Genomic DNA, 55,094 nt, shown 5'->3' with positions numbered 1-55,094 from the left:
GATCCGAAGCTGGCGGCCCAGACACCGCTCGGTGGGACCGTGGCGCACGGGTTCCTGACCCTCAGCCTGGCCTCGGCCATGAGCTATGACGCCGTGCGCCCGCTGGATGGGGTCATGATGGGCCTCAACTACGGCCTGGACCGGGTCCGCTTCCTGACGCCCGTTCCCTCCGGCGCGCGCGTTCGCGGCCGCTTCGTCCTGATGTCGGCTGAGGACAAGGGCGCGGGGCGGTGGCTGCTGAAGCACACCCTGACCGTGGAAATCGAAGGCGAACCGAAGCCGGCTCTGGTCGCGGAATGGCTGGCGATGCAGATGGTCGCGCCGGCCTGAGACCCCATGCTCGGGCAACGCCGGTGTTGCAACGCAGCAACGACTCCCGGGAAGTCATATCTCTGTCACGAATCTGTCGCCCATCGGAGGCGAGTCGCGCTTAAAGGAGTGCCCACTCGTTAGCTGGCGTCCACGTAGATGCGTCCCACTCTGGGGCGGCCGTGCGCGCGCAGAGGGGACATTCTAGAAATGCTGAAAAGCAGGTTCGCCTACGGCGCTTCGGCGGCCGTGATCGCGCTGGCCGCCTCGACGGCCGTCTTCGCCCAGGAAACAACCGGGGGCATCCGCGGCCAGATCGTCGATGCGAGCGGCATGCCCGTCTCGGGCGCGACCGTGACCATCACCCACGCACCGTCGGGCACCTCGACCACCACCCTGACCGACGAAAGCGGTCTGTACGACGCGCGCAACCTGCGCGTCGGCGGCCCCTACGAAGTCACGGTTTCGGCGGCGGGCATCGAGCCGGAATCGGCCATCCTGCCTTCGATCGGCATCGGCGTTCCGGCCAACCTGGACCTGCTGCTGAGCGGCGGCGCCGACGCCGGCGCGACCGAGCTGGAAGAGATTGTGGTCACCGGCGTCCGTCCGGGCGCCCGCAAGACCGCCCCGCGTTCGACCTTCGGTCTGAACGACCTTGAGACGCTTCCGTCGATCAGCCGCGACATCAAGGACTTCGTCCGCACCTCGCCGTTCGCCACGGTCGACCCGACCAACAACAACGCGCTGTCCATCGGCGGCCAGAACACCCGCTACAACGCCTTCCTGATCGACGGCGTGCGTCAGGGCGACGACTTCGGCCTGAACGGCAACGGCTATCCCACCGTCGGCACCCCGATCTCCATCGGCGTGCTGGAAGCGGTGTCGGTCGATGTCGCCCCGTATGGCGTCCAGTACGGCAGCTTCACCGGCGGCGTGATCAACTCGGTCACCAAGTCGGGCGGAAACGAGTTTGAAGGCGAGGCCTTCTACGAAACCACCAACGACGGCCTGCTGGGCAATACCTTCAGCTACGAGGACTTCGTCACCGGCGAGCGCATGAACCCGCCGGCCATCAGCGGCGAGTTCGAAGAGACCACGTGGGGCGCCACCCTGTCGGGTCCGATCCTGCGTGACCGCCTGTTCTTCCTGCTGAACTACGAGTTCTTCGAATCCACCCAGCCGAACCTGCTCGGGCCCGAAGGCTCGGGCGTGCCGAACGAGGTTGATGGCATCACCCAGGCCGACATCGACCTGGTTCGTCAGATCACCCAGGACGTCTACGGCTACGACCCGCTGGACTGGGCCGCCTCGAACCTCACGGTCGAGGACGAAAAGTGGTTCGGCAAGCTGGACTGGAACATCAACGACCGTCATCGCGCGGTGCTGTCGTATCAGCAGACCGAGGGCGGCGACCTGCGCCTGAACGGCACCTCGACCTCGGGCACCTACCCGTCGGTCGGCCTGCTGTCGCAAGCCTACAGCTATGTGACCAATCTGAAGTCGATCAAGGGTCAGATTTTCTCGGACTGGACCGACACCTTCTCGACCGAACTGTCGTTTGCCACCAAGGAAGTCGAGAACGTCTCCAGCCCCTTGGCCGGCAGCGACTTCGCCGCCTTCCAAGTCTATCTCGACAGCCCGTTCGGTACGCAGACTGGCCCGCGCCGGTCCATCCGGCTTGGCCCGGAACGGTCGCGTCACGCCAATGAACTGACCATCGACACCACGACCTTCCGCGCGGTCGGCAACTGGACCCCGGGCTTCGGCCACCGCTTCACTGGCGGCTACGAGCGCGAGGAGCAGGACATCTTCAACCTGTTCGTCCAGGTCGCGAACGGCGAGTACGAGTTCGCCTCGCTCGACGACTATCGGGCGCGACGCGCGTCTTCGGTCGGCTACACCAACGCCGCCTCGAACGACAAGAACGACGGCGCCGCAGCCTTCAAGTACGCGCAGAACAGCCTGTATCTGCAGGATGAATGGCAGGCCACGCCGGAGCTGACCCTGACCATGGGCGTCCGGTATGACTGGTACACCTCGGACGACGAACCCCAGTACAACCAGGGCTTCTTCGATCGCTTCGGCTTCGAGAACACCAAGAACCTGGACGGTATCGCGGTGGTCCAGCCGCGCTTCGGTTTCAACTGGCGTCCGGATCCAAGCCTGACCGTTTACGGCGGCATCGGCCGGTTCCAGGGTGGCTCGCCGAACGTCTGGATTTCGAACAGCTACTCGAACCCCGGCAACCTCACTGGCTCGTTCCAGTGCAAGGTCAATGTTCCCGGTACGGTCAACGACTATCAATCGAACTTCGCCCGCAACTTCGGTGAGTGCGCGGATAACTCGATCCTCGAGAATGTCGACGGCTTCGATCCGAACCAGCAGCTGAAGGACAACGTCACGGCCTCGGCGAACCTGGGCACCGGCAACATCAACCTGATCGATCCGGCCTTCGTCACCCCGACCGTGTGGAAGGCCTCGCTGGGCGTGAACAAGTTCTTCGACCTGACCCGCTGGGGCATGGGCGACGGCTGGAACGCGACGGCCGAGTACGTCCACACCGAGCTCGAGAACGAGGTGGGCTGGATCGACCTGTCGATGAACGAGACCATCACCGGCACGGCGCCCGACGGTCGTCCGATCTTCGGGCGCAACCCGGTCCGCAGCGGTCAGCAGGTCCTCATGCTGACCAACTTCGAAGGCGGTGAGACCGATCAGTTCGCCGTCTCGCTGGGCAAGGACTGGTACGACGGCTGGCTGGAAGGCTTCGGCTTCAACTTCAGCTACACGTGGCTGGACACGCTGGATCGTTCGCCGGCCACGTCGTCGACCGCCAGCTCCAACTTCGGCAACATCGGTCTGTTCGATCCGAACAACCCGACCCTGGCGACCTCGAACTACGAGATCGAGCATGCCCTGAAGCTGAGCCTGAACTACTCCAAGGCCTTCTTCGGCGACTATCGCACGCGCTTCGGCATCTATGCCCAGCGTCGCTCGGGTCTGCCGTTCAGCTACACCTACGCCTCCAACTTCTTCGGCGAATCGATCTCCACGAACCGCCAGCTGCTCTATGTGCCGCAGGTGGATTCGAGCGGCATGGTCACGGCCACCAGCGACCCGCTGGTGACCTTCGGCTCGGCCTTCAACCTGGCCGACTTCAATGACTTCCTGCAGCGCACGGGTCTGATCAACTACGCCGGTCAGATCTCGCCTCGGAACGCCTTCAACTCGCCTTACGTCACCACGGTGGACCTGAGCATCTCGCAAGAGCTGCCGGCCTTCTTCCCCGGCGGCGCCAAGCTCGAGGCCTACGGCGTGATCGAGAACTTCGGCAACCTGCTGAACGACGAGTGGGGCACGATCCAGCAGGTCGGCTTCCCGTACTTCTCGGGCAATGTCGGCGCCTCGATCGTGGGCAACCAGTACCTCTACAGCACCTTCAGCGAGCGTAACCCGGCGACCTTCGCCACCAATTCGGTGTGGCAGGCCAAGATCGGTGTCCGCTACAAGTTCTGATCCTCGGATCGGAAGCTGACGAAACGGGAGGGGCGGACCGGCGACGGTCCGCCCCTTTCACTTTGGTCGGGCCGAGCTCACGAGCGTTGATCCCGGGCGCACCCGTGCCTATCTGGCGCCACCGTGTTTCCGAGAGGCCCGCCGCATGACCGACCGTTTGATCCCCGCCGAATGGTCGCCGCACCGCGCCATGTGGGTCGGCTGGCCCAGCCATGTCGAGCTGTGGGAGGACGACCTCGCGGCTGCTCAGGGCGAGGTCGAGGCCCTGGTCCGCGCCCTGGCCGGGCCGGGTCGGGAGCAGGTGCGTCTGCTGGTCGGCCATGACGACGCCTTGGCCGACGCCCGCGTCCGCTTCGCCGGTGTCGAGGGGGTCGAGGTGGTCGCCGGGCGGTTCGGCGACATCTGGCTGAGGGACACCGGCCCGATCTTCGACGCCGGCGGCCGCGCTCATGGCTTCCGGTTCAACGGCTGGGGCGGAAAATACGACCTGCCGCACGACGACGAGGTCGCCGGCCAGATCGCCGACCACGCCGGCGACGAGCTACTGCGCCACGACTTCATTCTGGAGGGCGGGGCGCTGGACCACGACGGGGCCGGGACCATCCTGACCACCCGTCAGTGCCTGCTCAATCCCAACCGCAACCCCGGTTGGACCGCCAACAAGGCCGAGGCCGCCCTGGCCGAGGCCCTAGGCGCGAGAACGGTGCTGTGGCTGGGCGACGGCCTCTTGAACGACCACACCGACGGCCATGTCGACAACCTGGCCCGCTTCGTCGCGCCGGGCGTCGTCGCCTGTCCGATCGCGTTCGGCCGCAACGATCCGAACGCCGATGTCTATGACGAGACGGCGCGAACCCTCGCCGCCATGACCGACGCCGAGGGGCGGCCGATCCGCGTGCTGCGCGTGCCCTCGCCCGGCTTCGTCGGCGACGAGGACGAGCGACCGGTCCCGGCCAGCCACATGAACTTCCTGATCGCCAACGGCGCGGTGATCGTGCCCACCTATGGCGACGAGACTGCCGGCCGCCTCGCCTGCGAGGCCTTGGCGACGGTGTTCCCCGACCGCCAGATCATCCCCCTGCCCTCCACCGCCATCCTCACCGGCGGCGGCTCGTTCCACTGCATCTCCCAGCAGGAGCCCGCCTGATGCCCCGCACGATCTCCGTCGCCGCTCTGCAGACGTCCTACGGCGAGGATATGCAGACGAACATCCGCAAGACGGAGGACCTCGTCCGGCAAGCCGCCTCCAGGGGTGCGCAGGTTATCCTGCCGTCGGAGCTGTTCCAGGGGCCGTACTTCTGCGTCTCGCAGGAAGAAAAGTGGTTCGGCGAGGCCTATCCGTGGCGCGAGCATCCGTGCGTGGCGGCGATGTCGCCGGTCGCGGCCGAGCTGGGCGTGGCCATCCCGGTGTCGATCTTCGAGCGCGAGGGTCCGCACTATTTCAACAGTCTGGTCATGCTGGACGCCGACGGCCGACCGCTGGGGGTCTACCGCAAGAGCCACATCCCCGACGGCCCCGGCTATCAGGAAAAATACTATTTCCGGCCGGGCGACACCGGCTTCAAGGTCTGGGACACGCGCTTTGGCCGCGTCGGCGTCGGCATCTGCTGGGACCAGTGGTACCCCGAGACGGCGCGGGCCATGATGCTGATGGGCGCGGAGGTCTTGATGTACCCCACCGCCATCGGGTCGGAGCCCCACGACAAGGAACTAGACACCGCCGACCCGTGGAGGCGCGCCATGCAGGGCCATGCGGTCTCCAACGTCGTGCCCGTCGTCGGCGCCAACCGCACGGGCACCGAGCACGCCACAGAGGTCGGCCAGACCTTCTACGGATCCTCCTTCATCGCCAACCAACGCGGCGATCTGGTCGAGAGCCTGGGACGGGACGAGGAGGGCGTGCTGGTGCACGAATTCGACCTCGACTATCTGGATCGCCACCGCGCCGCCTGGGGCTTCTTCCGTGACCGGAGGACCGACCTCTATGGCGTGCTGACCAGTCCGCGGCCCTAGATCACGGGCGCGACCGCGCAGCCCGTTCGGGCGCTCTCGCGACCGGCGTCGATCACGGCCATGACAGCCAGGGCCTCTGCGGACGGGACCGGGTTCGGGCCGCTCCCCAGCAGGGCGTCGCGCACGCCGGCGTAATAGGCGCGGTAGTCGCCGCCGACGCCGGTCGTCTGGCTCTCGGTCCCCCCAGCGTCGGTCAGGCAGCCGGGGCGGGGATCGGCCCCCCAGGCGCGGCCTTCAAAGGCGTCTCCCGGCCGGACGCCCGCCTTCATGGCGTCCTCCTGCGCATCTAGGCCGTGCTTGATCCAACCGCCTCCGGTTCCCTGGACGATCAGGCGCGGCGTCCCGGCTGGGCTCAGCATGTCGGCGCCGAGGGTGACGGTCAGGCGGTCGTAGTCGAGCACAGCCAGAAAGGCGTCGTCGGCTTTCGCCCCATCCCGATCGGCGCCGATGCGGGCGAAGACGGAGCGGGGCGGACCGAACAGTCTCAGCGCCTGATCGATCAGGTGCGGGCCGAGATCCATCCACACGCCCGCACCCGGCACATCGGCCTCGCGCCAGCGGTCGCGCACTTCGGGTCGATAGCGGTCGAAACGGCTCTCGAACCGGGCGACGCGGCCCAGGTGGCCCTCGGCGATCAGCGCCTGGAGCGTCAGGAAGTCCGCGTCCCAGCGACGGTTGTGAAAGACGCTGAGCAGGCGGCCTGTCCGGTCCGCCACTTCGACCACTCCGCGGGCCGCGGCCAGATCGAGGGCGAACGGCTTGTCGACCACCACAGCCTTGCCGGCTTCCAGCGCCTGTATCGCCAGAGGCGCGTGCCGATCGTTGGGCGCGGCGATGACCACCAGATCGACGGCCGGATCGGCGAATGCCTCCTCGGGCGTAGCGACCAGCCGCGCGCCCGCCGCCAGTTCCCCCGCCTCGTCCGGCCGTGACGTCACTACTGTGTGCAGGGTCAGCCCCTCGACCGCGTGGATCAGCGGGGCGTGAAAGGTGCGGCCGGCATAGCCGAAGCCGATCAGGGCGACGTTCAGGGGCATGACTTCGCTAACTCCCAGGCTCTCTGCCGGTTCGCCTCGGGGCAAACGGCTTCCCTTTACGTTCACGTCAAGTTATGACTCGCGGCATGGCCATCGCCGACGAGCACCGCACCTATTCCATCCGCCAGCTGTGCCGCGAATTTTCGGCGACCGCGCGGGCGCTGCGCTTCTATGAGGACAAGGGCCTGCTGACCCCTGCGCGCAAGGGCCAGACCCGGGTCTATGACGCCCGCGACCGGGCGCGGCTGAAGCTGATCCTGCGGGGCCGGCGCATCGGCTTCAGCCTGCAGGAGATCCGCGAGATGATGGATCTCTATGACCGCAAGGACCACAACGTCCATCAGATGGCCATCGCCCTGCGCCGCCACCGGGCCCAGATCGAGACCCTGAAGCAGCAGCGCGACGATATCGACGGCGCCATCCAGACGGCCGAGGAGGCCTGCGCCTGGATGGAGTCCAAGCTTCTGGAACACCGCCCCGACCTGCTGCCGGGCGCCGAGGCCTATGCCAGCGTGCTCAAGGCCCACCTCAATCCCGACCCGCATCCCTTCAAAGCGAGAGCCTGATCCATGGCCTACAAGGCGCCCGTCCGCGACCTCAGCTTCATCCTGAACGACGTGCTGAAGGTCGACCGCTACGCCAACCATCTGGAAGGGGCGGACCTGTCGCGCGACCTGATCGATCAGGTGCTGGAGGAGGGCGGCAAGTTCGCGGAAGAAGTCATCGCCCCGATCAACCGGGTCGGCGATCAGGTCGGCTGCAAGATCGAGGGCGACGTGGTCACAACCCCACCCGGCTGGAAGGAGGCCTATCAGCAGATGGTCGAGGCCGGCTGGACCAGCCTGGCCTTCGATCCGAAATACGGCGGCCAGGGTCTGCCGGCCATGATCGCCATGGCGGTGGGCCAGTTCACGGCGGCGGCCTCGGCGGCGTTTTCGATGTACCCCGGCCTGACCGCCGGCGCCTTCCACGGCATCGAGGCCGCGGGCTCGGACGAGATCAAAAACAAGTATCTGCCGAAAATGGCGTCGGGCGAATGGACCGGCACCATGAACCTGACCGAGCCCCAGTGCGGCACCGACCTGGGTATGGTCCGCACCAAAGCCGTCCCCAACGGCGACGGCAGCTATGCGATCACCGGTCAGAAGATCTGGATCTCGGCCGGCGAGCACGACTTCGCCGACAACATCATCCACACCGTGCTGGCGCGGGTGGAGGGGGCGGTTCCCGGCATCAAGGGCCTGAGCCTGTTCGTCGTGCCCAAGTTCCTGGTCAATGACGACGCCTCCCTGGGCGAGCGGAACGGCGTGTCGTGCGCGGGGCTCGAGCACAAGATGGGCATCCACGGCAACGCCACCTGCGTCATGGCCTATGAGAACGCCAAGGGCTGGCTGCTGGGCGAAGAAGGCCGGGGCATGAACAACATGTTCGTGGTCATGAACGAGGCCCGCCTGGGCACCGGGCTACAGGGTTTGGCCATCGGCGACGCCGCCTATCAGGCCGCCGTGGAGTTTGCTCATGACCGCCTGCAAGGCCGGGCCCTGACCGGGACCAAGAACCCGGACGGGCCGGCCGATCCGATTCTGGTCCATCCCGACGTGCGGCGCATGCTGCTGGAGGCCAAGGCCTTCGTCGAGGGCGGCCGCGCCTTCATTCTGTGGACCGCGCTCCAGGCCGACCTGCAACGTTCGACAGACGAGGCCACGGCCCAGAAGGCCAAGGATTACATGGGCCTGATCACCCCGGTGGTGAAGGCCTATCTGACCGACAAGGGGCTGCACGCCGCCTCGCTGGCGCTGCAGGTGCACGGCGGCTCCGGCTATACCGAGCACTTCCCGGCGTCCCAGTATCTGCGCGATGCGCGCATCACCCCGATCTATGAGGGCACCAACGGCATCCAGGCGCTGGACCTGGTGGGGCGCAAACTGCCGGCCAACGGCGGCCGCGCGATCATGAGCTGGTTCGCCGACATCGACGCCTTCGTGGGGGAGAACGGCGGCAATGAAGCAACCCAGCCCTTCATCGAGGGCCTGACCAAGTCCAAAGGCACGCTGCAGGAGGCCTCGATGTGGCTGATGCAGAACGGCATGCAGAACCCGGACAACGCCGGGGCCGCCTCGACCGATTATCTGCACATCTTCGGCCTGACCGCCCTGGCCTATGTCTGGGCCCAGATGGCGGTGGCGTCCCAGGCGGCGATCGAGGCAGGCTCGGACGATCCGTTCCACGCCAACAAGCTGATGACCGGCCGCTATTTCGTCGAGCGCATCCTGCCCGACGCCCGCGCCCACCTGAAGAAGCTGCAGTCCGGCGCCGAAGTGCTGATGCAGATGCCGGCGGAGGCGTTCTGAACGTGAACGTCCTCCAATCCCCCGATCCCGACTTCATGCGCGAAGAGGAGATCACCCTCTTCTCAGACAGCGTGGCGCGCTGGATCGACGAGCATGCGCCGCCGGAGAAGGTGGCCGAGTGGATCGCCGCCTCGTCGGTGCCGCGCGAGCTGTGGAGCCAGGCCGGCCGGGACGGTCTGCTGGGCCTGTCCATGCCGGAAGAGGACGGCGGCATGGGTGGGGACTATCGCCACGAGGTGGTGCTGATGCGCCAGTTGGGCTGGAAGGGCGCGGACCACTTCGGCATCTCGCTGCACAACGCCATCGTCGCCCCCTACATCTGGCACTACGGCACCGAGGCGCAGAAGGCGCGCTGGCTGCCGGGTCTGGTCTCGGGCGAGCTGGTCGGGGCCATCGCCATGACCGAGCCGGGCGCGGGGTCGGACCTGCAAGGCGTCAAGACCACGGCGAAGAAGGACGGCAAAGGCTATGTCGTCAACGGCTCCAAGACCTTCATCACCAACGGCCAGCTGGCCAATTTCCTCATCGTGGTGGCCAAGACCGACCCCGCCGAGGGCGCCAAGGGCACAAGCCTAATCGTGGTCGAGACCGACGGGGCGGAAGGCTTCGAGCGTGGCCGGAACCTGCACAAGATCGGCATGGAGGCCAACGACACCTCCGAGCTGTTCTTCAACGATGTGAAGGTGCCCGCCGACAACATCATCGGCGGCGCCGAAGGTCAGGGCTTCATCCAGCTGATGCAGCAACTGCCGCAGGAACGGCTGAACATCGCCGTCCAGGGCGTGGCGGCGGCCGAGCGGGGCCTTGAGCACACCCTGGCCTATGTGAAGGAGCGCAAGGCCTTCGGGAAACGGGTCATCGACTTCCAGAACACCCAGTTCAAACTGGCCGAGGTCAAGACCAAGCTGACGGTGGCCAAGGTCTTCGTCGACCACTGCATCGGCCTGCATCTGCAGGGGAAACTCGACGCCGCAACGGCCTCGATGGCCAAATACTGGGTCACCGACATCCAGGGCGAGACCATCGACGAGATGCTGCAGCTGCACGGCGGCTATGGCTACATGACCGAATATCCGATCGCCCAGCTGTACAAGGACGCCCGCGTCCAGCGCATCTACGGCGGCACCAACGAGATCATGAAGCTCTTGATCGCGCGGACGCTGTAACGACCATCCGTCGTCAGGGGCGCAGCCTGACCCTGAGCTGACCGCCGGTGGATTGAACCTCGAACCGGCCCGAGGCGCGGATCAGATCGGATAGCTTGGCGTGGCCATAGCTGCGCTGGTCGAAGTCGGGATAGGCGTTGCGCAGGCGGCTGCCGATGCCGCCGACCGCGACCCAGCCGTCGGCGTCCTCGTCCATGTCAGCCATCACCGTCTCGATCAGGCGGGCCGCGTCCGAGGGCTTGCGCTTGGCCGAGGCGGCGCCCGGCGCCGGCGCGGGGTCCGCCGCCGAGCGCAGGTTCTCGGTGTAGATGAAGCGGGTGCAGGCCTGGCGGAAACTCTCGGGCGTCTTCTGCTCGCCGAAGCCATAGACATCGACGCCCTCCTCGCGGATGCGTGAGGCCAAGCGGGTGAAGTCACTATCCGACGACACCAGGCAGAAGCCGTCGAACCGCCCGGAATGCAGCAGGTCCATGGCGTCGATCACCAGGGCGATGTCGCCGGCGTTCTTGCCCTTGGTGTTCTGAAAGTTCTGCTGGGGCTGGATGGCGAAGCGCGCCAGCACATCGGTCCAGCCCCGCATCTGCGGGCTGGCGAAGTCGCCATAGATGCGCCGCGCCGAGGCCTCGCCGAGGGTGGCGATCTCTGTGAACAGGGCCTCGGCGATGCGCGCCGAGGCGTTCTCGGCGTCGATCAGCACTGCCAGGCGCGCCGCGCGGCCGGGCGGGGATGGTGTGTCGGTCGGCATGGGGCGTCTCCAGTCAGCACGTCAGCCTTGGCCGGGACGGCCTTGCGGTCAAGCCGGGCTCAGGCCTTCTGGTCCAGGCTCTCGCCCGTCGAACCGGGCGCGTCATAGCCGCCCTGCCCGCCCGAGCCCTTGGCGGCGACCACCACCATGGCGGGGCGCACGACACGGCCGAACAGCTCATAGCCGGTCTGAAGCGTCTGGATCACCGCGCCGCCGGGCACCGACGGGTGCGGCTGTTCCATCATGGCCTGGTGCAGATTAGGGTCGAAGGCCTCGCCGGCCTCGGGCGCCACACGCTTCAGCCCATTGGCTTCGAAGGCCTGGAGCAGAGACTTTTCGGTCAGTTCCAGTCCGGAGATCAGCCCCGCGGCCTGGGTGTCGGCGTCTTTTGGCGCGGCCTGCAGCGCACGCTGCAGATTGTCGGCCACGCCCAAGAGGTCGCGCGAAAAGCGCTGGATGGCGTAGGCGCGGGCGTCGTTCATCTCGCGCTCGGCGCGTCGCCTGGTGTTATCGGCCTCGGCGACGGCGCGCAGCGCCCGGTCCTTCCACTCGTCGCGCTCGGCGGCGACGCGTTCGATGGCGGCGGCGACGTCGTCCGACGCCTCGCCTTCATCATGATCGGCGCTCCATGCGGCGCCGTCGGCCTCGGCGCGGGCGATGTCCTCGGCCAGCTGTCGGTCGGTCATGTCGTGGTCAGGAGCCTTGGGGTCGGTCACGTCTCATCGATCCAGCATGCGGCCCAGCACCCGGGCGGTATAGTCCACCAACGGGATGACACGGGCGTAATTCAGTCGGGCGGGTCCGATCACGCCGATGGCGCCCAGAACCCGTTGTTGTCGCCCGCTCATATAGGGCGCCGCGATCACGGCGGAACCCGAAAGCGAGAAAAGGCGCGTCTCGGCGCCTATGAAGATTTTCACCCCCTCGGCGGAATCGACCCCGTCCAAGAGGCCGATCAGCTGCTCCTTCTGCTCGAGATCATCGAACAGCACCCGCACCCGCTCCAGATCGGCCAGGGCGTCGCGGTCCTGAAGCAGGTTGGCGCGTCCGCGCACGATCAGCGCCCGTTCCCGCTCCGGCCCGCCGGACCAGGCCGCCAGGCCGTCCTCGACCAGCCGCGCGGCGGTGGCGTCCAGTTCCGAGCGCGCGGCGTCCAGCTCGACCCGCATCTCCAGCCGGGCCTCGGCCAGGGGCCGGCCCTTCAGCCGACTGTTCAGGAAATTGGACGCCTCCTGCAGGGTCGAGGGCGTCACTCCGGGGGCCAGAGGCATCAGACGGTTCTCCACCGTGCCGTCGTCGGCGACCAGCACGGCCAGCGCCTGGTCGGGCGACAGGTGCACGAACTCGACGTGCTTGACCCCGGCGTCGCGCACCGGAGTCGACACCACCCCCGCCCCGCCGGCCAAGCCGGACAACAGGTTGGTGGCCTCGTCCAGCGCGTCCTCGAACCGCATGCCGCCGCGACCGATCAGCCGGGCGTCGATCTCGCGCTTCTCGCCCTCGGTGACGTCGCCGATCTCCAAGAGGCCGTCGACGAACAGGCGCAGACCCGCATGGGTCGGCGCCCGCCCGGCGGAGGTGTGCGGCGCCATCAAGAGCCCCGCCAGGGTCAGGTCCTGCATGGTGTTTCGGATCGAGGCGGGCGACAGCGAGATGCCCGCCCGCGCCAGGGTGCGCGACCCGACCGGCTCTCCGGTTTCCAGATAGGTCTCGACGATGCGCCGGAAGATGTCGCGGGCGCGGGCGTCCAGTCCGGTCAGGCCGGCGTAGGGTGGCGGCGGAAAGCTCATCGCGCCTCCCACTGGCCACGGGTCAGCCGGTGGACCAGACAGTCGTCTTCGTCGTTGAACACGCGCCGGCCCTCGGGCCGGAAGCCGAGCCGTTGATAGAAGCGATGGGCAGCGGTGTTGGAGGTCAGCGGATCGATGACCACGCCGTCCACCGTCTTGTCGGCGAAAGCGGCGTTCAGCGCCTGGGTCATCATCGCCGTGCCGATGCCGCCGTTCAGGGCGTTCGGCTCTCCGATCCAGATGTCGATGGCGCGCAGACCCGGCTCGATCTCGCCCCAGTAGTGGGACGGCTCGGTGTGGGGATCGCAGACCTGGAGCACCCCGACCGGGCGTCCGTCGGCCTCGGCGATGAAGGTGGTGATGCCGCTCGCGTCATCGGCCAGCTCCTCGCGCCAGTCGATGCCGTCGAAGGCGACCTCCAGGTCCGGCCGGTCGCTGGAGCAGGCGATGACGTGCGGCTGGCGATCCCACCGCTCGAGCGTGGCCACGTCGGCCGGGGTGGCCGAACGCAGTCGGACATTCGGGGGCGAACCGGGGGACAGGGCCATGGCTTTAGGATAAGCCGCCCCCGACGCCGTTCCAACTGCCATGAGCATCCCATGCGCCCCTCCGACCGCCGCCCCGATCAGCTCCGCCCCGTGACGCTGGAGACCGGGGTCAACCGCTACGCCGAGGGGTCGTGTCTGGTGTCGTTCGGCCATACCCGCGTGCTGGTCACCGCCTCGGTCGAGGAGAACGTCCCCGGCTGGATGCGCAACAAGGGTCGCGGTTGGGTCACGGCGGAATACGGCATGCTGCCGCGCGCCACCCACACGCGCGGACGGCGCGAGGCGGCCCAGGGCAAGCAGTCGGGCCGGACCCAGGAAATTCAGCGCCTGATCGGACGATCCCTGCGCGCCGTGGTCGATCTCCAGGCCCTGGGCGAGCGTCAGGTCGTGCTGGACTGCGATGTCATCCAGGCCGACGGCGGCACCCGCACCGCCGCCATCACCGGCGCCTGGGTGGCCATGGCCTCCGCGCTGGGCTGGCTGAAGGCCGAGGGCGTACTGAAGACCGATCCTGTTCTGGATCAGGTCGCCGCCATTTCGTGCGGCGTGTTCGCCGACACCCCGGTGCTGGACCTCGACTATGAGGAGGACTCCAACGCCGAGGCGGATTCCAACTTCGTCCTGACGGGCTCCGGGACAATCGTCGAAATCCAGGCCACCGGCGAGAAGCGCGGCTTTTCCCGCACGGAATTCGACCAGCTGTTCGGCCTGGCCGAGGCCGGATGCGCCGAGCTGTTCATCCTGCAACGCCAAGCGGTCGAGGCGGCCATCGCGGCGAGGTGACCATGAGGCGATCCGCGCGGACCCGTGCGGTGTCGCCAAACTGTCATCGCTTCGTCGTAAAGGCGCGGGCGAACGGCGGCATGGTCCGCCCGCTCTCTTCAGAGCCGTCCGCGCGACGGCTGCGCCACGGTGATCGATGATCCTTCTGGTCCTGATCCTGCTGATCGGCTTCTCGGCCGCCGCCTACTGGGCCGGCCGTCGACTGGCGCGTCGGCGGGCGGCGGGGACGCGGGCGCATTCATCGCTGGGCTATCATGGCGCCTACGTCCTGTTGTGGGCGGCCATCCCGGCGCTGGTGGTGCTGATCCTGATGGCGGTGTTCTCGACCGGCATCCAGTATCAGCTGCTGCTGGCCGATGCGCCGGAGGCCATCCGGGCGCTGGACCCGATGCGCCAAGGGGCCTTCTGGTACGACGTCCTGACCGTCGCCGACGGCGGGACGCCCCAACAGATCTGGGCCGGACCCCAAGCCGAGCTGCTCCAGTCCGAGGCCCAACGCGCGGCGCGCATCGGCGGCCTGATGACATTGGGCGGCGCCGTGGCCGCCGTGCTGGCCGGGCTGATCGGCCTGGGCCTGGCGCTGCGACGGGTGGCGCCGCAGTTCCGCGCCCGCAATCGGGTCGAGGGATGGATCGCCGCCTTCCTGTTCGTCTGCTCGGCCATCGCCATCCTGACAACCCTGGGCATCATCGCCTCGCTGCTGTTCGAATCGCTGCGCTTCTTCCAGTCGGTCTCGCCGCTGGAATTCCTGTTCGGAACCCAGTGGAGCCCTCAGATCGCCATCCGCGCCGATCAGGTGGGCCAGACCGGCGGCTTCGGCGCCGCGCCCCTGTTCGTCGGCACCTTCCTGATCATGATGATCGCCATGCTGGTGGCGGGACCGATTGGCCTGTTCTCGGCGATCTATCTGTCGGAATACGCCGGGCCGCGTCAGCGCGCGATCATCAAGCCGGTGCTGGAGATTCTCGCCGGGGTGCCGACCGTGGTCTACGGCTTCTTCGCCGCCCTGACGGTCGGCCCCGCTCTGCGCGGGTTCTTCAACGGCGTCGGCGCCCAGCTGGCGGGCGGGCCGCTGGATTCTCTGGGTCAGTATCTGATGCTGGTCCAGAACCAGATGGCCCTGGTGGCGGGCGGCGTGATGGGCATCATGCTGATCCCCTTCGTCTCGTCCCTGTCGGACGACATCATCAACGCCGTGCCCCAGAGCCTGCGCGACGGCTCGTACGCGATGGGGGCGACCAAGTCCGAGACGGTCAAGCGGGTTCTGCTGCCCGCCGCCCTGCCGGGCATCGCTGGCGCCTTCCTGCTGGCGGTGTCCAGGGCCATCGGCGAGACCATGATCGTGACCATGGCGGCGGGCCTGGCGGCGCGGATGACCCTGAACCCGCTGGACACCGTCACCACCGTCACCGTCCAGATCGTCACCCTGCTGACAGGGGATCAGGAGTTCAACAGCCCCAAGACCCTGGCGGCCTTCGGCCTGGGCCTGACCCTGTTCATCGTCACCCTGGGGCTGAACATCATCGCCCAGCAGATCGTCCAGCGCTACCGGGAACAGTATGACTGACGCCGCCCTCCCCCCGGCGGTCGCCCCGGCGCGGCCCGCGACCGCCGCCATCCAGAAGCGGCTCAAGGCGCGCTACGCCCGCGAGAAGCGGTTCCGCGCCTATGGCCTGATCGCCATCGGTATCGCCGTGCTGTTCCTGGCGGTGCTGCTGGGGTCGATCGTCAAACAGGGCTATTCCGCCTTCTACACCCACGCGGTCACCGCCGAGGTCTATCTCGATCCGGCCGTCATCGACGCCTCCAATCCCGGCGGCGCCAACTACGATCAGCTGATCGCCTCGCAACAGCTGGCCGAGCTTGGGGTCGCCGACGACGAGCGCGGAACCCGATCGACCGCCATGCGGGCCCTGTTCTCGCCCGACGCCGGTTTCGGCCTGCGCGAGCGGGTCATCGAGGATCCGTCCCTGATCGGCCAGACGATCGAGTTCACCGCCCCCATCGGTGACGACGCCGACCTCTATTTCAAGGACGACATCAGCCGCGACACGCCCCAAGCCCAACGCCGGCTAAGCGACGAGCAGCTGGCCTGGCTGGACCGGATGGAGCAGTCCGGCGCCGTCACCTCGGGCTTCAATTCGGACTTCTTCACGCGCGGCGACTCGACCCAGCCGGAGCTGGCTGGCGTGTTGGGCGCGGTGATCGGCTCGGCCCTGATGCTGCTGGTCACGGGGCTGCTGGCCATCCCCATCGGCGTCGGCGCGGCGGTCTATCTGGAGGAATTCGCCCGGAAGAACCGGATCACCGCCTTCATCGAGGTCAACATCAACAATCTCGCGGCCGTGCCCTCGATCGTCTACGGCCTGCTGGGTCTGGCGGTGTTCATCAACTGGATGCACCTGCCGCGCGCCAGCCCGCTGGTCGGCGGCCTGGTGCTGGCCCTGATGTCGCTGCCGACCATCATCATCGCCACCCGCTCGGCGCTTAAGGCAGTGCCGCCCTCTATCCGCGAGGCGGCCCTGGCCATGGGCGCCAGCCGGACCCAGTCGGTGTTCCACCACGTCCTGCCCCTGGCCATGCCCGGCGTCATGACCGGCGCCATCCTGGCCATGGCTCACGCCCTGGGCGAGACGGCGCCGCTGCTGCTGATCGGCATGGTCAGCTTCACCCCGGGTATCCCCGAGGGCCTGACCTCGCCGTCCGGCGCCCTGCCCGTGCTGGTCTACATCTGGGAGAACGCCTCCGAGCGCGCCTTCCACGAGCGCACCGCCGCCGCCATCCTGGTGCTGCTCGCCTTCATGATCGTGATGAACCTCGTCGCCATCGTCCTTCGGCGGCGCTTCGAACGCCGCTGGTGATCGCATGACAATGAACCCCGACCTCGTCGCCCCGTCCCGCGAGCCTCGCCAAGGCGATGTCAGCGCATTGGACACCGATCGCAACCCAGGACACGCCGAGGCGCCCGTCCCGACGGTGGTGCATCCGGGACTGACCGGGCCCATCAAGATCAAGGCCGAGGATGTCTCGGTCTTCTACGGCCAGAAGCAGGCCCTGTTCGACGTGTCGCTGGACATCGCCGACAAGGCCGTGACCGCCTTCATCGGCCCGTCGGGCTGCGGCAAGTCGACGTTCCTGCGTTGCATCAACCGGATGAACGACACCATCCCGTCGGCCCGGGTCGTGGGCAAGATCACCATCGACGGCCAGGACATCACCGACCGCTCGATCGACCCGGTGCTGTTGCGCGCCCGGGTAGGCATGGTGTTCCAGAAGCCAAACCCCTTCCCCAAGTCGATCTTCGAGAATGTCGCCTACGGGCCCAAGATCCACGGGCTGACGGCGAACAAGACCGAGCTGGCGGACCGGGTCGAACACAGTCTGAAGCGCGCCGGCCTGTGGAAGGAAGTCGCCGACCGGCTGGAAAGTCCCGGCACCGGCCTGTCGGGCGGGCAGCAGCAGCGGCTGGTCATCGCCCGCGCCATCGCGGTCGAACCCGAGGTGATCCTGATGGACGAGCCCTGCTCGGCGCTGGATCCCATCGCCACCGCGCGCATCGAGGAGCTGATCGACGAGCTGCGCGAAGAGTACTGCATCGTCATCGTCACCCACTCGATGGCCCAGGCGGCCCGCGTCAGCCAGCGCACCGCCTTCTTCCACCTGGGCCAGCTGATCGAGGTCGGGCCGACCGAGGACATCTTCCAGAACCCGCGCGAGCGTCGCACGCTCGACTACATCACCGGCCGCTTCGGCTGAGGACCCAATCATGAACCAGCACACCGTCAAGGCCTACGGCGACGAACTGGACCAGCTGACCGCCGAGGTCGTCCGCATGGGCGGCATGACCGAGGCCCAGGTGTCGGACGCCATCGACTCCATCGCCCGGCGCGACGTAGCCCTGGCCAAGTCCGTGATCGAGCGCGACGAGAAGCTCGACGCCCTGCAGCATGAGATCGAACGCAAGGCCATTCGCCTGATCGCCCTGCGCCAGCCCATGGCGTCGGACCTCAGGAAGGCCTTGGCGGCGATGAAGATCGCGGTCGATCTGGAACGCGCCGGCGACCTCGCCAAGAACATCGCCAAGCGCGGCCTGGCGCTGATCGACGGCGAGCCGATGACGCCCCTGACCCGCTCCATCGTGCGGATGGGCCAGTTGGTCTCGACCCGGCTGAAGGAGGTGCTGGACGCCTATACGACCTCCGAGGTCGAGGGCGCCATCGCCGTGTGGAAGCACGACGACGACATCGACGAGCACTACAACGCCCTGTTCCGCGAACTCCTGACCTACATGATGGGCGATCCGCGCACGATCGGGGCCTCGACCCACCTGTTGTTCATGGCCAAGAACCTGGAGCGGATCGGCGACCACGCCACCAACCTGGCCGAAACCATCCACTACGAGATCACGGGCGAGGAGATCGCCGGTGATCGGCCCAAGTCCAACGCCACCGCCGAGGACATCGGCGATCCCTACACCGCCACTGAAATTGGAGACCGGGGATGACCCCCTACATCCTGCTGATGGAGGACGAGGACGCGCTCGGCGAACTGGTCCGCTACAACCTTGAGAAGGAAGGCTACCGGGTCGTCGTCGCCCAGGATGGGGACGAGGGCTTGCTCCAGATCGACGAGCAGCTGCCGGACCTGGTGCTGCTGGACTGGATGATGCCGGGGGTGTCGGGGATTGAGGTCTGCCGCCGTCTCCGCGCCCAGCCCCAAACGCGCAATCTGCCGATCATCATGCTGACGGCGCGCGGCGAGGAGACGGACCGCATCCGCGGCCTGGACACGGGCGCCGACGACTATCTGACCAAGCCGTTCTCGATGATCGAGCTGATGGCCCGCATCCGCGCGGTGCTGCGCCGCATCCGTCCGGGCCTTGCCGACGATCGTGTCGGCCACGGCGACATCCTGATCGACCGGGTGTCGCACCGGGTGAAGCGCGGCGAAAAGGATGTGCACCTGGGACCGACCGAGTACCGTCTGCTGGATTACTTCATGCAGCACCCCGGCCGGGTGTTCAGCCGCGAGCAGCTTCTGGACGCCGTGTGGGGTTCGGACGTCTATGTCGAGGCGCGAACCGTCGATGTGCACGTCGGACGGCTGAGGAAAGCGCTCGACATTCCCGGCGCGCTGGGCGACCCGATCCGGACGGTCCGCTCTGCCGGCTACGCCCTCGACCTCGAGCGTTAAGCCCGGCCCGCGTGGGCGGACAGCATGGCGGCGTCGACGCCAAGCCCGGCCAGGGCGCGCCGCCATTTTGAGCGATGATCCTGGTCGAACAGCACGTCGAGGCTGGGCTCGGCGGTGAGCCAGACATTGTCGGTCAGCTCTTCCTCGAGCTGGCCCTCGCCCCAGCCGGCGTAGCCCAGCACCAGGATGGCCCGCTGCGGGGCGATGTCGGGATCGGTCATGGCCGCCAAAGCCTCCTTGGTGGCGGTGATGGCCAGGTCGTCGCCGATCATCAGGCTGGCGTCGGCCACGCTCCAGTCGCTGGTGTGCAGCACGAAGCCGCGTTCCTTGTCGACCGGACCTCCCGCGAGAACCGTCTGGATCGGCGCGTTTTCGGCTCCCTCCACATTCAGCTTGGACAGCACGCCCGCCAGATCAACGCCCGGGGCCGGGCGATCCAGGCGCAGCCCCATGGCGTGGTCGCGTTGATGCGCGCAGACCAGGATCACCGCGTGCTCGAAGCGCGGATCGCCGATGCCCGGCATGGCCACCAGCAGGCGGCCGGCGAGGGAGTCGAAACGGGTCGGGGCGTCGGTGGCCATAGGGCGTGATCGTCCTTTCCCGCCTATCCTCCGGCCAAAGGCGGCCGGGCGCAATGATCGAACGCGCTCTGAGAGAGTGCCTGGCGCCTTGGCGTAGGCCGGGCGCGCGCCTATGTCGCGGGCCTCATCCCTCACGGCCGGACCCTCTCCATGACCATCCAGATCGGCGACCGCATCCCCGACGCCACCCTGACCACCCCGACCGCCGACGGTCCCAAGCCGGTCTCGACCGGCGAGCTGTTCGGCGGCAAGACCGTGGCCCTGTTCGCCGTGCCGGGGGCCTTCACCCCCACCTGCTCCGCCCGCCACCTGCCCAGCTTTCAGGATCAGGCCGAGGCTTTGAAGGCCAAGGGCGTGGATCAGATCGCCTGCGTATCCGTCAATGACGCCTTCGTCATGGGCGCCTGGGGCGAGGCCTCCAACGTCAAGGACGGCGAGATCGTGATGCTGGCGGACGGCAATGGCGAGTTCACGCGGAAGCTCGGGCTGAGTCTCGACGCCTCCGGCTTCGGCATGGGCGAACGGTCCCAGCGCTACTCCATGCTGGTCGAGGACGGCGTGGTGAAACAGCTGAACGTCGAACAGGGCGGTGAATTCCGCGTCTCGTCCGGCGACTATCTGGTCGAGCAGCTCTGACCCCATCACCGATGTCTACGGCCCGGAGAAACGCAGCGCGGTGATGCGCCGCGTCCGGGCCCGCGACACCGGACCGGAACTGAAGGTCCGCAAACGCCTCAGAGCGCTCGGCGTCGGCTATCGACTGGGCGGCTGGGGCCTGCCCGGACGCCCGGACGTGGTCATGCCTGGCCGCCGGCTGGCGATCTTTGTCCACGGTTGTTTCTGGCATGGCCACGACTGTCCGCGTGGAGGGCGCGAGCCCAAGACCAACGCTGATTACTGGCGCGCCAAAATCGCGCGCAATCGTCAACGCGACCGGACAGCGCTCGACGCGCTCGAGAACTCGGACTGGCGAACGCTGGTGCTCTGGGAGTGCCAGCTGAAGGATGAGGCGGCGCTGGACCGCAGGCTGGCCGCAGTGGTCAGTCAGGCGGCTTCGGTCTCGGCCTGAACCTCTTCGCGGGCGGACAACGCCTGGGTCAGGGCGCCCAGCAGACTGCCGGGCGTCAGCGGCTTGGACACGAACAGTTCCATGCCAGCCGCCTGGCAAGCGGCCACATCTTCGGCGGCGCTGTCGGCGGTGACGGCGATCACGGGCGTGTCGCGGTTGACGCTGGTTCCCGCCCGCAGACGGCGAGTGGTCTCGCGCCCGTCCAATTCCGGCATGCGCACGTCCATGAAGATCACATCGAACGGCTCGGCCTCGGCCGCGGCCAGAGCCGCCATGCCGTCGGCGGCCTGAACCGACTCGGCTCCGAAGGGGGCGAGGATCAGCTGGATGGCGCGACGATTGATCTCGTGGTCGTCGACGATCAGCACGCGCAGGGCGCGCTCCTCCGGCTCGGCTTCTTCGACGGCCGTCTCCTCGACCTCGGGGTGAGCGTTACCGGCCGCAACAGGGAGCGTCTCGGGGGCAGGAGCGAGCGGGGGCCGGATGGGGTTCAGCGCTCTAACCACGGCGGCGCGCTGATCCACCCCGGCGAAGGGGTCGACCGGGCGGGCGACGGGCTCGGCCTTCTCCACCGTCAGCGAGAGAGTGAAGACGGCGCCTCGGCCCGGCGCGCTGCGCGCGGTCAAACGGCCGCCCATCAGGGCCGCGAGATCGCGGCTGATCGAAAGACCCAGGCCGGTGCCGCCGTGGCGCACCGCGACCGACTGATCGGTCTGGTCGAAGGCGGTGAACAACCGGCTCAACTGCTCGTCGGTCATGCCCGGACCGGAATCCTCGATATCGATCAGCAGGGCCAGGCGCCCGTCGTCCTCGGCCCAGGACCGCACCCGGATACCGAGATGGCCGCGATCGGTGAACTTCAGGGCGTTGGAGATCAGATTGTTGAGTATCTGGCGCAGCCGCATGGCGTCGCCGACGATCCACGCCGGCGCCTCGCGGCCCGCATCAATGCGCAGCCGAAGACCCTTACCCGCGACGGCGGGACGCCAGAAGCGCGCGGTCTGGCTCAGCAGGCGACGCAGCTCCATCGGCTCGCGTTCGACGGTCATCCGACCCGCGTCCAGTTTCGCCTGATCCAGCAAATCGTCCAGCATGGCCTTCATCATCAGGCCGGCTTCGGTGATCAGCTGCGCCTTGGCGCGCGCGCGCCCGTCGGTTGATCCCCCGGCGTCACGCTCCAATTCGGCCGCCCCGGTCAGGATGGCGCTGATCGGGGTGCGCAGGTCATGCCCCACGGCGGCGAGAAAGGCGGACTGGGCGCCCATGCGACGCTCGGCCTCTTCCCGTCGCTGCTGGCTATCCATCTGCGCGGCCGTCTCGGAGCGATAGACATCATTCATCGTCCGCCAGGTCCACAGACAGTAGATGCTGAAGGTGACGCCGCAGATCAGAGTGGCGACCACGAACGGAGCAGGCGCGCCCAATCGGGTCATGAACCAGGCCCCGAGGCACAGGTAGAGATACTGAGGACCGGCGGTCGCCAGCAGGGCCCGCATCGAGCCGACCGAATGCAGGGTCGAATACAGAGCGCCGCCGCACAGCAGCGCGGTGGCGCACAGCCCGCCCATAACCCCGCCGGTCAGCCACAGGGGGATCGACAAGGCGCCGAAGCTCGCGCCGGAAAGGAACAGCGCCGCCATGCCCACCGCCATGCGGCCGGGCGTGACCTCCCGCCCCTTGGCCGCCGCCGACAGGGCCAGATGCTCCAGTCCCTGGGCGATCACGAAAGCGATCAGCCAGGGCAGCGTCTGCTCGAAACCAAGCACCGGGGAGAAGATGATGGCGGCGGCGGTCGAGACGGTGGCGCGTTGCATCCAGCCGCGCTGGCGCTGTTGCAGCGCGCGCGTCCAGCCGGTCATTTCCGCAACGTCGATCGCCGTCATCGCCCCGCCATCACATGGGCCGCTCGCTCAGGGGCTCGAACTGGCCCGGCGGCTCCAGGCCGTCATGATGACGCGCATGGCCTAACGTGGAGTCAACGCGCGCCCACGGCCTCCACGACGCTGGCGAAGCCGTCGGCGCGCAGCCGTTCGGCGAGGTCCCGCTTGAGGCGCGCCAAAAGGCTAGGCCCCTCAAACACTAGGGCGGAATAGATCTGCACCGCTGCGGCGCCCAGCCGGATGCGATGATAGGCCTCGGCGCCGCTGTCGATCCCGCCCGCCGCGATCAGGGGCAGGCGGCTCTCTGCGGCCTCGGCGGCGGCCTGGAGCGCGCGGCGGGCGATCTCCGCCATCGGCCGGCCGGACAGGCCGCCGCTCTCACCCTTGGCAGGGGCGGTCAGGCTGTCCGGGCGCTCCAGCGTGGTGTTGGACACGATCAGGGCGTCGATCCGGTGCGCCAGCGCCGCCTCGACGATCTCGCCGATCTCAGCCGCCGACAGGTCCGGCGCGATCTTGAGAAACACGGGCCGCCCTCCCCGAGCCTCCGCGACCCGACCCAGCAGATCGTCCAGCGCCCCCCGGTCCTGCAGGGCGCGCAGGCCCGGCGTGTTGGGCGACGAGATGTTGACGGTGACATAATCGGCCAGGTCGCGGACCCGGCGCAGGCCCGTCACATAGTCGGCGGTGCGGTCCTCACTGTCCTTGTTCGCCCCCAGATTGGCGCCGACGACCAGGCCGCCGGAGCGACGACGCAATCGATCGGCGAAGGCGTCCAGGCCCTCGTTGTTGAAGCCCATGCGGTTGATCACGCCTCGGTCGGGCTTCAGCCGGAACAGGCGTGGGCGCGGATTGCCGGGCTGCGGCCGGGGCGTGACCGACCCGCACTCCACGAAGCCGAACCCGGCCCGCGGCAACCCCTTCAACGCCCGCCCGTCCTTGTCGAACCCGGCCGCCAGCCCGACCGGGTTGGGCAGATCCAGACCCGCCAGGTGCGTTTTCAGGATCGGCGGATCAGCGCGGGTGTCGCCGGACCCAAGACCCAGCTCCAGCGCCCGCACGGCCAGACGGTGCGCCGTTTCGGCGTCGAGCCTGCGAAGGCTGGCGGCGGCGAGGTCGTTCAGGCCCATGCTCACCGCCAGGGGCTGGTGATGCGGCCGTCGGCGCCGACCGCGAAGGCGTCGTCGCGGATCACCGCTTGGACCGGCAGGGGGCCGTAGATGTGCGGAAACAGCGCGCCGTCGCGCGACGGCTCCCACACCACCGCTCCGCCCAGACCGGTCAGGTCGACCAGAAGCAGGCGCAGGTCGTCCTGGCCGGCGTAGTGTCGTCGCGCCGTCTCCTCCAGCTGATCGCGGGTGCTGAGATGAATGAAGCCGTCGGCCCGATCCACAGTCGAGCCCTCAAATACGCCGGCCTCGCGCGCCTCCGCCCAGTCGGCGGCCTCCACGATCTTGTAGGCCGAGCTGGGGTGACGACTCATGGCAGGGCCTCGATGTCGGCGGGGGTCCAGAACGCCTCGAAGGTCCAGCGACCGCCCTCGCGCCGGAAGACGGCGGCCGCGCCGGGCGGAAAGCCGCGCTGCAGCCGATCGACGTCCGCCAGCGCCGCCCCGCTCTCGGCGAGCAGATCCAGCCCCAGGGCATGGACGCCCGGATTGTGGGCCACCAGCATGAACACGCCGGCCCACTCGGCGGCGCCCTCGACCGCTCGGCGCAGGGTGTCGGGCCCGGCGTCATAAAGGTTTTCGTCGCAGTCCAGGTCGGCATCGCCAAAGCTGGCCGAGGCGTGATCCCAGGTCTGTCGCGTGCGCCGGGCGGGCGAGACGCAGGCCCCGTCGGGCGCCAGGCCCTTGCCCGCCAGCCATCGGCCCATGGCGCGGGCGTCGGCGACGCCCCGCTCGGTCAGGGGCCGGTCGCGGTCGCCCTGGCCCGTCGGCGCGCGACCCGCCTCGGCATGGCGCATGATGATCAACCGGTTCATTTGTCTGCGCTTAGGCGCGTTCGATGGCGCCGGGAAGACGGCAGGGCGCGCGCGCCGCCCGGCACGGGTTGAGGCGACGGCAGTGGCTTCAGCAGTTCGCCCAGCGCCGCCCGCGCCCCCAGGCCTCGCGGCGTTCGGGCATAGGTGCGGCGCGCGGCCTCCAGCAGCACGATGCCGGCCGCGCCGGGCGCCACCATTTGGCCGATCCGCTCCACCGCGTCGGCCATGCCCAAAGCCGGTCGCCACGGCGGCACATAGAGGGTCTGGGACCAGGCGACGGGTTCCAAATCGACCTCGCGCACCAGCTGCTCCAGCTGTCCCCGGCTGAACGGTCGTCCATGGCCGAAGGGGGTGTTCTCGGCCCGGCCCCAGAAGCCGCCGCGCGCCGCCGCCACCAGGATGATGCGTCCGGCGGGCGACAGGGCGCGCACGGCCTCGGTCAACAGTTGACCCGGCGCGTCGGCCTCCTCCAGCGCGTGGACCATCAGGACGCGGTCGAACATGCCCGCGCGGAACGGCAGGCGGTCGTCCTCGACCATCACCGTGGCGTTGCGGCCGGTCTCGGGCCAGGCCTCCGCCCCCTGGCCCTTCGGCATGGCGGCGACTACCCGCCGCGCGCCGGAAAAGGCGTCCAGCCAGGGCGTGGCGTAGCCGATTCCGAGAACGTCGCAGCCCATGGCCTGGCCCCAGGCGTCGTCCAGCCGGCGCGCCACCAGCCGCCGCACCAGCCGCCCGGCCGGCTCGCCATAGAAGGCGCGGACCTCGTCGATACTCCTGCGCATGACGCCACTATGGGGCCGGACCGCCGCCCCTGCTAGACTTGCGGCCATGACCCTCGACGTGCGCCTGTTTCCCTGCCTCTCCGACAACTACGGCATCCTGATCCGCGATCAGACCAGCGGCGTGGTCGCCGCCATCGACACGCCGGAGGTGGAGCCCTATCGCGCCGAGATCGCGGCCAGCGGCTGGAACCGGCTGGACCTGATCCTCAACACCCACTGGCACCCCGATCACACCCAGGGAAACGCGGCGCTCAAGGCCGAATTCGGGGCGATGGTCGTCGCGCCCGAGGAGGTCACTCGTGTGGGTGAGGTGGATCGGATCGTCGGTGACGGCGACGTCGTCGAGGTCGGCGAAACCCAACTGGAAGTCACCGTCACGCCCGGTCACACCCTGGGCCACATTGTCTATCGCGACGCGGCAGGCGGTCAGGCCTTCGTCGGAGACACCCTGTTTCCACTAGGCTGCGGCCGGCTGTTCGAGGGGACGGCGGAGCAGATGTTCGACAGCCTCGCCCGGCTCAAGGCCTGGCCCGACGACACGGTGCTGTGGTGCGCCCACGAGTACGCCGTGGCCAACGCCCGCTTCGCCCTGTCTTTGGACGACGACCCGGCCCTGACCGGCCACGCCGAAACGATCTTCTCAGCCCGTCGCGAGGACCGACCGACCGTGCCGACGACCCTGGCCATCGAGCGTCGGTTCAACCCCTTCCTGACAGCGCCCGACGCCGCCGAGTTCGCCCGCCGCCGCGCGGCCAAGGACGGGTTCAAGGGTTAGGGCTCAGCGCGTCAACCACCCCAGAAGGGCCCGGGTCGAGGAATCGAGCCCCTCGGACGGCGCGCCCGCCTCGACATCCTTCAGGATGGCCTTGGCCAGCACCTTGCCCAGTTCGACGCCCCACTGGTCGAAGCTGTTGATGTCCCAGATCACCCCCTCGACGAAGGTCTTGTGCTCGTACAGCGCCAGCAGGGATCCCAGCGTTTCTGGCGTCAGGGCGTCCATCAGGATGGTCGTCGACGGCCGGTCGCCCGGGAAGGTCTTGTGCGGGGCCAGACGGTCAGCCTCGGCATCCTCCGCGCCCGCGGCGATCAGCTCCGCCCGGGCCTCCGCCCCAGACTTGCCGATCATCAGCGCCTGGGCCTGCGCCAGGGCGTTGGCCCAAAGCGCCGGCTGATCCCGGCCGTCCTCGCCCTTGCGCACCACCACGAATTCGGCCGGAACGACCTCCGGCCCCTGGTGAATCTGCTGGAAAAAGGCATGCTGACCGTTGGTGCCGGGCTCGCCGAACACCACCGGGCAGGTCCCGCGCGTCGCCACCCCGCCGTCGCGTCGCACCCGCTTGCCGTTCGATTCCATCTCCAGTTGCTGCAGGAAGGCGGGCAGGCGGCGCAGGCGGTGGGCATAGGGGGCGACCGTCCGGGCGCGGCGTCCCTTCGCATCGACGTTCCACACCTGGGCCAGGGCCAGCATCACCGGCGCGTTGGCCTCGAGAGGCGCCGTGCGGAAGTGATCGTCCATCGCCGCCGCCCCGGCCAGCATCCGGTCGAACACTTCGGCGCCCAGACCGATGACGCAGCTGAGGCTGACCGCCGACCACAGCGAGTAGCGACCGCCCACCCAGTCGCGGAATCCGAACGTCCGGCCGCACCCAAAGGCCTCCGCCCGCTCCGGCGCCGCCGTCACCCCGACCAGGTGAGGACGGACGTCGCCACCCTTCAGCCCGGCCTCCAGCCAGGCCTTGGCCCGCTCGGCGTTGGCCAGGGTCTCCTGGGTGGTGAAGGTCTTGGACACGACCACGACCAGAGTTTCGGCCGGGTCCAGCCCGGTCAGGGCCTCGGCCATGTCGCCGTCGTCGATATTGGCCACGAAGCGCAGATCGATGGCGGGCTCCAGCGGTTTCAGCGCCTCCCACACCAGCCGCGGCCCCAGGTCCGAGCCGCCGATCCCGATATGAACCAGGGCGCGGATCCGCCTGCCGTCCGACCCTGTGATCGTCCCATCGCGGACCGCCTCGGCATAGTCGGCGACCGCGCGCCGGGTCTGTTCGACCTCGCGCGACACCGGCTCGCCCAGGGCGGCATAATCCGCGCCGTCGGCGGCCCTGAGCGCCGGGTGCAGCACCGCCCGGCCCTCGGTGGCGTTGATCGCCTCGCCGCCGAACAGGGCCGCGCGCCGGTCCTGGACCCGCGCCGCCCGCGCCAGCCCCAGCAGCGCCTCCAGCCCCGCGCGGCCGAACGTCTGTTTCGAAAGGTCGAGCGTCAGCCCGGCCGCCTCCAGCGTCAGCCGCCCGACCCGATCCGCGTCGGCGGCGAAGTGATCGCGGATCGTCGCCTCCCGTTCAGCCTCCGCCGCGTGGTCCAGGGCGGTCCAGGCGCTGTCGAGCTCGGCGGATGGCGGCATGGGACTTGCTCCGGGCGGGATCGGGAAAGCTCCCGTTTACGGCTCGGGTCTAAACCGGGGCAACACGAAAGGTTCATGCCGATGTCCTGCGGACTCCTGATCGCCGCCGCCCTGCTGGTCACCGATCCCAGCGTCGCTGACGCCCATGCCGGCCATGCCGCCGCCGCGACTGCGCCGGCCGCCCCCCCGTCTGTCGCCACGGAGCCGCTGTTCGCCAATATCGTCAGCCGGTCCGAGACCCTGCGCGCCATCGTCGATGGCTGGATGGAGGCCGCCGCCGCGCCCGACGCCGGCGAATTCGCCGCCTTCAAGGCTCAGACCGTGGAACTGGCCGCCCGCGACATGGAAGGTCACGTCGATCTGCGCGAGCGCGGCGTCGACGGCGACCTGAAATGCATCCTCAAGGGCATCGCCGAAGACATGCCGCTGAAGGTCGCCGCGGTCGAGGGCGCCGCCGACGACGCGGCCCGCCAGTCGGCCCTTTCCGAGCTGCGCTACCTGCTCAACGACAATGTCGAGGTCATCACCTCGCCCCCGACCCCGGCGGCCTAGGATCGTCGTCGCGGGCGCTTGTTTAGCCGGCTTGGTTCATCACAGCGACCACAGCGAAAGACACAGCGACACGACGAGAGCGGTCTCGCTTCCAGGATCGCGCTCTTCTTGCGGGCGGTAATTCAGGGCGGCTTCGCCGCCGTGGAAATGCCCACGGCCGATCGTTGGAGCTCGGCGGCCCCACTAGCTATAGCCTCGTTGTGATCGTCGTGCGCTCGTTGTGCCCGTTGTGATGAACCCACAGGGGCAGACGCGATGCACCGGATGCGGCTAGACACGCCGCATGGCCGCCGACTCATCCCGACCGCTCGACCCCGGCGCCCCGCCGGGGCTGGACGCCGCGCGAGCCTTGCTTGAGCGCGCCTGGGGCCATTCGGATTTTCGGGGGCGTCAGGCGGAGGTGGTCGAGGAAATCCTGGCCGGGCGCGACGTCCTGGCCGTCTTGCCGACGGGCGGCGGCAAGAGCGTCTGCTATCAGATCCCCGCCATGCTGCGCCCCGGTCTGGGCTTGGTGGTGTCGCCGCTGATCGCCCTGATGACCGACCAGGTCGAGGCGCTGAAGCAGTTGGGCGTTGCCGCCGCGCGGCTGGACTCCGGGATATCCATGGACGACCGCTCGGCCGTCTGGCGCGCGGCCCAGGCCGGCGAGCTGGACCTGCTCTATGTCTCGCCCGAGGGCCTGGCCCAGCCGCATATGATCGACCGGCTGCGCGAGCTGCCGCTCAGTCTGATCGCCATCGATGAGGCGCACTGCGTCTCTCAGTGGGGCCACGACTTCCGGCCCGACTATCGCGGCCTCGGCCGGCTGGTCGAACTGTTTCCCGGCGTGCCCCGCATCGCCGTCACCGCCACCGCCGATCCGCGCACCCGCGACGACATCCTGGCCTCGCTGCGGCTCGAGGGGGCAGTCGTGGTGGTCGACAGCTTCGCCCGCCCGAACCTGCAGCTGGCGGCCGAGCGCAAGACCTCGCGCGCCAAGGGCGAGGCCCGGGTCATCGAACTGGTCCGCGAGCGGCGGGGCAAGTCCGGCGTGGTCTATTGCGGCTCGCGCGAAGGCTGCGAGCGGATGGCCGACGCGCTCGGCCAGGCCGGCGTCAACGCCATCGCCTATCATGCCGGCATGGCGCCGCAGGAGCGCGACCGGCGGCTGGAGCGGTTCCTCGGCGAGGACGGGGCGGTGATGGTGGCCACCATCGCCTTCGGCATGGGGGTGGACAAGCCGGACGTCCGCTTCGTGATCCACCTGGATCCGCCCGGATCGCTGGAGGCCTACTGGCAGGAGATCGGTCGGGCCGGGCGCGACGGAGAGCCGGCCGACGGCGTCACCCTGTTCAGCCCCTCCGACATCGCCTGGAGCCTGAAACGGCTGAACGGCCGCCCGATGGCCGACGAGGTCAAGACCGTCCAGACGCGCAAGGTGCGTCAGCTGTTCGCCATGCTGGACGGCGGCCACTGTCGGCCCCAGACGGTGCGGCGCTATTTCGGCGAGACCGACGCCGGCCCCTGCGGTGTCTGCGACCTGTGTCTCGATCCCGTCCAGACCCACGACGCCACCGTCCCGGCCCAGAAGGCCCTGGCGGCGGTGCATCGCCTGGGCGAGCGGTTCGGGCGGGGCCGGGTGGTGGACCACCTGACCGGCCGCACCAAGGACGTCCAGCCTTGGGAGCAGGCGCTGTCCACCTGGGGCATCGGATCGGACCTGGCCCCCGCCGCCTGGCGCGATCTGGTCGATCACCTGCTGTTCGAGGGGCTGCTGGCCGAGGATCCCAATGACGGCCGGCCCCTGGTCACGCTTGGCGATCCCGCGGCGGTCCGCGCCGTCTATCGCGGAGAGCGCCGGGTCGAGACGCGTCGCGCGCCGGTCGCCCGCGCGGACACCCGCTCGGGCAATCCCAGGAAGCGCGATCGCAGCCACGCCGAGGAGGTGCTGACGCCCGAGGCCTTCGCCCGGTTCGAGGCCCTGCGCGCCTGGCGCCGCGAGCGCGCCGCCGAACAGCATGTGCCGCCGTATGTCATCTTCCACGACCGCACCTTGGCCGAGATCGCCCGCGCGGCGCCCTCCGGCCTCGACGCGCTCGGCCGCCTGCCCGGCGTCGGCGCCGCCAAGCTGGACCGCTACGGCGCCGCCGTGCTGGCGGCGCTGGCCCGCGCGGACTGAGCCAGAAAACGGTCCATCGCCTCGGCGAAGGCGGTGGGGCGGTCGATCATCACCATGTGCTGGGCCCCCTCGATCCGCTCATAGGTCGGCGCCGACGGCAGGCCGCGATAGCCGGCCCGGAACAGGCCATCGACCTGGGCGCGGGGTGAGGTCTCGGACGGGCTCCAGCCATAGACGACGGTCACGGGCGCGGTGATGCGTGGCAGCGAACTCCGCAGGTCGGAGGTCATGACCTCGTAAAGCCCCTGCGCCAGCACCCGTCGATCGCCGCCCTGCCAGCCCAGGGTGCCGAACACCGCGTCGGCCGCCCCGCCAAGGTTCTGACCCAGCTGCCGGCCCTGGGCGTCCAGGGCGGCGTCGCCGAGAAAGAGCAGGGCGGTGCGCGCCAGTTCGGCGAGCGGCCTGACGTCGTCCACCGTGGTGCGAGCATCCACCAGAGCGGGGAAGAAGGGCGAGGAATCCACCGCCATCACCCGTCCGATCTCAGTCGGGGCCAGGGCGGCGGTCCTGAGGGCGATCTGACCGCCCAGGGAGTGGCCGACCATCGCGGGGCGATCCAGGCCCTGTTCGCGGACATAGCGCACGATCTCCTGGGCGGCCGGACCCGACAGGGCGCGATCGGCATTGGTCCCGGCCGCCAGGGGGCCAAAACCCCGGATGGCGACCAGATGCACGCGATAGCGACTGTCCAGGCGATTGGCCTCGCGCGACCAGATCGCGGGGGTCGACGCCAGTCCCGGCACGAAGACGATGTCGGGCGCCCCCTGGGGCCCGCGCGCGCTGACGGTGATCACCTCGGATCGATACGGCGTCTGGGCGGACGCAGGAACCGCGGCGGCCAGCAAAAGGGTCAGGGCGAGCAGCAATCGAATCATGGTCCGGTGCTGAACGACGAAGACGGCGATAGGTTGTCTCGGCGACGCCGACGACGGCGGTTCACGATCACGGATCTGGGAGGCGACAGGACGTTGGAAGCGATATCGTCGGGCCTGGCGCGCCGTATGGCGCTGGCCGCTCAGGGGTTCGGCCAGGCCGCGCCCGGCCGCGTGGACCGTCGACGGTTTCGCGCCCTCGCGCGGCGCCTCGGGGTGATCCAGCTGGACAGCGTCAATGTCGTCAGCCGCACCCACTACCTGCCACCGCTGGCGCGCCTGGGCTCCTACCCGCGCGACCTGCTCGAGGCGGAAGCCTGGGGTCCTCGGCCCAGCCTGTTCGAATACTGGGGTCATGAGGCCTCGCTGATGCCGGTCGAGCTCCAGCCTATTCTGCGCTGGCGCATGGCCGATGCGGCGGCCGGGGCTGGAATATGGAAAGGTGTGGCGCGCTTTGGCCATGAGCGCAGCGCGTTTATCGAGGACATCCTGGCCGAGATCGAGAGTCGCGGCCCCGTCACCGGCGGCGACTTCGCCGAGGGTCCGCGCGGTCAGCCGGGCTGGTGGTCATGGTCGGACGGCAAGCGCGCCCTCGAATGGCTGTTCTGGACCGGCCGGATCACCACCCGGACGCGCCGCAACTTCGAGCGGGTCTATGATCTGACCGAACGGGTACTCCCCGAGGGGGTGACCGCGGCCCCCACGCCCGATCGCGCCGAGGCCCAGCGCGCGCTCCTCCGCATTGCGGCCCGGGCGATGGGGGTGGCCACCGCCACGGACCTGCGGGACTATTTCCGCCTGCCGTCCGAGGATGCGCGCGCCCGGATCGCGGAGCTGGTCCAGTCGGGAGACCTGACGCCGATGACGGTGCGTGGCTGGAACCGGCCGGCCTTCGCCGACCCCGGAGCCCGCCGCCCGCGCCGCGTCGAGGGCGACGCCCTGCTGTCGCCCTTCGACAACCTGATCTGGACCCGCGACCGGACCGAGAGGCTGTTCGGCGTCCGGGTTCGCCTGGAAATCTACACACCCGCCGAAAAGCGCCGACGCGGCTATTATGTGCTGCCGTTTCTCCAGGACGAGGCCATCACGGCGGCCGTCGATCTGAAAGCCGATCGGGCGAAGCGGACCCTGCGCGTTCAGGCCGCTTGGCGAGAGCCGGACACCGATGGGGATACCGCGAGCCGGCTGGCTCGCGCCCTGCGGTCAATGGCGGAATGGCTGAGCCTCGATAGGGTCGAGGTGGCCGGGCGCGGCGACCTGGCCGATGACCTGACCGCCGCGCTGGACTGACACTCAGGCGGCGCTCAGCCGCACATCGACATTGCCGCGCGTGGCGTTGGAGTAGGGGCAGACGGCGTGGGCCTTTTCGATCAGTTCGTCGATCTTCGCCTGATCCAGACCGTGGTCGGTGACCTTGAGCTCGATGTCGAGATTGAAACCCTCGCCCTTGTCGTTCTTGCCGAAACCGACGGTGGAGTGGACCCGGGTGTCCGGCCCCACGGGCGAGCCCGCCTTGCCCGACACGAGGCGGAGCGCGCCGAGGTAGCAGGCGGCGTAGCCGGTGGCGAACAGCTGTTCGGGATTGGTCCCGTCGCCGCCCTTGCCGCCCATCTCGGTCGGGGTGGACAGCTTCACATCGATCTTGCCGTCGTCGGTACGACTGCGCCCGTCTTCACGGCCGCCGCCCGAGGCGGTGGCGTGGGCCTTGTAGAGAACGTCCATGGGATGGCTCCTGTGGTGAGGGAAGCCTTGGGAACGTGGCGGCGTGCGGAGCGATCCCTCTTGGCGCCGGAGCCGCCCCCGCCTGGACACAGAGCGCACAAACGAAAGCGGCCCCCGGATTGCTCCGGGGGCCGCTCAAGATCAGCTTTTGGAGCCGATCCTTACTCGACGATCTTGGACACGACGCCGGCGCCGACGGTGCGGCCGCCTTCGCGGATGGCGAAGCGCAGCTTTTCTTCCATGGCGATCGGGGTGATCAGCTCGACGTCCAGCTCGGCGTTGTCGCCGGGCATGATCATCTCCACACCTTCCTTGAGGTGCACGATGCCGGTCACGTCCGTGGTGCGGAAGTAGAACTGCGGACGGTAGTTCGTGAAGAACGGCGTGTGACGGCCGCCCTCTTCCTTGGTCAGGATATAGGCCTCGGCCACGAACTTGGTGTGCGGGGTGATCGAGCCCGGCTTGCACAGCACCTGGCCGCGCTCGACGTCCTCACGCTTGGTGCCGCGCAGCAGTACGCCGACGTTGTCGCCCGCCTGGCCCTGATCCAGCAGCTTGCGGAACATCTCGACGCCCGTGCAGGTCGTCTTCTGGACCGGACGGATGCCGACGATCTCGACTTCCTCGCCGACCTTGACGATGCCGCGCTCGACCCGGCCCGTGACCACGGTGCCGCGGCCCGAGATCGAGAAGACGTCTTCCACCGGCATCAGGAACGGCAGGTCGATCGGACGCTCCGGCTGCGGGATGTAGTCGTCGACCGTCTGCATCAGCGCCAGGATCTGGTTCTCGCCGATCTCGGGGGTCTTGCCCTCGACCGCGGCCAGAGCCGAACCCTTGGTGATCGGAATGTCGTCGCCCGGGAACTGGTAGGAGCTGAGGAGCTCGCGCACCTCCATCTCGACCAGCTCAAGCAGCTCTTCGTCGTCGACCATGTCGACCTTGTTCATGAACACCACCAGCGCCGGCACGCCGACCTGACGGGCCAGCAGGATGTGCTCGCGGGTCTGCGGCATCGGGCCGTCGGCGGCCGACACCACCAGGATCGCGCCGTCCATCTGCGCCGCGCCCGTGATCATGTTCTTCACATAGTCGGCGTGGCCCGGGCAGTCGACGTGGGCGTAGTGACGGTTGGCCGTCTCATATTCCACGTGCGCGGTGTTGATCGTGATGCCGCGGGCCTTTTCTTCCGGCGCCGCGTCGATGTCCGCATAAGCCTTGGCAACCGCGCCGCCCGACTTGGCCAGCGTCATGGTGATCGCCGCCGTCAGCGTCGTCTTGCCGTGGTCAACGTGACCGATCGTGCCGATGTTGCAGTGCGGCTTGTTACGTTCGAACTTTTCCTTGGCCATTCTCTTCTCTCCGTCCCCTGAACAGGGGGCTTATCCTTGGGTTGTCAGGGGCCCCGGCGGACCTCGCGGTCCGCCGAAAGCTGGGGTTGGGTTAGGCGTACTTCTTGATCACTTCGTCGGCGACGTGTTGCGGCACCGGCTCATAGTGGTCGTACTGCATGGTGAACTGGGCGCGGCCCTGCGACATGCCGCGCAGCGTGTTCACATAGCCGAACATGTTGGCCAGCGGCACGAAGGCGTTCACGACGGTGGCGTTGCCGCGCATGTCCTGACCCTGGATCATGCCGCGACGACCGTTCAGATCGCCGATGACCGAACCCAGATACTCTTCCGGGGTCACGACCTCGACGGCCATGATCGGCTCGAGCAGCTTGGGTCCGCCCTTCTCGCGCAGTTCCTTGAAGGCCGCGCGGGCGGCGATCTCGAACGCCAGCACCGAGGAGTCGACGTCGTGGTAGGCGCCGTCCACCAGGGTCGCCTTGACGTCGATGACCGGGAAGCCGGCCAGCAGGCCGTTGTCCTTGGCCGACTTCAGGCCCTTCTCGACGCCCGGGATGTATTCCTTGGGCACCGCGCCGCCGACGATGGCGGATTCGAACACGAAGTCCGTGCCCGGTTCGCCCGGCTCGAACACCAGCTTGACGCGGGCGAACTGGCCCGTGCCGCCGGTCTGCTTCTTGTGGGTGTAGTCGATCTCGGCCCGGCGGCTGATGGACTCGCGATAGGCCACCTGCGGCGCGCCGATGGTCGCTTCGACCTTGTAGGTGCGCTTCAGGATGTCGATCTTGATGTCGAGGTGCAGCTCGCCCATCCCCTTGAGGATGGTCTGGCCCGACTCGTGGTCGGTCGAGACGGTGAAGGACGGATCTTCCGAGGCCAGCTTGGCCAGGGCGACGCCCAGCTTCTCTTGGTCGGCCTTGGTCTTGGGCTCGACGGCGATCTCGATGACCGGCGCGGGGAACTCCATCTTCTCCAGGATCACCGGCGACTTGATCGGGTCGCACAGGGTGTCGCCCGTACGGGTGTCCTTGAGGCCGGCCAGGGCGACGATGTCGCCGGCGTAGGCTTCCTTGATGTCCTCACGGTTGTTGGAGTGCATCAGCAGCATGCGGCCGACGCGTTCCTTCTTGTCGCGAGTCGAGTTCAGCAGGCTCATGCCGGTTTCCATCTTGCCGGAATAGATGCGGCAGAAGGTCAGCGAGCCGACGAAGGGGTCGTCCATGATCTTGAACGCCAGGACCGACAGGGGCTCGTCGTCCGAGGCGCGACGAACGACCGGCTCTTCGGTCTTGAAGTCGATGCCGGGGGTCGGCGGAATGTCGATCGGCGACGGCAGGTAGTCGACCACGGCGTCCAGCAGGGTCTGCACGCCCTTGTTCTTGAAGGCCGAGCCGCACAGGATCGGATAGAAGGCGCCGGTCAGCACCGCCTTGCGGATGCACTTCTTGATGGTCTCTTCCGACGGCTCGTTGCCCTCGAGATAGGCCTCCATGGCCTCGTCATCGAGTTCGACGGCGTTGTCGATTAGGTACTGGCGCGCCTCATTGGCCTTGTCGACCAGATCGGCGGGGATTTCCTCGTCGCGGAAGTTCGCGCCCAGGGCGTCGTTGTCCCAGATCACCGCCTTCATGCGGACCAGATCAACCAGGCCGGTCAGGTTGGACTCGGCGCCGATCGGGAACTGGATCGGCACGGCCTTGGCGCCCAGGCGGTCACGGATCGACTCGACCGACTTGTCGAAGTCGGCGCCGATCTTGTCCATCTTGTTGACGAAGACGATACGCGGCACGCGGTATTTGTCGGCCTGGCGCCAGACGGTCTCGGTCTGGGGCTCCACACCGGCGTTGCCGTCCAGAACGGTCACGGCGCCGTCGAGCACGCGCAGCGACCGCTCGACCTCGATGGTGAAGTCCACGTGGCCGGGGGTGTCGATGATGTTGAGGCGCTTGTCTTTCCAGAAAGCGGTCGTCGCGGCGGACGTGATGGTGATGCCGCGCTCCTGCTCCTGGTCCATCCAGTCCATGGTGGCGGCGCCGTCGTGGACTTCGCCGATCTTGTGGGACTTGCCGGTGTAATAGAGGATCCGCTCCGTCGTCGTCGTCTTGCCGGCGTCGATGTGCGCCATGATGCCGAAATTGCGGTAGTCTTCGATCTTGTTGATGCGGGGCATGATGTCGGGCCTTTGGGGAGCGTCCCCCGGGAGGGGTCTGTGGCGGACGCCGCAGGCGCCCTCGGATATGTTCGGATAAGCGGGCGCGGGCGATTTAGCTGAAACCGCCCGCGCCGGATAGTCACTAGATAGGAGCCGAACTGGGCTCCTTGAAGGCGGTTACCAGCGGTAGTGCGAGAAGGCCCGGTTGGCCTCGGCCATCTTGTGGGTGTCTTCGCGCTTCTTGACGGCGGTGCCGCGGTTGTTGGCGGCGTCCAGCAGCTCGGCGGCCAGCTTTTCGGTCATGGTGTTCTCGCCGCGATTGCGCGCGGCGTTTACCAGCCAGCGGATGGCCAGGGCGCGACGACGGTCAGGGCGAACCTCGACCGGCACCTGATAGGTGGCGCCGCCGACGCGACGCGACCGGACCTCGACCGCCGGGGCGACGTTGTCGAGCGCCGTATGGAAGGTGGCGACCGGCTCCTGATCCTTCTTCTTGTCGGCCAGGATTTCGAAGGCCCCGTAGACGATGTTCTCGGCGACGGCCTTCTTACCTTCGTACATGACGTAGTTCATGAACTTGGTGACGATCAGATCGCCGTATTTGGGATCCGGCAGGACTTCACGCTTCTGGGCGCGGTGACGACGGGACATGGATAGATCCTCTTAAATCTGGAATGCGCGCAGAGCGGATTATTTCGGACGCTTGGCGCCGTAGTGCGAACGGCGCTGCTTGCGGTCCTTGACGCCCTGGGTGTCCAGCACGCCGCGCAGGATGTGATAGCGAACGCCGGGCAAGTCCTTGACGCGGCCGCCGCGGATCAGGACCACCGAGTGCTCCTGAAGATTGTGGCCTTCGCCGGGGATGTAGCACACCGCCTCGAAGCCCGACTTGGCCAGGCGCACCTTGGCGACCTTACGCAGCGCGGAGTTCGGCTTCTTGGGGGTGGTGGTGTAGACGCGGGTGCAGACGCCGCGCTTCTGGGGCGAGCCCTGCAGGGCCGGCACCTTGTTGCGCACGGGCTTGGGACGGCGCGGCTTGCGGATCAGCTGGTTGATCGTCGGCATGGAATCTCGGTCTCGACTTCTGAATGGAGGCGTGTGCCTGTCGGCCGGGGCGCCTCGGTTGCCTTCTTCTGAGCGAGCCCTCGAGTGAGGGATGACCGCCCGGGGATGTCCTCGAGACCGAACCGCGTCGCTCAAACAGAAAAACCGGAACGCGCGCTTTGGGCGTTCCGGCGGGACACAGCCCGTCCATTCAATTGTCGCGAGATCAGCGAACGGCGAACCGCCCACGCCTCGAAAGTGCGCGGCTTCTACGCGCGAGGGGGCTTTGGGTCAAGCGGGACAGGGCGGCTCGGTAGAGCGAAATCGAAGCGTGAACCGGATGCGCGTGTCTTCTGTCAGCTTCTTGCCCGTCGGTCTCAACGTCGCCTGACCGGCGCCCTTCAGGGCTGCGCCTCCGAATCCAAAGCCGGAGGGATCCTCACGCACGACTTCACAGTCGCGCACCGAGCCATCATCGTTCACGCCGCATGCGATATCGACCAGCGCGAGTCGCGGCCCTGGAATCGCGCCATCGGGACAGACTTTTCCCGCCGCGCATCCGCCCATCGCCAATGCCGACAGCACCAAAGCCACCCTCATCCCATTCACCCCAGGGTCAGCGACGGAAACCGATGGTTTGGCCGTTCATCTTTGAAACCGCCGCAACCATAACGAAAAACGCGCATGACCTCGACCTCTCTCGCCTCGGGCGCTCCCAGGAAGCGCCGGTTCGCCCGGCCGGGCGGCAAGCTGATCCTCGGTGGGCTGGCCCTGTTGCTGGCGCTGCTCGCGGTCTGGTTCTTCTTCCTGCGCGGCGGCGGCGATGTCGATCCCTATCGCACCGAGGCGGTCCAGACCGGCGAGATCACCTCCTCGGTGGCGGCCTCGGGCACGCTGGAGGCGCTGGTCACGGTGGAGGTCGGCTCGCAGATTTCGGGCCAGGTGACCGACGTCCTGGTCGACTATAATGACCGGGTGCGGCGCGGCCAGGTGCTGGCCATTCTGGATCCCCAGAACCAGCGTTCGGCGGTGGAGCAGTCCCAGGCCTCGATCGAGGCCGCCCAGGCCCAGGTGGCGACGGCCCAGGCCAATGTCGCCCTGGCGCAGGCCGAGTACGATCGCCAGAAGTTCCTGTTCGACCGGGGCATCATCGCCCAGGCGGCGCTGGACACGGCCGACGCGTCGCTGAAGACCGCCCAGGCCGGCGTGCGCCAGGCCCGCGCCCAGGTCGCCCAGCAGCAGGCCTCGCTGCGCGCCAACCAGGCGACCCTGGGCCGTACCACCATCGTCGCGCCGATCGACGGCGTCATCATCGATCGCCAGATCGAGCCAGGCCAGACCGTGGCCTCGGGTCTGAACGTCGCGGTGCTGTTCACCCTGGCGCAGGACCTCAGCCGGGTTCAGGCGCTGATCAATGTCGACGAGGCCGATATCGGCCAGGTTCAGCCCGGTCAGGCCGTGCGCTTCACCGTCGACGCCTTTCCGAACGACAACTTCACCGGCGCCGTTACCCGCATCCGCGCCCTGCCCCAGGCCGAGTCCAGCGTGGTCGCCTATACGGTCGAGGTTGAGGCCGACAATCCGGGCGAGAAGCTGCTGCCCGGCATGACCGCCAACGCCGACATCATCCTGTCCGAGCGGCGCGGCGTGCTGCGCGTGCCGAACTCCGCCCTGCGCTTCACCCCCGCCGACGCCGAGGCCCCGGCGGCCGGGCGGCGAGGCCGGGGCGCCGAGGCGGGCGGAGCTCAGCGCGAGCGCGGTCAAGGCGGCGCCGGGCGCGGAAACATGGTCGCCTCGATCACCGAGGAACTGAACCTTGACGCCGCCCAGCGCGCCCAGGTCGAGCCGATCCTGCAGCGCGCCCAGCAGACCGCCCGCGCCTCGATGCGCGCCTCGGCCGCGGGCGGCGGCGGGCGTGGCGGCGCCAATCCGGCTCGGGCGACAGCGTTCAACGCGGCCTTCGACGAGATCGCGCCACTGTTGCGCGCGGACCAGCGAACCACGCTGGAGACCCTGCGCCTGCGTTTCGCCGGCGGCGGCGGACGTGGTGTGGTCTGGGTGCTGCGCGACGGCGAGCCCGTGGCCGTTCCGGTCCGCACCGGCGCCACCGACGGCAGCTATACCGAGATCGTCGGCGGCCAACTGGAGGCCGGCGACGAGGTCATCACCGGCGGCGGCCCGCGCCGCACCGATGAGCGCGCCCAGCAGGCCGCCCAGCGAATGGGCGGCGGCGGCGGAGGCTTTGGCCGTTGATGATCGAGATTGACCGTCTGACCAAGACCTATGTGATGGGCGACGAGGTCATCAACGCCCTGGCCGGGGTGTCGCTGGACATCGACCCGGGCGAGCATGTCGCCATCGTCGGGCCCTCGGGCTCGGGCAAGTCGACGCTGATGAATGTGGTCGGCGGGCTGGATCGCCCCAGCGGCGGCGCCTATCGCTTTGAGGGCGAGCCCGTGGCCGAGTTCGACGACGACGAGCTGGCCAGTTTCCGTAACCGGCGGATCGGCTTCGTCTTCCAGTCCTTCCAGTTGCTGCCGCGCCTGACCGCGACCCAGAACGTCGAACTGCCGATGATCTACGCCGGCATCCCGCCGACCGAGCGACGCGAGCGGGCGGTGGAGCTGCTGGAGCGCGTCGGTCTCGGCCACCGGCTGAACAATCGACCGACCCAGATGTCGGGCGGTCAGCAGCAGCGGGTGGCCATCGCCCGGGCCCTGTCGAACGCGCCGGACCTGCTGCTGGCCGACGAACCGACCGGGGCGCTGGACACCTCCACCGGCCAGGAGGTGCTGGCCCTGTTCGACGAGCTGAACGCCCAGGGCCTGACCCTGTGCATCGTCACCCACGACACCGAGGTCGCCGAGCGCGCCAAACGCCGCGTGGCGTTCCGCGACGGCCACATCGTCACCGACGAGCGGAGCTGACCATGGACCAGCAGACCCGCCTGAAGCCTTCGCACGGCCTGCACATCACCGCCGGCCAGATGAACCCGATGGAGCTGTTCCGCTTCGCCTTCGGGGCCATCGGCGCGCATCCGATGCGCTCGGCCCTGACCTCGCTGGGCGTGGTCATCGGGGTGGCGGCGGTCATCATGATGACCTCGGTCGGTCTGGGCGCCCAGAAACAGGTCGAGGAAGCCCTCTCGGGACTTGGCACCAACATGCTGGTGGTGCGGCCCGGCGCGCCGCGCGGCGGGGGCGGCGGCTTCGTGCGCGGGGCGGGCGGCTCGGGCGCCAGCCTGGAGACCGCCGACGCCGAGGCGATGCGCACCCTGGACGGCGTGCGCGCGGTCTCGCCCGCCATCAATGGCGGGGCCCAGCTGGTCTATGAAGGCGCCAACTGGTCCAGCCGTATCGAGGGGGTGACCCCCGAGTACCTGATCGCCCGCGACCTGGAGATCGCGTCCGGCCAGATGTTCGATCAGGCCGCCGCCGACAGCGGCCGCAAGGTCGCGGTGCTAGGCCAGACGGTGGTCGATGAACTGTTCGGCCCCGGCGTCGATCCGGTCGGACAGCGCATGCGCATCGGTCCCATCCCCTTCACCGTGGTCGGGGTGCTGGCTCCCAAGGGGCAGTCCGGTTTCCAGGACCAGGACGACATCGTGGTCATTCCGCTGGACGCCGCCCGCAGCCGCGTCATCGGTCGCGGCCCCGGCGCACGCGGCAACAGCGTCAATCAGGTCTATGTGAAGGCCATCGACGAGGACGCCCTGTACCCGCTGGAGCAGGACCTGGCCGAGCTGCTGCGCCAGCGGCACCGCATCCAGCCCGGCGAGGACGATGATTTCAACATCCAGAACCTGACCTCGATTCAGGAGGCGGCGGCGTCGTCCAGCCAGACCTTCACCCTGCTGCTGGCCGCCGTCGCCGGGGTCTCGCTGGTGGTCGGTGGGGTCGGGATCATGAACATCATGCTGGTGTCGGTGACCGAGCGGACGCGCGAGATCGGCCTGCGCATGGCCATCGGCGCCCGCCGCTCCGATGTGCTGACCCAGTTCGCGCTTGAGAGCGTGGTGCTGTCGCTGCTGGGTGGCTTGCTGGGCCTGATCGTCGGGGTCGGCGGAGCGCTGCTGATGGCCCGTTTCGGCGACTGGCCGACGGCGATTCCAGCCTGGGCCGCGCCGCTGGCTATCGGCTTCTCCACCTTCGTCGGCGTGGTCTTCGGCGCCTACCCCGCCTGGCGCGCCGCGCAGCTGGACCCGATCGAGGCGCTGAGACGGGAGTGATTGTGGCCAAAATGATCGGCGTTGCGCGAGCGTCTGGCCCAGCCTAGCGTCGCCGTAAGCAGGTCGGGGGGCTTGCCGAGGGGGGCGTCATGAGCACAGCCCTGGCCGCCATGCGCCCGCCCTGGGCGTTGAGGCCACGTGACCGGCGCCGGCGCACCTGGGCGGCCGTGGTGATCGGCTCGGTGCTGCTGCACCTGCTGGTGCTGGGTTATCTGGCGGCACGACAGGTCCGCGACATCGTCTTTCCTCCCGGCCCGCCACCAGTGATCCTGCTCGAGATAGAGCCCCGGCCGCTGCTGGACGGCGAGACCGCCCCGCGTCCCGCGCCGCTCTCACCAGCCGTGCAGCAGGTGGTGACGCCATCCGGCGCCTACGCCGCCGCGCGGCCCTTGTCAGACGCCGCGCCGACGCCTCGACCCGACCAGTCCGCGCCCCTTCCGTCCGCCGCCGCGCCATCCCCGGCACGAGCCGTCGATCCTCTGTGGCAGGTGCGTCCCGAGACCGAGGCGGACCGGATCGCCCGGTCGATGCGGGCGGCGGGCATCGGCTGTCATCCGCCGACCCGCACCCTGACCCGGGCCGAGCAAGAGGGCTGCGACCGGCGACTGGCGGAGGCGGCCAGGGCGGCGCCGGCGGCGCGCGGAACGGGCGATCCCGAGCGCGACGCCCGCTTCGCCGCTCAGGGGGCCCGCGAGCTGGCGCAATACGAAGCAAGGCGCGCGCCTCTCTCGGGCGGCATCGGAATTATGGGGGCGGGCGACTGCCCCGGATCGAACATGGGCATGGGATGCCCGGGCCGGCACCTGCCCAACGTGCCGGGCGTGGACATGCGCCAGGGCGCGGACAACCTGATCCGCCAGCCGTCCAACAAGCTGGACTAGACGATCAGCGCAAAACCGCGCTCTGACGTCGTCCGCCGCGTTCGATGACGATCTCCGTCCCGCGCGGCAGGCGCTCGATCGCGTCGAGGCTGGTCGCCGGACGACCGTTGACCTGGACGATCAGGTCGCCACGCCGGAAGCCGTAGCGCGCCGCATAGCCCTGGCCCGCCACGCCGCCGACAATGACGCCCGAGGCGAAGGGGCTGGCCCCCAGGCTGTCCGCCAGGGCGGGATTGAGCGGCAGCACCGCAAGCCCGCTGAGCACGCCCTGTTGGATCACCGCCGCGCCGTCGGTGTCAGCGTCGCCGGGCAGGCGCTCGACCCGGGCGTTGACGGTGCGCGCACCGCGATCGTTTCTGACCGTGACCTGGACGGTGTCGCCGGGATCACGATTGCCGACCTGAAAGTTCAGGCCGCTCTGGTCGTTGATCTCCTGGCCGTTGACGGCGGTGATGACGTCGCCCTCGCCGATGCCGGCGCGGTCGGCCGGTCCGCCGCGATAGACCTCGGTCACCACAACCCCTTGCGGCCGGGGCAGGCCGAGGGTCTGGGCGATGTCGTTGGTGACGCCCTGAACGGCCACGCCGAGCCAGGGACGGATCACCCGGGTTTCGCCGCCCACCGCGCTGTCGACCACCTGGCGCACCGTCTGCGCCGGCACCGCGAAGCCGACGCCCGCCGAGGCGCCCGACCGCGAGAAGATGGCGGTGTTGATGCCGATCAGGTCGCCGTCCAGATCGATCAGGGCGCCGCCGGAATTGCCCGGATTGATGGCGGCGTCGGTCTGGATGAAGGAGGCGCTGTCGGCGATCCCGGTGTCGGTGCGGTTCAGGGCCGAGATGATGCCGTTTGTCACCGTCTGGCCGACACCGAACGGATTGCCGATGGCGAGAACCAGATCACCGACCAGCAGCTGCTCCTGATCATCGATCCGCACGGTCGGCAGGGCGTCAGCGCCTTCGAGCTGCAGCACGGCGATGTCGGAACGCTCGTCCGCCAACAGCACCGTGGCGGGGTATTCGCGTCGGTCGTTGAGGGTGACGCGGATTTCCTGGGCCCCGGCGACGACATGGCTGTTGGTCACCACCACGCCGTTGGGACGCACGATGACGCCGGAGCCGATCGACTCCGCCACCCGGGCGCGGGGCGCGCCGCCGCCGAAGAATTCCCAGAACGGGTCGCGCACCCGCTGGACGCTGCGGGCCGAGATGTTGACCACGGCCGGGGCGGCGATCCTGACCACCGGAGCGAAGGAGGTCTTGAGCGCCCCGGCGTCGGTTGGGGCGACACGATCGGTCGATCCGAAGTCCTGATCGAACGGCCCCTCCTGGGCGTTTGTGGCGTCGGGGTTTCCGCAGGCGGCGAGCGCCAGGGCGGCGGCGAGGGCGAGGCTGGATGTCTTCATCGTCCGTGGGGTCGGGTGCGAGAGAACGGGAGCCGCCATCCCGGCCCGGCAATCGGGCGTCATCATGGCGGCGACGATCAAACGGTCGCGCTTTCCTCGCGTTCCGCGCGGCGGTTCGTCACGGCCCCGATGACGGCGGCCAGCAGCAGAACGCCGGCGGCGATGACGAAGGCCGCGCCCGGATGCGGCACGGGCGCGCCCTGCCCCACCGAGATCGAGTAGATCCAGCCGAAGAACAGCGGTGAGGCGACGCCGGCGATCGAGGCCACGCTCATGTTGGCGCCCTGCAGCTGGCCCTGCTCGTCGTCGCCGACGCGGCGGGTCATCAGAGATTGCAGGGTCGGCATGGCCAGACCCCACAGGGCGTTGGGCAGCATGGTCAAAAAGAATATCCAGCCGAGCGGCGCCAGGCCCATGGCGACCAGGCCCAGAGCTCCGCCGAACAGCCCGACGACCATGATCGCCCGGCCGCCGAAACGCTTGACCAAGGGCCCGACCAGAACGCCCTGGACGATCATGTCCAGCACCCCGGCGAAGGCCAGGACCAGCCCGACCAGACCCGGCCCCCAGCCGTAGCGGTGGGCGGCGTAGAGCACGAAGACAGCCGAAAAGACGTGGTGAGCGAAGTAAAGCAGGAAGTTCACGCCCGCCAGGCCAGTCAGCTCGCGGTGGCGGCCCAAGAGCTTCATGGCGCCGAACGGGTTTGCGCGCGCCCAGCTGAACGTCATGCGCTTCTCGGGCGCCAGGCTCTCGGGCAGGACGAACCAGCCGTAGAGGGCGGTCAGGCCGGACAGGACGGCGGCGACCCAGAACGGCGTGCGAGGTCCGAACTCACCCAGCAGACCGCCCAGCGCCGGGCCGATGACGAAGCCGCCGCCGAAGGCCGCGCCGATCAGGCCATAGGCGCGGGCTCGGTGCTCGGGCGCGGTGATGTCGGCCATATAGGCATAGACGGTGGTGAAGCTGGAACTCGTCAGACCGCCCAGCAGCCGCCCGACCACCAGCCACCAGAGATTGGGCGCCAGGGCCATCAGCACCCAGTCCAGCGCCAGGCCGACGCAGGAGATCAAAATCACCGGCCGGCGCCCGTACTGATCCGACAGCGAGCCGATTACCGGCGAGGCCAGGAACTGCATCCCGGCCCACAGCGCCACCAGCACGCCGTTCCAGATGCCGGCCGACCCCGGGGAGCCCGTGAACTGTTCGATCAGGGGCGGCAGGACCGGAATGACCAAGCCCATCGACAGGATGTCCATCACCGCCACCACGAAGATGAAGGCGAGGGCGGCCTTGCGTTTCTCGGGCGCGACGGCGGTCATGGCCGGCGGTCTCTAGACCCGCCGCATCGGGTTGTCGCCGGGTTTTCGTCAGCCGCCGCGCCGGAGCACCAGGGCGCTCCAGGCGTCCCGGTGGATCCGGCGCTCGACCTTGAAACCGCGCGAGGTGTAGGCGGCGGTGACGCGGCGCTCCTGACTGCGCAAGAGGCCAGACAGGATGGCCACGCCGCCGGGGCGCAGAGCCGTCTTGATGTCCTGCGCCAGCGCCACCAGCGGCGGGGCCAGAATGTTGGCGAACACCAGATCATAGGGGGCGTGGGTGCGGATCTTCTGGTCGTCCAGGCCCGAGGCGTGGACGAAGCGCGCCCTGGCCTGGTTCAGCGCAGCGTTCTCATTGGCGATGCGGACCGAGGGCTCGTCGATGTCGGTGCCGACGGCCACGCGGCTGCCGGTGCGGGCCGCCGCGATCGCCAGGACGCCGGTGCCGGCCCCGACGTCCAGCACCCGCTCGAACCGCTCGCGCTTGAGCAGTTCGTCAAAGGCGATCAAACAGCCGACCGTGGTGCCGTGATGGCCGGTGCCGAAGGCGGCGCCGGCGTCGATCTTGAGCGCCACGCGGTTGGACGGCGCCCGGCCCTGGTCATGCGCGCCGTAGACGAAGAAGCGCCCGGCCTCGACCGGAGGCAGGCCGGAGAGCGCCATGGCCAGCCAGTCAGCGTCGGCCAGCTTCTCGACCACGACCTTCAGCCCCGGCTGCTCGGTCAGGCGGGCCTCGACGCCCCGGGCCTCCTCGTCGGTGGTCGGAAAGGCGTCGATGCGCCAGAGGCCGCGATCCTCGTCCTCTTCCAGAATGGAATAGGTGACGCCTTCCAGCAGCGGATCGGCGTCGATGCGGGCCGCGCCGGCCTCGGCCTCGGCGCGGAGTCCGTGCGCGACGATCTGGAGCGCGGTTTCGGTGACGGTTTCAGCCGTGGTTTCGGTCACAGGCAAATCACCGCTATCATCGCGATTCGAGACGGTCCGGCGGGGCCATTCATTTTTTCAGGGGTCGGGGACATCATGGCCAAAGCACCATCCAAGCCGAAGGCGGTCACGGCCGCTTCCAAGCCGAAAGCCGCGCCAAAGTCGAGCGCCGCGAGCACGAAGCCCGCGAAGACGCCGGCGCCGAAGGCCGCCGCCCAGCCGAAACCGGCGGCCAAGCCTGTGACTGTCGCCGCCCCGAAGCCGGCCAAAACCGCAGCCGCCAAGCCGGCCGTGACCCGCGCCAAACCCTCCACTGCCGCTTCGGCGGCCAAGGGCGGGACGGCGGCAAAACCCGCCGCCAAACCGCGCGCCACGGCCGCGGCCTCGGCCGCCAAGTCTGCCGCGCTCAAGCCGGCCCCGAAGACGACCAAGCCCGCCGCCGCGAAGCCGGCGACGACGCGCGCGGCGAAACCCTCGGCTGCCAAACCGGCCGCCAAACCCAAGGCGCCTGCGACGCGCCGGGTGGCCTCGGCGCCGAAGCCAAGCGCCGCGCCTACCCCCGCTCCGGCCGCCGCGCCTGCGCCAGCGGCGATCCCGGCCCCGGCGGCGGCGGCTCCGGCCGCCTCGACGCCGCCCAGCAGCCAGACCGCTCAGCCGGAGAATAAGGGCTTCTTCGGCGGCCTTCTGGACGTGCTGTTCGGCAAGAAGTGACGATCTGGGGAGCGGCGTCGGTCGCTCCCCTTCCCTCTCGCGACGGAACCCGGTTCCTTCGTCGTTGAAACCTCCAGACAGGGAATGAAACCGGCGCCTCGCGCGCCCTGGAGGTTATCGTCTTGAAAAAGATCATCGTGATGGGCGGCGCGGCCGTCCTGGCCCTCGGGGCCGTCACCGGCGTCGCCATGGCCCAGCAACAGCCCGCCGAACGCGCCCAGCGCTGGGCCGAGCCGGTCGCTCAGGCCGATTTCGTCAACCGCGCGGTCGAGCGCGTCGAACGCCTCGACGCCAACTCCGACGGCACGGTCACCGCCGACGAGCGGCGCGCGGCCATGGAGGCGCGGCGCGGCGAGCGGATGAACGCCCGTTTCGCCAAGCTGGACGCCAATTCGGACGGCTCCATCAGCCGCGCCGAGTTCGACGCCGGTCACGCCGAACGCGGCCAGCGGATGGGCCGTCGCGGCGGCGGTCGCATGGAGCGGGTTGACCGCGCCGAGCGCACCGTCACTGTGGCTGACGCTCGCGCCCGCGCCGAACAGGCCTTCACGCGCATGGACAAGGACGGCGATGGTGTGGTCACCCGCGAAGAGCGACGCGAGATGCGCGGTGAACGCCGCGCCCACCGCGCCGCCCGGCCTGCGCCGGCCGCGGAGTAAGGCTTATGACGGGGCGCCACGGACCGATCGACCGGGCCGCCCCGTCACCTTGGCTCGTGGTCGCCTGCCCGCCTTGCGGGATCGCGCTTGAGCCGCGTCGACGATCCCGACGGCGACCTGGTCAGCCGCGTGGCGCGCGGAGATTCGGCCGCGATCCAGGCCCTGGTGGCGCGCAAGCTGCCTCGCATGCTGAACCTCGCCCAGCGCATGCTGGGCGACCCGGCCGAGGCCGAGGACGTGGCGCAGGAGGCCATGCTGCGGGCCTGGAAACAGGCCCCGCGCTGGACGCCCGGCCAGGCCAAGTTCGACACCTGGCTGCATCGGGTGGGGCTCAATCTCTGCTACGACCGGCTGAGGAAGCGCCGCGAGGTGGCGGTCGAGACCGTGCCGGACCAGATCGACCCGGGACCGGCGCCCGATCGCGGGCTGATCGCCGCCGACATCGGCAAACGGGTCGAGGCGGCCCTGCAACGGCTGCCCGAACGCCAGAAGGAAGCCATCGTGCTCTGTCACTATCAGGACCTGGGAAACATCGAGGCGGCCCAGCTGATGGACGTCAGTGTCGAGGCTCTGGAAAGCCTGCTGGGGCGCGGCCGTCGCGCACTCCGCGCCGCCTTGGCGGATCTGAAGGAACAGACGGAATGACGGGGGCGCGACGATGATGGACGACATCCGATTCCAGGATCTGGCCGACGCCTGGGGCGGCGACACGCGCCGATGGCCCGAGGCCGAGCGCGCGTCCGCCGAAGCGTTTCGTGCGACGCACGCGGATCGCGCCGCCGCCATCCTGACCGAGGCCCAGGGTCTGGACGTCCTGCTGGACCGCGCGCCGCGCGCCGAGGCCTCGGCTCACCTGCGCGCGCGCGTCATCGCGTCGGCCGAAGCGGCCGGCCTGAGACCCCGACAGCCGCTGTTCACGCGGCCGGCGGCCTGGTTGTCGGGCGCGGGCTGGGCCGCGGCCTGCGCCGCCGGCGTGTTGTTCGGTGTTCAGATGACCCAGGGTCTGCACGCCCAGCTTCAGGCCGACAGCGTGCTCTATCAGGCCTCCATTCCTGCCTATGACGATCTGGAGGTGCTGGGATGACCCCGCGCCAGCTCAAGATCGCGCTCGGCGTCTCCGTGGCGCTGAACCTGTTCGCCGTCGGGGCCCTGGCGTCGGGCGCCATTCTGGGTCCGCGACTGGCGCGCGAGGAGGCGCCGCCGCCCACGCGGGTGCCGATGCTGCAGGTGGTCGAAAGCCTGCCGGAGGCCCAGCGCGACACCGTGCGCCAGACGTTGCGCGAGAACGCCCTGGCCGCCAGGCCCGACTTCCGCGAAGCCCGGCAGGCGCGCGTCGAAGCCGTCGAGCTTGCTTCCGGCCCGCAGTTTGACCGTGCGGTCGTGACCGAAGCGCTGGCCCGCTCCACCGCCGCCGAAATGCGCGGCCGGGCGCGACTGGAGCAGGGCGCGCTGGACATGCTCGAAGCGTTGCCGCCCGAGCAGCGCGCTGACCTCGCTCCGATCCTGGCCAAGACCGGCGCCCGGCATCGCCGCCATCGAGGCGATCGCGACGGCCGGAATCGCAATGGTGGAGACCGGCGGGCCGAGCGTTCGGCCGAAACCCCGGCGGACTGAATAGGCCGGCAGGCTCGAGGCGACTCTTCCGCGCCCGGCGCACCCCTGCTAACCCTCCGCCCTGTCCGGCGCTCAAGCGGCCGCGCTTCGCGAGCGCGGCGATAGCGCCCAACGAGAGGGATCACCGATGGCCGCCGAATCCGCCTGGACCATGCCCAAGGGCGAGCTGATGAAGGGCAAGAAGGGCCTGATCATGGGGGTGGCCAATTCCAACTCCATCGCCTGGGGCATCGCCTCGCAGCTGGCGGCCCAGGGCGCGGAGCTGGCCTTCACCTATCTGGGCGAGGGGCTGGAGCGGCGCGTGCGACCGCTGGCCGAAAGCGTCGGCGCCAAGCTTCTGATCCAGGCCGACGTCACCGACGACGCCTCGATGGACGCCGCCTTCGCCGAGCTGGAAAAGGAATTCGGCACGATCGACTTCGTCGTCCACTCCGTCGCCTTCGCCAACAAGGACGAGCTGAAAGGCTCGTTCGTCGAGAACACCAGCCGCGACAGCTTCCTGCTGGCCATGAACATCTCGGCCTTCAGCTTCGTCGATGTGGCCAGGCGCGCCTCCGCCCTGATGCCGAACGGCGGGTCGATGGTGACCATGACCTATCTAGGCTCGGAGCGGGCCATCCCGAACTACAACACCATGGGCGTGGCCAAGGCGGCGCTGGAGGCCGCGACGCGCTACATCGCCCGCGACCTGGGGCCCAGGGGCATTCGGGTCAACGCCATCTCGGCCGGCGCCATGCGCACCCTGTCTCTGGCCGGCATTTCGGGCGGTCGCGGCATGATCGCCCAGGGCCGGGCGATGAGCGCCATGAAGGAGGACACCTCAATGGAGGGCGTGGCCGGCTGTGCGCTGTGGCTATGCTCGGACCTGGGCCTGTCGACCACCGGCGAGGTCATCCACGTCGACGCCGGCTTCCACATGATGGGCCTGGGCTCGGACGAGGAGGCCTAGGCCTTCTTCGGCGGCCAGGGGATGAAGGCTGAAGTGCGGGCGACATAGTCGGCATAGCCCGGGCGGGATTTCGAAACCGCCTTTTCGGTGATGCCGATGCCGGACCAGCGCGTCAGGGTGAAGGTCAGGAAGATCGGGCCGGCGATCGACCACAGGCCGGGGGTGGTCTCGGCGGCGATGGCGTAGAGCCCCCACCAGACGCAGGCGTCACCGAAATAGTTGGGATGACGGGTGTAGCGCCACAGGCCCGTGTCCAGCACCTTGCCCTTGTTGGCGGGATCCTTCCTGAAGGCCGACAGCTGGGCGTCGCCGATGCTCTCGAAGGCGATGCCCACCACCGCCAGGCCAGCCCCGGCCCAGCCGATCCAGCCCCCGCCGGGATCGGGCGCGACCTGACCCAGCTGCACCGGCAGGCTGGTGAGCCAGGCCAACACCGCCTGCGGCAGAAATACGAACAGCAGGGCGGTTTTCGCGAAGCTCCAGCCCTTCTTCTCCTCCTGCCGCTCGACCAGCGACACATAGCGGCCGTCGGCGCCGTACACCCGCCAGCGGCGGAACAGGTGCACCCCCAGCCGGATGGCCCAGATTCCGACCAGCCACAGCAGCAGGAAGCGTCGCGTCTCGTCGCCGTCGGTGCGCGGCCAGGTGGCCAGCGCAAGCATCAGCATGCCCAGCGGCCAGACCGCGTCGACGAAGCTGACGTCCTTGAGCCTGAGCGACACGCCCCACAGCCCAACCATCACCGCGACGATCAGCGCGAGGTTCAGGCCCAGCAGAAGAATGATGTCGGTTATGCCCATGGCCGCCCTCAACGCGCGAAAGCGGCTGACGGCTGCCGCGAAGCCGCTATGCGTCGCGTTTCTGCATATCCGCAAGGGTCGGGCGGTCGGCGGCGATCTTCAGCTCCAGCTCGCGCGGTCGCACGATCTCGCCGCAGCAGCCGCAGGCGATCCTCGGCTGGAGCGAGTGGCCGCAATTCTTGTGGATCATGTCGACGCCGGCGTCCGTGTCGCCATAGACGTGCTTGGCACCCCAACCGTGCAGGGTGATCAGCACGCCGTACAGATCCTTGCCCTTGGCGGTCAGGACGTATTCGTTGCGAGGCGGCCGCTCGGAGTAGAGCCGGGCCTCAAGCACGCCATGCTGGACCAGGGACTTCAGCCGCGCGGCCAGAACGTTGCGCGCAACCCCCAGCCGCTCCTGCCACTGTTCAAAACGGCTGACGCCGTTGAAGGCGTCGCGGATCACCAGCAGGGTCCACGGATCTCCGATCACCTCCAGAGTGGCGGCGATCGAACAGCTCTGGCGCGAATAGTCGGCGGTGCGTCCCATGCGGAGGAAAGTGACCCTGCGTCAGGGGTTTGACAAGTGGGTTGCCAAAACGAACGCGCGATATCAGTTTCGTTTCACTACGGACATGCGGCCCTTGCCCGTCTTTCCTATGGTCCCTTGACTGGACGGGCGGAGGTCGCTTCGCCCGTCCCTCCTTGCCGCCCTCAGCCGACAGACCGCCGCATGACCGACACGCCCCTCGACGCCGCACTGACCTTCGATGAGACCCAGGCCGGGCTGACGGGCGTGGTCGACGGGGACTTCTCCAACGGCCCGATCGCGGCGCCGCCCGAGGCGGGCTTTCCCTTCGGCGGTCTGCTCGCGGCCATGGCCGCTCGCGCCATTCAGCAGGGCCTGGGAATCGAAGCTCCCCTGCGCACCCTGTCGGTCCAGTATCTGGCGGCGGCCCGTTTCGGCGAGCCCCTGACCTTCCGGCCCCGCCTGCTGCGGGGCGGACGCGGGGTCAGCTACGCCGCCCTGGATGTGGAACAGACGACCGGGCCTCGCACCCGCGCCACCCACCACGCCACGGCCACTTTCGGCGGCGACGTCGAGACGGTTCATCTGGCCCAGCACACGGTCACGCCGCCGCTTGGCCTGATCGACACCGGCGTCGAGATGTCGGGTCCAATGTCCCCGCGGTTCTCGACGCACGTCGACTATCGCTTCGACGGCGCGCCCCGCATCCTGGGCGGCAACTCCGGGCGGGAGGTGGTGGAGCGGGTATGGATGCGGATGAAGGGCGGTCGCGCGCTGGATGAGGCGGGGCTGTGCTATCTGCTGGACGCCCTCTATCCGCCCGCCTGGACCGCCTTCGCCGCCCCGCCGATGATGACGACGGTCGACCTGCGCTACGACCTGCTGGGCGCCCCGACGCCCGAGACGGCGCCCGACGGCTGGGCCTTTTTCGAGTTCCGCATGCTGGATCTCGGCCACGGCTGGACGGTGGACGAGGCTACCGCCTGGGGCGCCGACGGACGGGCGCTCGCCCTGTCGCGCCAGAGGCGTCGGCTGTTGGGCTGAGGAGCCCGGCCTTCGCATCGGCCGCAGGGGACGCTAGAACCCCCTGATGTCACCTCATCCCAATCCGATCCGTGTCGGCGTCGCGGGCGTCGGCGTCATGGGGCGTAACCACGCCCGTGTGCTCAGCGAGATGCGCGAGGTCGAGCTGGTCGGTGTTTTCGATCCCGACGCCGACACCGCCAGGACGGTCGCTGGTCAGTTCGAAGCTAAGGCGGCGACCACCGTCGAGGACTTCATCGCCCTGGGCCTCGAAGCTGCCGTCATCGCCACGCCCAACCGCACCCATGCCGATCTGGGCGTCGCCCTGATCGAGGCGGGGGCCCATGTGCTGGTCGAAAAGCCGATCGCCGCCACCGTGGTCGACGCCGAACGCCTGATCGCCGCCGCCCGCGCCCATGACCGGGTGCTGATGGTCGGTCAGGTCGAGCGGTTCAATCCGGCGGTCGAGGCGGTCAAGCGCGCCATCGCGGACGAGAACGTCATCTCCATCCAGATCACCCGCGTCGGGCCCTTCCCGCCGCGCATGGGCGAGGTCGGGGTGGTCATCGACCTGGCGGTGCACGACATCGACATCATCCGCCATCTGACCGGCTCGGAGATCGCCGAGGTCCAGCCCCAACTGGCCCGGACAAAGGCCGACCGCGAGGACACGGCTTTGCTCCAGTTCCGCCTGGAAAACGGGGTGATCGCGCACATCACCACCAACTGGGTGACGCCCTACAAGACCCGCACCCTGCAGGTGGCGACCCAGAACAAGTTCGTCGTCGCTGACCTCATGACCCGCCAGGTCACCGAATATTTCGGCCAGCAGCCGGACGGCAGCTATTCCACCCGCGGGGTGATGAGCTGGCCGAACGAGCCTCTCAAGAAGGAGCTCGAAGCCTTCGCCCACGCCATCCGCACCGGCGAGACGCCGGCGGTCACCGGCGAGGACGGCCTGCGCAATCTGGAAGTGGCCCTGCGTTGCCTAGGAGGCGTCGCCTAGCCCCAGACCTGGGCGAGGCGCTGAGCCCGGCGGCAGCCGACCTCATAGGCGCGATAGGCCGCTGGATTGCGGCGCGCGTAGTCCTGATGTTCGCGACCAGCCGGCCAGAACCGCTGAGCCGGACGGATCGGCGTCACCATCCGCCCCTCAAGCGCGGCGGCCGCGGCGCTTCTTGATTCCTGCGCCGCCGCGCGCTGGCCCGGCGTCACATAGACGGCGGTGACGTAGCTGGGCCCCTGGTCGCAGAACTGGCCATCCGGGTCCGTGGGGTCGATCGATCGCCAGAACCGATCGACGAGCGTGCGATAGCTGACCCGTGAGGGGTCGAAAGTGACTTGCACGGCCTCGACGTGGCCCGTGCCGCCTCGCACGACCTGCGCGTAGGTGGGATTCTGCACCCGGCCTCCGGTAAACCCGGATACGGCGGAAACCACGCCCGGCACGCCTTCAAAGGCCTTCTCAACGGACCAGAAGCAGCCCCCTGCGAACACGGCGACCTCCGTCCGCGCCGGGCGCTGCACCGGCTCGCTTTTCCGACTGGTTGCGATATCCGACGCAGCGACCGCCTGGGCTTTGGGCGCCGACTCGGCTTCTCCGGGCGAGCAACCGACGGCGGCCACGGCGATGGTGGCGAGGCTGGCGAGAACTAGGGTTCTAACGGACGGACGCGACAGGCTCATGAGCGGGCTCCTCGAGTAAGCATACGCCCAATCTCTCGATCCGGATGCGAAAAGGCCCGCCGGGCTGAGCCTGGCGGGCCTTTCCTTGATCGTTCCGTCGACATCGACGTCCGACCGGGGTCGGGAGGGGCGGTGAGCCCCTCCCTTAAGCCGGATCAGAAGTTGATGTTGATGGTGGCGCGACGGTTCAGCGGCTCGCGAACGCCATCGGCGGTCGGACGGGCCAGCTGGGTTTCGCCACGGCCTTCCAGCGAGATCACGCCGCCATTCACACCTTGCGAGACCAGCGCGTCGGCCACGGTGCGGGCGCGACGGTTGGACAGGCCGATGTTGTACTGGGCGTTACCCGAGGTGTCGGCGTGACCGACGACCAGGATGCGGGTCGGCGAGCCGG

General features: G+C 68.8%; 57 protein-coding genes (1 of these 57 running past the window's edge). 31 read left to right on the top strand and 26 right to left on the bottom strand.

The window, feature by feature from the left end; translation table 11 throughout:
- The 4 genes from EES48_RS00290 to aguB all read left to right on the top strand — a co-directional run.
- Positions 1-330 carry the 3' portion of a MaoC family dehydratase gene (locus EES48_RS00290; protein WP_122464394.1) on the top strand. 129 nt of this gene lie to the left of the window's left edge, so 330 of the gene's 459 nt are visible here — the last part of the coding sequence; its start codon lies off the left edge, out of view; it ends in the stop codon at positions 328-330.
- A gap of 189 nt (positions 331-519) precedes the next feature.
- The gene (locus EES48_RS00285; protein WP_122464393.1) at positions 520-3,825 is read left to right on the top strand and encodes a TonB-dependent receptor; all 3,306 of its coding nucleotides are present in this window, start codon (positions 520-522) and stop codon (positions 3,823-3,825) included.
- Between the two features lie 145 nt (positions 3,826-3,970).
- Positions 3,971-4,972: an agmatine deiminase family protein gene (locus EES48_RS00280; RefSeq protein WP_122464392.1), complete on the top strand. Its 1,002-nt coding sequence runs from the start codon at positions 3,971-3,973 to the stop codon at positions 4,970-4,972.
- A complete protein-coding gene (gene aguB / locus EES48_RS00275) occupies positions 4,972-5,838 on the top strand; it encodes an N-carbamoylputrescine amidase (RefSeq protein WP_122464391.1) in 867 nt (288 codons plus the stop codon). Before EES48_RS00280 ends, aguB begins: the two co-directional genes overlap by 1 nt.
- Here aguB and EES48_RS00270 read toward each other — a convergent pair.
- A complete protein-coding gene (locus EES48_RS00270) occupies positions 5,835-6,875 on the bottom strand; it encodes an oxidoreductase (RefSeq protein ID WP_122464390.1) in 1,041 nt (346 codons plus the stop codon). The two genes, aguB and EES48_RS00270, sit on opposite strands and share 4 nt — an antisense overlap.
- Before the next feature lie 86 nt (positions 6,876-6,961).
- Between EES48_RS00270 and EES48_RS00265 the strand changes: the two genes are divergently transcribed.
- From EES48_RS00265 to EES48_RS00255, 3 genes are read left to right on the top strand one after another with little or no spacing between them, the layout of a single operon-like run.
- Positions 6,962-7,441 (top strand): MerR family transcriptional regulator, encoded by a 480-nt coding sequence (locus EES48_RS00265; protein WP_122465062.1) that lies wholly within the window; start codon positions 6,962-6,964, stop codon positions 7,439-7,441.
- Positions 7,442-7,444: 3 nt separating this feature from the next.
- Positions 7,445-9,226 carry an acyl-CoA dehydrogenase C-terminal domain-containing protein gene (locus EES48_RS00260; protein ID WP_122464389.1) on the top strand — a complete coding sequence of 594 codons (1,782 nt, stop codon included), beginning with the start codon at positions 7,445-7,447 and terminating at the stop codon, positions 9,224-9,226.
- Between the two features lie 2 nt (positions 9,227-9,228).
- A complete protein-coding gene (locus tag EES48_RS00255) occupies positions 9,229-10,392 on the top strand; it encodes an acyl-CoA dehydrogenase family protein (protein WP_122464388.1) in 1,164 nt (387 codons plus the stop codon).
- Between the two features lie 13 nt (positions 10,393-10,405).
- Here EES48_RS00255 and EES48_RS00250 read toward each other — a convergent pair whose 3' ends face one another.
- From EES48_RS00250 to EES48_RS00235, 4 genes are read right to left on the bottom strand one after another with little or no spacing between them, the layout of a single operon-like run.
- Complete coding sequence (locus EES48_RS00250; protein ID WP_122464387.1) at positions 10,406-11,137, bottom strand: NYN domain-containing protein; 732 nt, start codon at positions 11,135-11,137, stop codon at positions 10,406-10,408.
- A 59-nt stretch (positions 11,138-11,196) separates the two neighbouring features.
- Positions 11,197-11,823 (bottom strand): nucleotide exchange factor GrpE, encoded by a 627-nt coding sequence (gene grpE / locus EES48_RS00245; protein ID WP_122465061.1) that lies wholly within the window; start codon positions 11,821-11,823, stop codon positions 11,197-11,199.
- Between the two features lie 33 nt (positions 11,824-11,856).
- On the bottom strand, positions 11,857-12,927 hold the full coding sequence (gene hrcA, locus EES48_RS00240) for a heat-inducible transcriptional repressor HrcA (RefSeq protein WP_122464386.1): 1,071 nt from the start codon (positions 12,925-12,927) through the stop codon (positions 11,857-11,859).
- Positions 12,924-13,475 (bottom strand): GNAT family N-acetyltransferase, encoded by a 552-nt coding sequence (locus tag EES48_RS00235; RefSeq protein ID WP_122464385.1) that lies wholly within the window; start codon positions 13,473-13,475, stop codon positions 12,924-12,926. Before EES48_RS00235 ends, hrcA begins: the two co-directional genes overlap by 4 nt.
- Positions 13,476-13,526: 51 nt before the next feature.
- Between EES48_RS00235 and rph the strand changes: the two genes are divergently transcribed.
- The 6 genes from rph to phoB all read left to right on the top strand — a co-directional run bounded on the left by rph (position 13,527) and on the right by phoB (position 19,451).
- On the top strand, positions 13,527-14,258 hold the full coding sequence (gene rph / locus EES48_RS00230) for a ribonuclease PH (RefSeq protein WP_122464384.1): 732 nt from the start codon (positions 13,527-13,529) through the stop codon (positions 14,256-14,258).
- Between the two features lie 136 nt (positions 14,259-14,394).
- Positions 14,395-15,825 (top strand): phosphate ABC transporter permease subunit PstC, encoded by a 1,431-nt coding sequence (pstC, locus tag EES48_RS00225; protein ID WP_122464383.1) that lies wholly within the window; start codon positions 14,395-14,397, stop codon positions 15,823-15,825.
- Complete coding sequence (gene pstA, locus EES48_RS00220; RefSeq protein WP_122464382.1) at positions 15,818-17,119, top strand: phosphate ABC transporter permease PstA; 1,302 nt, start codon at positions 15,818-15,820, stop codon at positions 17,117-17,119. The genes pstC and pstA overlap by 8 nt, the downstream gene beginning before the upstream one ends.
- 10 nt (positions 17,120-17,129) lie before the next feature.
- On the top strand, positions 17,130-18,014 hold the full coding sequence (gene pstB, locus EES48_RS00215) for a phosphate ABC transporter ATP-binding protein PstB (protein WP_122464381.1): 885 nt from the start codon (positions 17,130-17,132) through the stop codon (positions 18,012-18,014).
- Between the two features lie 10 nt (positions 18,015-18,024).
- Positions 18,025-18,762 carry a phosphate signaling complex protein PhoU gene (phoU, locus tag EES48_RS00210; protein WP_122464380.1) on the top strand — a complete coding sequence of 246 codons (738 nt, stop codon included), beginning with the start codon at positions 18,025-18,027 and terminating at the stop codon, positions 18,760-18,762.
- Complete coding sequence (phoB, locus tag EES48_RS00205) at positions 18,759-19,451, top strand: phosphate regulon transcriptional regulator PhoB (protein ID WP_122464379.1); 693 nt, start codon at positions 18,759-18,761, stop codon at positions 19,449-19,451. The genes phoU and phoB overlap by 4 nt, the downstream gene beginning before the upstream one ends.
- Here phoB and EES48_RS00200 read toward each other — a convergent pair.
- The gene (locus EES48_RS00200) at positions 19,448-20,032 is read right to left on the bottom strand and encodes a YqgE/AlgH family protein (protein WP_122464378.1); all 585 of its coding nucleotides are present in this window, start codon (positions 20,030-20,032) and stop codon (positions 19,448-19,450) included. The two genes, phoB and EES48_RS00200, sit on opposite strands and share 4 nt — an antisense overlap.
- A gap of 150 nt (positions 20,033-20,182) precedes the next feature.
- Between EES48_RS00200 and EES48_RS00195 the strand changes: the two genes are divergently transcribed.
- Together EES48_RS00195 and EES48_RS00190 are read left to right on the top strand one after the other, a co-directional pair.
- Entirely contained in the window at positions 20,183-20,668 is a 486-nt protein-coding gene (locus tag EES48_RS00195) for a peroxiredoxin (protein WP_122464377.1), read from the top strand.
- Between the two features lie 4 nt (positions 20,669-20,672).
- Positions 20,673-21,101, top strand: a complete 429-nt coding sequence (locus EES48_RS00190; RefSeq protein WP_122465060.1) for a very short patch repair endonuclease — start codon at positions 20,673-20,675, stop codon at positions 21,099-21,101.
- On the opposite strand, the gene EES48_RS00185 is transcribed toward EES48_RS00190, so the two are convergent.
- From EES48_RS00185 to EES48_RS00165, 5 genes are all read right to left on the bottom strand, one after another.
- Positions 21,077-22,984, bottom strand: a complete 1,908-nt coding sequence (locus tag EES48_RS00185; protein ID WP_240623162.1) for a hybrid sensor histidine kinase/response regulator — start codon at positions 22,982-22,984, stop codon at positions 21,077-21,079. The two genes, EES48_RS00190 and EES48_RS00185, sit on opposite strands and share 25 nt — an antisense overlap.
- A gap of 92 nt (positions 22,985-23,076) precedes the next feature.
- Entirely contained in the window at positions 23,077-24,108 is a 1,032-nt protein-coding gene (locus EES48_RS00180; protein WP_122464376.1) for a quinone-dependent dihydroorotate dehydrogenase, read from the bottom strand.
- Between the two features lie 2 nt (positions 24,109-24,110).
- Entirely contained in the window at positions 24,111-24,461 is a 351-nt protein-coding gene (locus EES48_RS00175; protein ID WP_122464375.1) for a DUF952 domain-containing protein, read from the bottom strand.
- Entirely contained in the window at positions 24,458-24,961 is a 504-nt protein-coding gene (locus tag EES48_RS00170; RefSeq protein WP_122464374.1) for a SixA phosphatase family protein, read from the bottom strand. Before EES48_RS00170 ends, EES48_RS00175 begins: the two co-directional genes overlap by 4 nt.
- Positions 24,958-25,743, bottom strand: a complete 786-nt coding sequence (locus EES48_RS00165; protein WP_122464373.1) for a class I SAM-dependent methyltransferase — start codon at positions 25,741-25,743, stop codon at positions 24,958-24,960. The genes EES48_RS00170 and EES48_RS00165 overlap by 4 nt, the downstream gene beginning before the upstream one ends.
- A gap of 46 nt (positions 25,744-25,789) precedes the next feature.
- On the opposite strand from EES48_RS00165, the gene gloB reads away from it, so the two are divergent.
- Positions 25,790-26,518 carry a hydroxyacylglutathione hydrolase gene (gene gloB / locus EES48_RS00160; RefSeq protein ID WP_122464372.1) on the top strand — a complete coding sequence of 243 codons (729 nt, stop codon included), beginning with the start codon at positions 25,790-25,792 and terminating at the stop codon, positions 26,516-26,518.
- A gap of 3 nt (positions 26,519-26,521) precedes the next feature.
- Here the strand turns inward: gloB and pgi are convergent, their stop codons facing one another.
- Complete coding sequence (gene pgi / locus EES48_RS00155; protein WP_122464371.1) at positions 26,522-28,141, bottom strand: glucose-6-phosphate isomerase; 1,620 nt, start codon at positions 28,139-28,141, stop codon at positions 26,522-26,524.
- Positions 28,142-28,222: 81 nt separating this feature from the next.
- Here pgi and EES48_RS00150 point away from each other — a divergent pair, with 81 nt between their 5' ends.
- Both EES48_RS00150 and recQ read left to right on the top strand, forming a co-directional pair.
- A complete protein-coding gene (locus tag EES48_RS00150) occupies positions 28,223-28,693 on the top strand; it encodes a hypothetical protein (RefSeq protein ID WP_122465058.1) in 471 nt (156 codons plus the stop codon).
- A 283-nt stretch (positions 28,694-28,976) separates the two neighbouring features.
- Entirely contained in the window at positions 28,977-30,851 is a 1,875-nt protein-coding gene (recQ, locus tag EES48_RS00145; RefSeq protein WP_122464370.1) for a DNA helicase RecQ, read from the top strand.
- On the opposite strand, the gene EES48_RS00140 is transcribed toward recQ, so the two are convergent.
- The gene (locus tag EES48_RS00140; RefSeq protein WP_122464369.1) at positions 30,809-31,726 is read right to left on the bottom strand and encodes an alpha/beta fold hydrolase; all 918 of its coding nucleotides are present in this window, start codon (positions 31,724-31,726) and stop codon (positions 30,809-30,811) included. The two genes, recQ and EES48_RS00140, sit on opposite strands and share 43 nt — an antisense overlap.
- Before the next feature lie 126 nt (positions 31,727-31,852).
- On the opposite strand from EES48_RS00140, the gene EES48_RS00135 reads away from it, so the two are divergent.
- Complete coding sequence (locus EES48_RS00135) at positions 31,853-33,013, top strand: winged helix-turn-helix domain-containing protein (RefSeq protein WP_122464368.1); 1,161 nt, start codon at positions 31,853-31,855, stop codon at positions 33,011-33,013.
- A gap of 3 nt (positions 33,014-33,016) precedes the next feature.
- Here the strand turns inward: EES48_RS00135 and EES48_RS00130 are convergent, their stop codons facing one another.
- The 6 genes from EES48_RS00130 to EES48_RS14680 all read right to left on the bottom strand — a co-directional run bounded on the left by EES48_RS00130 (position 33,017) and on the right by EES48_RS14680 (position 38,587).
- Positions 33,017-33,445: an organic hydroperoxide resistance protein gene (locus tag EES48_RS00130; RefSeq protein ID WP_122464367.1), complete on the bottom strand. Its 429-nt coding sequence runs from the start codon at positions 33,443-33,445 to the stop codon at positions 33,017-33,019.
- Between the two features lie 161 nt (positions 33,446-33,606).
- A complete protein-coding gene (tuf, locus tag EES48_RS00125) occupies positions 33,607-34,797 on the bottom strand; it encodes an elongation factor Tu (RefSeq protein ID WP_122464366.1) in 1,191 nt (396 codons plus the stop codon).
- Positions 34,798-34,888: 91 nt separating this feature from the next.
- Entirely contained in the window at positions 34,889-36,967 is a 2,079-nt protein-coding gene (gene fusA, locus EES48_RS00120) for an elongation factor G (protein WP_122464365.1), read from the bottom strand.
- Between the two features lie 159 nt (positions 36,968-37,126).
- Positions 37,127-37,600 (bottom strand): 30S ribosomal protein S7, encoded by a 474-nt coding sequence (rpsG, locus tag EES48_RS00115; protein ID WP_122464364.1) that lies wholly within the window; start codon positions 37,598-37,600, stop codon positions 37,127-37,129.
- Positions 37,601-37,639: 39 nt separating this feature from the next.
- On the bottom strand, positions 37,640-38,014 hold the full coding sequence (rpsL, locus tag EES48_RS00110) for a 30S ribosomal protein S12 (RefSeq protein ID WP_122464363.1): 375 nt from the start codon (positions 38,012-38,014) through the stop codon (positions 37,640-37,642).
- A 270-nt stretch (positions 38,015-38,284) separates the two neighbouring features.
- Entirely contained in the window at positions 38,285-38,587 is a 303-nt protein-coding gene (locus EES48_RS14680) for a hypothetical protein (protein WP_162997937.1), read from the bottom strand.
- 90 nt (positions 38,588-38,677) lie between these two features.
- Here EES48_RS14680 and EES48_RS00105 point away from each other — a divergent pair, with 90 nt between their 5' ends.
- The 4 genes from EES48_RS00105 (at position 38,678) to EES48_RS00090 (ending at position 43,102) form a co-directional block, all read left to right on the top strand.
- The gene (locus EES48_RS00105) at positions 38,678-40,246 is read left to right on the top strand and encodes an efflux RND transporter periplasmic adaptor subunit (RefSeq protein ID WP_122464362.1); all 1,569 of its coding nucleotides are present in this window, start codon (positions 38,678-38,680) and stop codon (positions 40,244-40,246) included.
- A complete protein-coding gene (locus EES48_RS00100; protein WP_122464361.1) occupies positions 40,246-40,920 on the top strand; it encodes an ABC transporter ATP-binding protein in 675 nt (224 codons plus the stop codon). The genes EES48_RS00105 and EES48_RS00100 overlap by 1 nt, the downstream gene beginning before the upstream one ends.
- Before the next feature lie 2 nt (positions 40,921-40,922).
- A complete protein-coding gene (locus EES48_RS00095; RefSeq protein ID WP_205679313.1) occupies positions 40,923-42,221 on the top strand; it encodes an ABC transporter permease in 1,299 nt (432 codons plus the stop codon).
- A gap of 89 nt (positions 42,222-42,310) precedes the next feature.
- Positions 42,311-43,102, top strand: coding sequence for a hypothetical protein (locus EES48_RS00090; RefSeq protein ID WP_122464360.1), 792 nt, complete (start codon positions 42,311-42,313; stop codon positions 43,100-43,102).
- 4 nt (positions 43,103-43,106) lie between these two features.
- On the opposite strand, the gene EES48_RS00085 is transcribed toward EES48_RS00090, so the two are convergent.
- The 3 genes from EES48_RS00085 to EES48_RS00075 all read right to left on the bottom strand — a co-directional run bounded on the left by EES48_RS00085 (position 43,107) and on the right by EES48_RS00075 (position 46,768).
- Positions 43,107-44,507 (bottom strand): Do family serine endopeptidase, encoded by a 1,401-nt coding sequence (locus EES48_RS00085; protein ID WP_122464359.1) that lies wholly within the window; start codon positions 44,505-44,507, stop codon positions 43,107-43,109.
- A gap of 77 nt (positions 44,508-44,584) precedes the next feature.
- Positions 44,585-45,826: a TCR/Tet family MFS transporter gene (locus EES48_RS00080; RefSeq protein ID WP_122464358.1), complete on the bottom strand. Its 1,242-nt coding sequence runs from the start codon at positions 45,824-45,826 to the stop codon at positions 44,585-44,587.
- A gap of 48 nt (positions 45,827-45,874) precedes the next feature.
- Positions 45,875-46,768, bottom strand: a complete 894-nt coding sequence (locus EES48_RS00075) for a 50S ribosomal protein L11 methyltransferase (RefSeq protein WP_122464357.1) — start codon at positions 46,766-46,768, stop codon at positions 45,875-45,877.
- On the opposite strand from EES48_RS00075, the gene EES48_RS14675 reads away from it, so the two are divergent.
- From EES48_RS14675 to EES48_RS00040, 6 genes are all read left to right on the top strand, one after another.
- A complete protein-coding gene (locus EES48_RS14675) occupies positions 46,712-47,458 on the top strand; it encodes a hypothetical protein (RefSeq protein WP_162997936.1) in 747 nt (248 codons plus the stop codon). The two genes, EES48_RS00075 and EES48_RS14675, sit on opposite strands and share 57 nt — an antisense overlap.
- A 122-nt stretch (positions 47,459-47,580) precedes the next feature.
- Positions 47,581-48,117, top strand: coding sequence for an EF-hand domain-containing protein (locus EES48_RS00060; RefSeq protein WP_205679312.1), 537 nt, complete (start codon positions 47,581-47,583; stop codon positions 48,115-48,117).
- An 87-nt stretch (positions 48,118-48,204) separates the two neighbouring features.
- Positions 48,205-48,762, top strand: coding sequence for an RNA polymerase sigma factor (locus tag EES48_RS00055; RefSeq protein WP_122464354.1), 558 nt, complete (start codon positions 48,205-48,207; stop codon positions 48,760-48,762).
- Between the two features lie 13 nt (positions 48,763-48,775).
- Positions 48,776-49,201, top strand: coding sequence for a hypothetical protein (locus EES48_RS00050; protein ID WP_205679311.1), 426 nt, complete (start codon positions 48,776-48,778; stop codon positions 49,199-49,201).
- The gene (locus tag EES48_RS00045) at positions 49,198-49,731 is read left to right on the top strand and encodes a periplasmic heavy metal sensor (protein ID WP_122464353.1); all 534 of its coding nucleotides are present in this window, start codon (positions 49,198-49,200) and stop codon (positions 49,729-49,731) included. The genes EES48_RS00050 and EES48_RS00045 overlap by 4 nt, the downstream gene beginning before the upstream one ends.
- Before the next feature lie 127 nt (positions 49,732-49,858).
- Positions 49,859-50,680 (top strand): enoyl-ACP reductase FabI, encoded by an 822-nt coding sequence (locus EES48_RS00040; protein WP_122464352.1) that lies wholly within the window; start codon positions 49,859-49,861, stop codon positions 50,678-50,680.
- Here EES48_RS00040 and EES48_RS00035 read toward each other — a convergent pair.
- The gene (locus EES48_RS00035; protein ID WP_122464351.1) at positions 50,677-51,480 is read right to left on the bottom strand and encodes a DUF1295 domain-containing protein; all 804 of its coding nucleotides are present in this window, start codon (positions 51,478-51,480) and stop codon (positions 50,677-50,679) included. The two genes, EES48_RS00040 and EES48_RS00035, sit on opposite strands and share 4 nt — an antisense overlap.
- 46 nt (positions 51,481-51,526) lie before the next feature.
- Positions 51,527-52,012: a winged helix-turn-helix transcriptional regulator gene (locus EES48_RS00030; protein WP_122464350.1), complete on the bottom strand. Its 486-nt coding sequence runs from the start codon at positions 52,010-52,012 to the stop codon at positions 51,527-51,529.
- Between the two features lie 183 nt (positions 52,013-52,195).
- On the opposite strand from EES48_RS00030, the gene EES48_RS00025 reads away from it, so the two are divergent.
- Together EES48_RS00025 and EES48_RS00020 are read left to right on the top strand one after the other, a co-directional pair.
- Positions 52,196-53,035 carry an acyl-CoA thioesterase gene (locus EES48_RS00025; RefSeq protein ID WP_122464349.1) on the top strand — a complete coding sequence of 280 codons (840 nt, stop codon included), beginning with the start codon at positions 52,196-52,198 and terminating at the stop codon, positions 53,033-53,035.
- 46 nt (positions 53,036-53,081) lie between these two features.
- Positions 53,082-54,020, top strand: a complete 939-nt coding sequence (locus tag EES48_RS00020; protein ID WP_122464348.1) for a Gfo/Idh/MocA family protein — start codon at positions 53,082-53,084, stop codon at positions 54,018-54,020.
- Here the strand turns inward: EES48_RS00020 and msrA are convergent.
- Positions 54,017-54,700: a peptide-methionine (S)-S-oxide reductase MsrA gene (msrA, locus tag EES48_RS00015; RefSeq protein WP_122464347.1), complete on the bottom strand. Its 684-nt coding sequence runs from the start codon at positions 54,698-54,700 to the stop codon at positions 54,017-54,019. The genes EES48_RS00020 and msrA overlap by 4 nt on opposite strands.
- Before the next feature lie 155 nt (positions 54,701-54,855).
- On the bottom strand, positions 54,856-55,094 hold a 239-nt coding region (locus EES48_RS00010), incomplete at its 5' end, for an OmpA family protein (RefSeq protein ID WP_162997935.1).

The sequence above is a fragment of the Brevundimonas lutea genome (assembly GCF_003704105.1).
In the GTDB taxonomy this organism is placed as follows: Bacteria; Pseudomonadota; Alphaproteobacteria; order Caulobacterales; family Caulobacteraceae; genus Brevundimonas; species Brevundimonas lutea.
This window is presented reverse-complemented; position numbering and strand designations above follow the sequence as displayed.

Coding starts and splice junctions, on each gene's coding strand:
- EES48_RS00170 (WP_122464374.1), bottom strand. CDS start 24,961: ATGAACCGGTTGATCATCATGCGCCATGCCGAGGCGGGTCGCGCGCCG.
- aguB (WP_122464391.1), top strand. CDS start 4,972: ATGCCCCGCACGATCTCCGTCGCCGCTCTGCAGACGTCCTACGGCGAG.
- EES48_RS00200 (WP_122464378.1), bottom strand. CDS start 20,032: ATGGCCACCGACGCCCCGACCCGTTTCGACTCCCTCGCCGGCCGCCTG.
- recQ (WP_122464370.1), top strand. CDS start 28,977: ATGGCCGCCGACTCATCCCGACCGCTCGACCCCGGCGCCCCGCCGGGG.
- gloB (WP_122464372.1), top strand. CDS start 25,790: ATGACCCTCGACGTGCGCCTGTTTCCCTGCCTCTCCGACAACTACGGC.
- rph (WP_122464384.1), top strand. CDS start 13,527: ATGCGCCCCTCCGACCGCCGCCCCGATCAGCTCCGCCCCGTGACGCTG.
- pgi (WP_122464371.1), bottom strand. CDS start 28,141: ATGCCGCCATCCGCCGAGCTCGACAGCGCCTGGACCGCCCTGGACCAC.
- grpE (WP_122465061.1), bottom strand. CDS start 11,823: ATGACCGACCGACAGCTGGCCGAGGACATCGCCCGCGCCGAGGCCGAC.
- msrA (WP_122464347.1), bottom strand. CDS start 54,700: ATGAGCCTGTCGCGTCCGTCCGTTAGAACCCTAGTTCTCGCCAGCCTC.
- EES48_RS00250 (WP_122464387.1), bottom strand. CDS start 11,137: ATGCCGACCGACACACCATCCCCGCCCGGCCGCGCGGCGCGCCTGGCA.
- EES48_RS00175 (WP_122464375.1), bottom strand. CDS start 24,461: ATGAGTCGTCACCCCAGCTCGGCCTACAAGATCGTGGAGGCCGCCGAC.
- pstB (WP_122464381.1), top strand. CDS start 17,130: ATGAACCCCGACCTCGTCGCCCCGTCCCGCGAGCCTCGCCAAGGCGAT.
- rpsL (WP_122464363.1), bottom strand. CDS start 38,014: ATGCCGACGATCAACCAGCTGATCCGCAAGCCGCGCCGTCCCAAGCCC.
- pstC (WP_122464383.1), top strand. CDS start 14,395: ATGATCCTTCTGGTCCTGATCCTGCTGATCGGCTTCTCGGCCGCCGCC.
- EES48_RS00035 (WP_122464351.1), bottom strand. CDS start 51,480: ATGGGCATAACCGACATCATTCTTCTGCTGGGCCTGAACCTCGCGCTG.
- EES48_RS00150 (WP_122465058.1), top strand. CDS start 28,223: ATGTCCTGCGGACTCCTGATCGCCGCCGCCCTGCTGGTCACCGATCCC.
- EES48_RS00100 (WP_122464361.1), top strand. CDS start 40,246: ATGATCGAGATTGACCGTCTGACCAAGACCTATGTGATGGGCGACGAG.
- hrcA (WP_122464386.1), bottom strand. CDS start 12,927: ATGAGCTTTCCGCCGCCACCCTACGCCGGCCTGACCGGACTGGACGCC.
- EES48_RS00020 (WP_122464348.1), top strand. CDS start 53,082: ATGTCACCTCATCCCAATCCGATCCGTGTCGGCGTCGCGGGCGTCGGC.
- EES48_RS00040 (WP_122464352.1), top strand. CDS start 49,859: ATGGCCGCCGAATCCGCCTGGACCATGCCCAAGGGCGAGCTGATGAAG.
- EES48_RS00085 (WP_122464359.1), bottom strand. CDS start 44,507: ATGAAGACATCCAGCCTCGCCCTCGCCGCCGCCCTGGCGCTCGCCGCC.
- EES48_RS00270 (WP_122464390.1), bottom strand. CDS start 6,875: ATGCCCCTGAACGTCGCCCTGATCGGCTTCGGCTATGCCGGCCGCACC.
- EES48_RS00105 (WP_122464362.1), top strand. CDS start 38,678: ATGACCTCGACCTCTCTCGCCTCGGGCGCTCCCAGGAAGCGCCGGTTC.
- EES48_RS00180 (WP_122464376.1), bottom strand. CDS start 24,108: ATGGGCCTGAACGACCTCGCCGCCGCCAGCCTTCGCAGGCTCGACGCC.
- EES48_RS00095 (WP_205679313.1), top strand. CDS start 40,923: ATGGACCAGCAGACCCGCCTGAAGCCTTCGCACGGCCTGCACATCACC.
- EES48_RS00285 (WP_122464393.1), top strand. CDS start 520: ATGCTGAAAAGCAGGTTCGCCTACGGCGCTTCGGCGGCCGTGATCGCG.
- EES48_RS00140 (WP_122464369.1), bottom strand. CDS start 31,726: ATGATTCGATTGCTGCTCGCCCTGACCCTTTTGCTGGCCGCCGCGGTT.
- EES48_RS00030 (WP_122464350.1), bottom strand. CDS start 52,012: ATGGGACGCACCGCCGACTATTCGCGCCAGAGCTGTTCGATCGCCGCC.
- pstA (WP_122464382.1), top strand. CDS start 15,818: ATGACTGACGCCGCCCTCCCCCCGGCGGTCGCCCCGGCGCGGCCCGCG.
- rpsG (WP_122464364.1), bottom strand. CDS start 37,600: ATGTCCCGTCGTCACCGCGCCCAGAAGCGTGAAGTCCTGCCGGATCCC.
- EES48_RS00195 (WP_122464377.1), top strand. CDS start 20,183: ATGACCATCCAGATCGGCGACCGCATCCCCGACGCCACCCTGACCACC.
- EES48_RS00235 (WP_122464385.1), bottom strand. CDS start 13,475: ATGGCCCTGTCCCCCGGTTCGCCCCCGAATGTCCGACTGCGTTCGGCC.
- fusA (WP_122464365.1), bottom strand. CDS start 36,967: ATGCCCCGCATCAACAAGATCGAAGACTACCGCAATTTCGGCATCATG.
- EES48_RS00260 (WP_122464389.1), top strand. CDS start 7,445: ATGGCCTACAAGGCGCCCGTCCGCGACCTCAGCTTCATCCTGAACGAC.
- EES48_RS00265 (WP_122465062.1), top strand. CDS start 6,962: ATGGCCATCGCCGACGAGCACCGCACCTATTCCATCCGCCAGCTGTGC.
- EES48_RS00165 (WP_122464373.1), bottom strand. CDS start 25,743: ATGCGCAGGAGTATCGACGAGGTCCGCGCCTTCTATGGCGAGCCGGCC.
- EES48_RS00050 (WP_205679311.1), top strand. CDS start 48,776: ATGATGGACGACATCCGATTCCAGGATCTGGCCGACGCCTGGGGCGGC.
- phoU (WP_122464380.1), top strand. CDS start 18,025: ATGAACCAGCACACCGTCAAGGCCTACGGCGACGAACTGGACCAGCTG.
- EES48_RS00130 (WP_122464367.1), bottom strand. CDS start 33,445: ATGGACGTTCTCTACAAGGCCCACGCCACCGCCTCGGGCGGCGGCCGT.
- phoB (WP_122464379.1), top strand. CDS start 18,759: ATGACCCCCTACATCCTGCTGATGGAGGACGAGGACGCGCTCGGCGAA.
- EES48_RS00080 (WP_122464358.1), bottom strand. CDS start 45,826: ATGACCGCCGTCGCGCCCGAGAAACGCAAGGCCGCCCTCGCCTTCATC.
- tuf (WP_122464366.1), bottom strand. CDS start 34,797: ATGGCCAAGGAAAAGTTCGAACGTAACAAGCCGCACTGCAACATCGGC.
- EES48_RS00045 (WP_122464353.1), top strand. CDS start 49,198: ATGACCCCGCGCCAGCTCAAGATCGCGCTCGGCGTCTCCGTGGCGCTG.
- EES48_RS00090 (WP_122464360.1), top strand. CDS start 42,311: ATGAGCACAGCCCTGGCCGCCATGCGCCCGCCCTGGGCGTTGAGGCCA.
- EES48_RS00025 (WP_122464349.1), top strand. CDS start 52,196: ATGACCGACACGCCCCTCGACGCCGCACTGACCTTCGATGAGACCCAG.
- EES48_RS00135 (WP_122464368.1), top strand. CDS start 31,853: ATGGCGCTGGCCGCTCAGGGGTTCGGCCAGGCCGCGCCCGGCCGCGTG.
- EES48_RS00185 (WP_240623162.1), bottom strand. CDS start 22,984: ATGACGGCGATCGACGTTGCGGAAATGACCGGCTGGACGCGCGCGCTG.
- EES48_RS00280 (WP_122464392.1), top strand. CDS start 3,971: ATGACCGACCGTTTGATCCCCGCCGAATGGTCGCCGCACCGCGCCATG.